Source organism: Pseudarthrobacter arbutini (assembly GCF_054510915.1).
In genome coordinates this window covers 1-55,309 of sequence record NZ_JBTNDQ010000011.1, presented here as the reverse complement: position 1 = coordinate 55,309, position 55,309 = coordinate 1, and the positions used below count along the sequence as shown (strand labels likewise).

Here is a 55,309-nt window from a genome sequence, read left to right as displayed (position 1 = left end):
GGATATCCTGGCGGCGGGAGCGCCGTCGTCGTCCGCTATTGCCTGCCCGGGCGGCGCAGCCCTGGACGACATCGAGCAGACTATGGCCGCGGGAAGCAGTTCGCTGAGCTATGCGGCCGGCTCCGATACGTACACGTACGTGTGGAAAACCCAGAAAGCCTGGGCAGGAACGTGCCGGCAATTCACCCTGGGATTGAATGACGGAACAACTCACACGGCGCTGTTCGACTTCCGGAAGTAGCGGGCAGCTGAACTCAAGGGCCGGATCAGGGCCGCATCAGGCCAGGGGCGCCCGGACCGTCACGGCGACCAGGTAACCGTCGCGGACCGCCCAGCGGCCCTTCCACGCCAGCAACCCCAGATCGCCGGGCTGGTTCTCGCGGAGCCGAATGGAGACGGTGAAGCTGCCGTCGGTCCCGAGCCACGCAGTGGCCTGCGTCATTGGCAGCCAGGTCCCGGTGAGGGGAAACCATGCCTTGAAGACGGCTTCCTTGACGCAGAACAACAGGGTGTCCCAGCAGATGTCCGGCTCAGTGGACTGCAGGCGGCCGAGCAACCGCTGCTCCCCACCGCTGGCGATGAGTTCCACCACCCCGTGGGGGAGCGGGCGGTGCGGTTCGGCGTCGATTCCGGCGGAACGTCCAGAGGACGTCCGGCCCACCATCGCCGCACGATAGCCTGCACAATGGGTGAGGCTCCCAACGATGCCGTCGGGCCAGGCCGGGCCGCCCCGCGCCAGCCGCGGAATGGACGCCGGCGAATGGCCCAGCCGCACCAGGCCGCGGCGGGCGCAATCGCGGGCCATCACTGACTGGTAGCGGTTCCGGGCCGAGGCAGGGCCCACAAGGTCGGCTTCACCAGGCCAGGGGGTGCTTTCCCTGTCCTCGCCGAATTCCTCCTCCAAGCAGAAGCCGGCTGGAATCAGCTGACCGGCGTCGGACCCGGGACCGGGCACGGTCCGGGCGGCGGGAACCGCTGTCGCCAGAGCGGTCACGCCTGCCCCAGGGAAGCCCATGACGCACTGAGCGCTACCAGCGATGCCAGCGACAGCCAAGTGCGGTGGATGTTCCAGCGCGTCCATCGGCCCTCGAAGGATTTGCGTGCAGTCCCGGCCTGGCCGGGACTGACGGCCTGGTCCAGCTGGTTGTTCAGCGGGATGTTCACTCCCATGGTGATGACCAGCGTGGCCGTGTAGAAAGCGAGGGCAGCGGTGACGGGCACAGCGCTGCCGAGACCGTTGGCCCATGAGTACACCGTTGCAGCTGCAAGCGCCAAGAAGGCGCCGAAGAAACTCAGCGCGAACACGGGGTTTTGGATCGCCGAGTTGATGCGCGACATGGCACTGACGAAGGTCGCATCATCGGTTGCCCGCAGCCCCGGCATCACCGAGCAGGCGTACGCGTAGTAGAGGCCGCCGATCCCGGCGAGGGCGACGGTGGCGGCGGTCAGAAGAAGGGTGATGACTTGCATGGCTCCGGTCCTGTGCCGGGGGCCGTGATGCCCCCGGCGGTAGTTGCGAGGTACTGCTAGGTGATGGAGACGCCGCCGTCGATGCTGATGACCTGGCCGGTCATGTAGTCCGCATCCAGGAAGAACCCCATGCTCGACGCTACCTCTGTTGTGGTTCCGAACCGGCCCATGGGGCACTTGTCCCGGATTCCGTCTTTGACGGCGTCGGAGAGGGCTTCGGTCATGCCCGTGATCATAAATCCGGGTGACAGCGCGTTGGCCGTTACTCCACGCCGGGCGCACTCGGCAGCCAGCGTGCGGGTCATCCCGATCACCCCGGCCTTGGACGCCGAGTAAGCGGTCTGGCCCGCCGTCGCAATAATGCCCGACGGCGACACAATGTTGATCACGCGGCCCCACCTCTGGCTGAGCATGTGGGGGAGGCACACGCGGCTCACGTGGAAGGTGCCCACGAGGTTGGTGGCGATGACTTCCTGCCAGTCTTCCGGCACCTGCATGGCCATCAGGGAATCCTTGCGCAGGGCGCCGTTGTTGACTACCACATCCACCGGTCCGAGCTCGGCGGAAATCTGCGCATGCATGGCAGTGACTTCCTCCCAGGACGAAATGTCGCCGCCCACCACCACTGACGGGTTGACCAGTGACGCCGCAACTTCCTTCGCGGCCTGCTCCGAGCGGTTGTAATGGACCGCCACGCGGCAGCCGAGCCGGTCAAGTTCGACGGCGAGTGCCCGGCCGAGGTCCCCGGACGCACCGGTGACCAGGGCTACGGGAGATTCCGGACGCCCGCGGACGGGCTTCTTGAACGTGCTCATTTTCCACCCCACGTCATCAGGACCGAACCCCACGTCATGCCCGCACCGAATCCGGCCAGCAGGAGAAGATCTCCCTCGCTGAGGCGGCCCGAGTCGAGGGCCTCCGTCAGGGCGATCGGGATCGACGCCGAGGCGGTGTTGCCGTAGCGCTCCAGGTTGGTGAAGATCTGCTCCTGGGCGAGCCCGGTGTGGTTGGCGATGGAATTGATGATGCGGATGTTGGCCTGGTGCGGAATCACCAGGTCCAGGGATTCCACCGGCTTGCCGGCCGCCTGCAGGGTTTTGCGGACGGTGGCAACGGTCAGGCGGACGGCGTTGAGGTAGATCTCATTGCCGTTGATCTTGGCGTAGTGAAGGCCTTCCTCCAGGGCTTCCTGGGTCATGGGCATGCGGCTTCCGCCGGCCTTGACCTGGAGGCTGCCGGTCCGTGAACCGTCGGCGCCGAGGTCCCAGGAGTGAATCCAGTCGGTTTCACCCGGGGTCAGCACGATGGCGCCGGCGCCGTCTCCCACGAGGATGCCGAGGTCCCGGTCCGCCGGGTTTGTGGTCAGGGAGTGCGTGTCGCTGCCGATGAGCAGGATGGGACGCGGATCGATCTGCATCAGGGCTGAGGCCATGATGAGCCCGTAAACAAACCCGGAGCATTCGGCATTGATGTCGTGCGCGCTGCCGGCGACACCCAGTTCGTGCTGGACGAAGGCTGACGTCGCAGGGGAGGGCTGTTCAGGCGTTGCGGTCGCCACGATGAGGTGGGCGACGTCAGCGCCGGTCAGTCCGGCCTTCTCCAGCGCCCGGCGGCCGGCTTCAACCGCCAGCGAAGCCGTGGTCTCGCCGTCCACTACGTACCGGCGTTCCCGGATGCCGCAGCGGCTGACGATCCAGTCCTCGTCCACGCCGAACTTGGCCCCTATTTCGGCGCTGCTGACTGTTTTGTCCGGAACGCAAACGCCCCATCCGGTGATCTGTATGTAAGCCATGGATCAGGCTGAAACGACGGTGTCGAGGGCCATGAGGCGTTCGTGCACCAGCTTCAGGGTGGTCTTGCCATCTTCGTTTTCGAAGAGCGTGGCGTCGGCCTTGACCTCGGGGAAATCGTTCTGGAAGCTGTACAGCCACTCCATGAGGTCCATCGAGTCCACGTCGGGAATCTGCATGAGCGGCACCTCGGGATCGATCTGCTGTGCACCGGAAACGGACTCGAGCTGGCTGACCAGGGCTTCGAGAGCAGGCATGTTCATAACGGTTCTCCTTGCGAAAGATTCTGTCCGGATCAATGGGACCTGGCGGCAGACGCGTTGCCGGCTGCTGGCCTGGAACCAGACAACCCGGCGGGCGCAACGCGGGCGCAACGGGTCCGTCCCCGGGGGCCTTACGGGTCCGCGCCGCACGGGCTTGCGCTTCTCTTGCGGCCTGGCGCGAACCTCTACAGGAAAGAACGGGATGGAATCCAGCCACCCGCGGGATGAGAGGCGCAACAGCCATGACCACACACGACGAAGCCGGCTCCATCGATGTCATTGACGGCCCGGGCGCATCAGACGGACGCACACCACACACCCGGGTGGCGGTCATCGGGGCAGGGTTCTCCGGCCTGGGCGCGGCGATCCGGCTGCAGCAGGAGGGCATAGCCGACTACCTGGTCTTCGAGCGCGCCGGCGAACTGGGCGGCACGTGGCGGGACAACAGCTACCCCGGCTGCGCGTGCGATGTGATGTCGCTGCTCTACTCCTACTCGTTCGCCCAGAACCCGGACTGGAGCACCACCTTCGGCAAGCGGGACGAGATCTTCGAATACCTGCTGGACTGCGCCCGGAAGTTCGGTGTGCGGGAACGGATCCGGTTCAACCACAGCCTCGAACGTGCCCGGTGGGATGACGAGGCGCAGCTGTGGCGGCTCACCACCTCGCAAGGCGAATACACGGCCAGTGTGCTGGTGACCGGCACCGGCTACCTCAGCGACCCCGTACTGCCGGACATCAAGGGCCTGGACAGCTTCCAGGGCGAGATCTTCCACTCCTCCAACTGGAACCACGGGCTGGACCTGGCCGGTAAGAAGGTCGCCGTGATCGGCACCGGGGCCTCGGCCATCCAGTTCATCCCCAAGATCCAGCCGGTGGTGGGATCGATGGACATCTACCAGCGGACGCCGGCCTGGATTGCGCCGAAGCCGGACCGCAAAATCCCTGCCTCGCAGCTGTGGATGCGCCGCAACATCCCGGGCTACCAGCGCTTCCGCCGCAACTTCAACATGTGGGGACGCGAAATCCTGGCCTTTATGATGGCCCGCCCGGCCATGATGCAGAAGACGCTCCAGGGTTCGGCGCTCAGCCATATGGCCAAGCAGGTGCAGGACCCGGCGCTCCGGGAAAAACTCACCCCGTCCTACACCGTTGGCTGCAAGCGGATCCTGTTCTCCAACGAGTACTACCCGGCCATCAGCCAGCCCAACGTGGAGACTGTGGCAGGCGGCGTCGAGGAAGTGCGCAGCGGCTCCCTGGTCAGCGGGGGCCAGGAACGGGCAGCCGATGTCATCATCCTGGCGACGGGTTTCCAGGCGGTGAACCGTCCGGTGGCAAAGCTGATCGAAGGCAAGGGCGGTGTGACGCTGGAGGAGGCATGGGAAGAACGCATGTCAGCCTTCGCTGGAACCACGGTTTCCGGCTTCCCCAACCTCTTTATGCTGCTCGGCCCCAACACGGCACTGGGCCACTCGGCGCAGACCGTCATGATCGAGGCCCAGCTCGAATACGTGGCGTCAGCCCTGAAGGTTATGGACCAGCGCCGGCTCACTTCGGTGGATGTCCTCCCGGAGGCCCAGGCCAAGTATAAGGACTGGCTTAACAAGCGCTTCGAAGGGACCGTCTGGGCGGCAGGCAACTGCGTCAGCTGGTACCAGGACAGCAACGGCGAAAACCCGTCAATCTGGCCCACCTACACCTGGCTGTTCCGCAAGCACACGGCCCGGTTCAAAGCCGCCGACTACCTTCTCACCTCCACCGCCGCTAGGGCCGCGGTCCACGCCTGACCCGCAGCTTTCGCACTGCAAATAGCAAAGTTCAACCTGAAAACCACCGAAGGAAAACCATGAACACGCCATCCGTTGCCCGCCGCTCCCTCCTCAAGGGCGCCGCCCTCGCCGTCGTCGGCTACAGCGTTTCCCAAGCGGCCTGGACCACCGACGCCGCCCAGGCTGCGGACATGACCCGCACGCCCAGTCTGGACGGCACCCTGGAAATGTCGCCCGCTGTCCGCACCGAGTTCTCCACCGACTTTGGCCGCTTCATCACAGCCCAGCCGGCCGCGGTCCTGCGTCCGGGCTCCATCCGGGACATCCAGGTGATGGTGCGCTTCGCCAACGAACGGAAGATCAAAGTCGCCGTCAACGGTCAGAGCGGCGAAGGCGCCGACACCGAATCACACTCCAACTACGGCCAGGCCCTCGCCGCCGGCGGCCTCCAGGTCGACGCGCATTCACTCTCCACCATCCACCGGATTTCCGCCGATTCGGCGTGGGTGGACATGGGCGTCACCTGGGCCCGCCTGGTGGATGCGGCCCTGCCGCACGGCCTGACAGTGCCGGCCCTGACCGATTATCTGCACCTCTCCATCGGCGGCACCACCTCGGTGGGAGGCGTCGGCGCCAGCGTCCAGCGCTACGGCCTGCAAAGCGACATCATCCAGGAAATCGAAATTGTCACCGGCCGCGGAGAAGTCCTCATGGCATCCCGCACCCGGAACGCACAACTGTTCGCAGCCGCGATGGCCGGAGCAGGACAGGCAGGCATCATCACCAAACTGCGCGTTATGCTCGTGCCGTCCAAGAACACCGCCACGATCACCAACCTGTACTACCACAACGTCCAGGACTACGTCGCGGACCAAAAGAGGGTTATGGCCGCCGGCTTGTATGACCACCACTCCGGCGAGGTAGTGCGGACCGCTGACGACACCGCCTGGACGTACAAGATCGAGCTGGGCTCCTACTCAACGCCGCCGGAAGTTGGCCCGGACGCGTCCGGCCTGGACAGCCTCCGCGATGACCGGGCCCTGCGGACCTCGTTCTCGATGCCGTACCGGGACTGGGTTTTCCGCATCGACCCGTTCGCCGTGTATTTGCGCGAGGCCGGGCACTGGGAGCAGAAGAAGCCGTGGCTCAGCCTGCTGATCCCGGGCGACAAGGTGGCTGAATTCGTCAACGCCACCATGCCGGAACTGTCCCAGGCCGACCTGGGTGCCGGCTTCTGCCTGCTGTCCCCGCTGAACCCCGCCAACGTCAAGAGCCCCATGTTCGTCCTGCCGGAAAGCTCTGACGGAACCGTGTTCTTCTTCGATCTGCTGAACTTCTACGGCCCCGAAGCCACCGGCTTCGACACGATGCTCGCACGGAACCGGCGCCTCTACGACCGACTGGTGGCCATGGGCGGAAAGCGTTACATCATCGGCGCCATCCCCAACATGACCGTCGCGGACTGGAAGCGCCACTTCGGGGCGAAGTACAGCCTGCTGCAGCGCAACAAGGCTGCTTTCGATCCCAATTACCTGCTGGCTCCGGGACAGAAGTTCTTCGGATGAGCACGGAGCGGATTGTGCACGCCGGCCCCGCGCGCGCCGAGTACAACCTCATCGACCAGGCCGTCATCCAGGCTCCGCCGGCGCAGGTCTGGGACGCCCTCGTGGCAGAGCTCAGCGGGGCCGGCCGCTGGTGGGCTGAAAAGAACAGCTTCACCCCCACGCAGCTCCGCCCCGATGTGGACGGCGGCCTGACCGAGATGACCGTCCGGCCCAACGGCAACGGCAAGCCGGGCCCCGTTCTGCGCTTCACCGCGAAGACCACCGGTGTGGTTCCGCAGGAATTCCTGCAGATGGACTACGTCGGCGGGAATTTCTCCGGGAGCGGGACCTTCCGGCTCCGGGCCATCGAGGGCGGACACACGGCCCTGTCCATGGACTTCCGTGCCAACCCGGAAGGCTGGCTGAAGCTTCTCGCCCGGGTCAAGGACGTTGGCGAGGAGCACTCGCTGGGAGCCATGGCCGCCTTCCGTGGGCTGGACCGCCTGTTGGGTGGCTCCCCGGAACCGGCGGGGGACGTCGAAGGGGTCACCACGTGGGAAGGCACTGTGGAGGCCGACGACGGCGCACAGCTGAGGGTCGTGGAAATGTCACCTTCAGGCTGGGTCGCCGCAGCCGGGCAGGCCGGCGCCGGCGGGTCCGGGACAGCCGTCCTGGTCCACGGCTGGGGCAGCCGCCTGGACCACTGGGACGCCGTGGCCACTGGCCTGCTGCGCTCCGGGATCAAGGTGGTGGCCTTGGACCTCCGGGGCCATGGCGGCTCCCCGCGGGGTGCAGCAGCGCTGACCCTGGAGCAGTTGGCCTCGGACCTGCGCAGGGTTCTCGCGGTCCGCGGGGTACACGACGCCGTCCTGGTGGGCCATTCGGGCGGGGGGCTAGCCGCCCTGTTGCTGGCGGTGGGTGCCTCCGGACTTGATCCGGACCAGCACCGCCCGGACCAGCACCGCCCGGACCAGCACCGCCCGGACCAGCACCGCCTGGACGTCCAGGGGCTCGCCCTGCTGGCTACCGCCGTTCACGGCCAGGAGGTGTCCGGACCGGAACTGGCACTCATGGGAAGCTCCCTGTTTTCCCGCGTCCTCCGGATTCCGGCGCTCGCAGGCCGGATCCTGCCCCTGACCATGGGGCCGGCGGCCCCGTTCGCGGGCCGCGGAAGGGTTGCGGAAAGCCTCGCCGCAACGCCGCCGGCCGTCCGCCGCGCGTACTTCGAGCTGATCAAGGGAGTGGACCTGCGCGACGAGGCCTCCCAGCTGACCCTTCCCGTGACCGTCCTGGTGGGCTCGGAGGACCGTGTGGTGCCCCCTCACGTGCTGCGCGAAGGGGCCAGGGCCTTCCTCAATCCGCTGCTTATTGAGGCCCCTGGCCGCGGCCATGCACTCCCCATCGAGGCTCCGGACGTCATTGTCGGGGCGGTTGTGGAAATCTTCCGCAAACGCCAGGCAAACCAGCCGGCAGGCCGATACGGAAGCGAATGAAGGTGAGCGGCGCGCGTATGTCGGAAGCCCTGCGCAATTGGTTCGATGGAGTTATGGAAAACAACCAGCCCAACGCGGCAACCACCATGACAGAGAACGACACCATCCTGGTTATCGGCGGCACCGGCAAAACCGGCCGCAGGGTCGCCGACCGGCTCACGGACCGGGGCATCGCGGTCCGTCTCGGATCACGCTCCACCAGCCCGGCCTTCGACTGGGAAGACGCCAGCACGTGGGACGCAGCACTCGAGGGAGTTACCAAGGCATACGTCACCTACTACCCGGACCTTGCCTTCCCGGGCGTATCTGACCTGATCGCCGAGTTCGCCAAGTCGGCTGCTGCCCACGGCGTGAAGAAGCTCGTCCTGCTCTCCGGCCGCGGCGAAGACGGTGCCATTGCCAGCGAGGAATCGATCCAGAATTCAGGTGTCGCCTGGACCATCGTGCGGTGCAACTGGTTCAACCAGAACTTCAACGAAAGCTTCTTCCTGGGACCGGTGCTGGAAGGCGCCATCTCCATCCCGGCAGGAGACGCCGTGGAGCCGTTCGTGGACGCGGAGGACATCGCGGACGTGGCCGTTGCCGCCCTGACCGAACCCGGCCACGACGGCGAGGTGTACGAACTTTCGGGGCCCCGCCTCCTCGGGTTCCACGAAGTAGCCCGCGAGATCAGCGCAGCTACGGGCCGGGACATCGTGTACAGCCCCGTGTCGGCAGTGGAATACGAAGCCATCCTTGCCAAGGAAGGCCTGCCGCGCGACTTTGTGGACCTCTTCACCCTGATCCTTGACGGACGCAACGCCTCCCTGACGGACGGCGTCCAGCGGGCACTGGGCCGCGAGCCCAAGGACTTCAGCGAGTTTGCCCGCGAAGCCGCAGCAACGGGCGTGTGGGCTGTTGCGGAGGAGCCGGCGGCCGCGTACTCGAACCGCTGACGGACGCCGGACAATGGATGCCGGAACTGTGCTGTTGGCAGCGTCGGACCTGCCGGGTCTGGAATGGTTTGCAGGACATGTGGACGAGACCGCCGGGGCACCGTTATTGCCCGGCCTCGGCCAGGAGGCCGGGCAGCCCGTGGCGGCCGCCTGCTTCGAGACGAGTTATGACGCCCTGCAGGCGGTGGAACGGATCCTCGTTGCGGCACCCCTGGACGGTGTCGAGGTCAGCCTGGCCCTGGTGGCTTTTGGCTGGGGCGACGAGGTGGATCCGGCGGATGCCGCCGGCGCAGTGACAGTGGGCCAGTGCCTGCTGGCTGCCGCGCCGCGCGGGGCCGCCATCACCTGTGGTTCCGCGGCCATGGTGGCCGGACCGCTGCTGGGCCCGTCCTTTGAGCTGGTCTGGACCGAAGAAATTGTCCGCGGCCCGGTCAATTACGAGAGGGTCTTCCGCATCGTTGCACACGGCGGTGAATCCAGTGGCGGGCCGTCGCAGTGCCTGGAGTGGGCGCGGCGGCACGCGGCGGGGCCGCTGAAGGCTGAGCGCTTGTCAGCACAGAACCCGGTGCATGGCCGGCTGACTGTAGCCCGGGCGGACACCCGGGCAGCGCTCGAATCCGAAATTGCCCGGCTCGCACTGCAAGCGCACGCCCGGGGAGACGCGGTCCTGCGCACGGACAGCCGGCGGTGGCCACGGGAACGGGCAGTGCCCGGGAACCGCAGGATCGTCCTGCTGGAGCTGATGGCCAAACAGCTCACCCAGCAGCAGGACGGCGGGTCAGCCCGGGTGGCAGACCTGGGCCGTGCGCCGGGGTTCGCCTGCCTGGACGAACTCGAGGCGTGGCTTCGGGCCATCGTCAAGCGGGCGCCCACCACCCTGGTGGTGCCCGACGTCGGGTCCCTGGACGAAATCAGCCTGGTGGTCATTGAGAGGCTGCTTCAGGATGGTTCCCTGGCGGGCTTTTCCGTGATCACCTCCCACCTCGGGGACGCCGTCCCCGAGGTGCTCCGGCAACTGATGTCCAGGGTCAGCCGGACCGACACCGTCCAGTTGCTCGTCAGTTAGGGCTGACGTTAGCCCTGATCAGTTCGGCTTGGGGGCGGCCGCCAGACCGCGGCTGCCCCGGACCAGTTGGCGGGCCTCTACCAGCAGGGCTTCAATCAGCCGGGCATCGGCGGGGCGTCCCCGGTCCCGCAGAATCAGCGCCAGTTCATGCTGCGCAAGGGCCACCCACGGCCGCGCCGAGATGGCCGAGAGTGTGTTAACTGACGACGTCACCAACTCCTCGGCCTCGTCCAGGTCGTGACCGATCCTTGCCAGCCGGGCCAAATGGAAGGACACGGAGCCGGCGAAGCTGTGAATCCCATGGCAGACCAGCAGGTTCCGCAGCGGAGAGAGCAGCTCGAAAAGCTGCCTCGAGGCCACTGCGTCTTCCAATTCGGCCGCGGTAATGGCCATGATCCCCAACGAGTGGAGCTCGGCGTCATTGTGCGGGGCGCCCAGGGGTTCCAGCAGCATTCCGCGGAGCCGCAGCCTGGCTGTCCCCAGTTGGCCGTTGAGTACGTCCTCAAGGCACTGGTCGGCGCGGTAGCCCTGGCCCGGCTGGGCACCCGCCGTGGACTGGCCGGACCGCAGGCCTGGCACGGCCGGGTGGCTTTCCGGGCTGAAGGCGGAGCGGATCCACCGCCCCACCAGGAGCTGCCGTCCCGGCCCTGGCGCGTCAGGGCTCTCGCCGCGGCCGCCTCGCATGGCACTGCTGCCCCGCTCCGCACCGCCAACCCGCACTGCACGGCCGCCCGGGGTCGGAAGGTGGCCGGCGCCGTCGGGCGTCCACAGTGCCGACCCGCTGGAAACCTGCGTCATCAGAGTGAGCCCGTCCAGGAGGTACTGGAAGGCACCGGCGTCCGGATGCTCTTGCACGGCACACTCCAGCCGGGCTGACCAGTCGGCGAAGGCGGTCGCGTGCCCGTGGATCGCTGCCGCGGCCACCCGGTGTTCTGCCGCCAGCACCCTCCCGTCCGGATGCTCCGTTGCCGAGGCAAGGCACCAGAGGTCTTCCGCCGCGGTTGCCCGGTCCGTCAGCCGGGACGGCGCGCCGGACCGTTCCAGCTGAATGGTCAGCGCTGCGATGGCACGCCTGATCAGTCCCGGCGTCGGCCTGCGCGCGCCCAAGGAACCAGCGCGGGCGAGGAACCTGCCCAACGCTGCGCCGACGTCGTCGGGTTCCAGCTGGTCTGCAGCCAGGCTGAGAAGTTCATTTGTCACCAGGTCCGTCAGTGCCACGGCCTCGCCGTGGAGATGCGGGACGCCGGCGAAGTTGTCCACGAGTTCCCCGGCAGCGTCCATCGCCACTCCGATCGAGCCGGCTTGCAGGGCAAGGAGGGCGCCGTCTCGGAGATGGTCGATTCCCTCCGGCAGGGCATGCGCTGCCTCAAGCCTGCCGAGCTCGGCGAGCGTGCGTGCACGGAGGCCCGGGTGGTGCCCGGACACCAGTTCAAGTGCCTGCTGGTAACGCCGGATAGCTTCTGTAACCTGGCCGCGCTGGGCTGCCGCAGCGGCAGCTTCCCTGCATGCCTGGACAGTTTCCACCAGCCGGGACGACTGCCCGTCGGTTCCAAGGAATTGCCTGGCCAGCAGCTGCCCCGCCAGTTCCGGCAGCCCCATGCTTGCGTGCGGAGGCTTCACCTCGCGGAAGGCGCTGAAGAGCCGGGAATGGATCTCAAACCGCTCGGTGGTGCTGAGCCCGGCATAGATGGCTTCGCGGACCAGGCCATGCCGAAAACGGTGGTGGGTTTCCCTGCCCGCCTGGGCGCCCTGGCGCGACGCTGGGGAGTTGGCCTCCTCGAGGAGTCCGCACCGCACCAGCGCGCCGATGGTGGCGGCGGTGATCCCGTGCCGGCCTGCCGCGTTGGCCACCACCTCGAAGTCGATCAATTGCCCGGAAGCGGCCGCGTAGGACAACAGCGCGGTGGCATCTGCATCCAGGCCCGCCAGCCGGGCGTGGACGTAGTCCAGGACAGGAAGGGAAACGGCATCTCCGGGGCCGGTCCCTGTTTCTGTCGCTGAATCGGTCACCGCCCCTGTTGTGGGCAGGAGCTCCGACAGCAGGAACGGGTTGCCACCGGAGCGGTCCATCAGCTCGCCAATGCCGGGCTGGCGGCCGGAGCCGACATCGGGAAGGCCGGAGACCAGCTGATGCACCTCGTAGGGGGTGAAGGGTTCCAACTCGATGACCCTGAACGAGTTCGGTTGTGGCAGCTCGTGGAGGTGGCGCACAAAGCCGGCGGCACTGCGCGGGGAGGTGGCAGCTGCCACCAGCGTCAGCTGGGCAGGCGGTCCGGAATGGAAAATCAGGTTGCGGAGTACGTCCTGGGTGATGCCATCGGCGGTATCCACATCGTCCAGGATCAGGGTGGTCGCTGTTCTGCGGGCCACGTCCAGGATCAGCTCGGCCAACGCCAGTGCGGCGTTCCCGGTGGCAGCGCCGGGCAGTTGTTCGCGCGTGCAGTCGGCGAGGACCTGGTCCAGCCGCCGCCGGATGGCCGCAAGGCCGGAGTCGGGCCCGGCGGCTGCGGCCACGTCCGCAAGGCTTGAAGCCAGTGCGCAGCGTTTGACCGGGTAGGCCTGGCACTGGACCGGCACCACCACCTCCTCGGAATGGCTCAGCTGGCGGCCGAACTCATGGAGCACCCGCGACTTCCCGATGCCCAGTTCGCCGGTCAGCAGGACCATCTGCACCGACCCGGCGCGGCTGGCCCGCTGGGCCTCATCGAGTGCTTCCATAATGAGCCCCCGTCCGATGAACGGACGCCGACGGCGTGCCCGCTGCAATGGCGCGACGGCGGCTCCCGGAACAAGGCCAAGGACCTCGTAGTAGAGCTGTTGCGTCTCGGTGGAGGGGTCCACGCCGAGCTCGTCCCGGAGCTGGCTCCGGAGGCTGCTGTACGTGGCCAGGGCATCGCCCCGGTTTCCGACAGCCTGGTAGGCAGTCATGAGGGTGCGGTAGGCGCTTTCACGCAGCGGAGCGCGGCCGATCAGCTCCGTGGAATGCGAGATGGCCGCGCCGATTTCGTTGGCCATCAATGCCGCACGGGACGCCACTTCCAGCCCTTCGTTGGCCCGGCCTGACAGGTGCTCCCGCACGTGGGCAGCCCAGTCGCCTTCCCTGTTGGCCAGGAAAGGCCGCCGAAAGCAGCGCACCGCGTTTTCGGCCTCGCGGAGGGAACCCAGTGCGCCGCTCTCGTCCGTGACGTCGGCGGCCCCGGCGAGCTGGTTCTCGGCCTCCTCAATGTCCACCGCGATGCCCGCGGGGAGTTGGAGGAAGTAGCGGCCGCCGTGTGAGGTGAGGTCGGCGCCGGCAACACCCGAGGATGCCAGGAAGCGCCGGATCCTGCTCACCACGCTTCGCATCGCCGATGCCCACGTATCCGGCAGGCCCTCTGGCCAGATGACGTCGGCCAACTGCTCGCGGGTGGTGCCGTTGCCGTGCCGGTCCAGGACAAGGCGTGCGACGGCGGCCTGCGCCTGTGCGCTTGCGAGCCGGACGGGCTGGCGGCCGCCGGCCACCAAGCACACCGGACCGGCCAGACGCAGCTCGGTGGGGGCGGCGTCGGCGGCGGCTGCCTCGGTGCTGATTTCGGGCTTTACGGGGCGGGAGGGTGGCCGCTGGTCAAAGTCCGGGTCCAGCGGGACTACCCCCGCAATGGGTCTGACGTCGCTCTTCATGCCGTGATTCACCCCGTGCGTAGATACCGCAACACTCCATGGCCTTGCTGCCGTGGCGGCGTCCCCGCCGCCGGGCAGCAACATCATAGGGGATCAAAGCGTGCGCAAGGCGTCGTTTTGGTAACGGCCGGCAACCGCCCCCCGCGCTCAGGCCGGGAACCCGGCGTCGGCCGTTCCCGGCGTGGTCCGGCAGCCCGCCGTCGGGCCTCACATCAGGCAACCGCTGCCCTTGTGGCGTGCGAGCGCGGAGCCGAACGCACGGCGGAGAACACGAGCAGGCCGGCACCGGCGATGGACAGGGCGGCGCGGACATGGTTCCCGCTGGTCCACTCGGCAAGGAACCTTTCCCAGACGGCGGGAGCGGCCGCCGATGCCGGGTCCAGCCGGTCCAACGCCTCATTGCGGGGCACGTGGTAGGCGATGGTCATCAGGAACCCGGCCAGGTACAGGCCCGAACCGGCTGCGCGGAGGCCCGAACGCGGCCGGAGTCCGGCTTGCAGGCCGCCCGCCCCGGACTCCTTCGCCACGGTGTAGGCGCTCAACACGGCGGTGCCGAAGAAGAGGGTCATAAACGGCCACATAACGGCGTCGCGGTTGAAGTGCTGCATGCGGTCTATCGCTTCGGCGGCCGGCAATTGCGCCAGTGCGGGCATAACGTTGAGGGAAAAGATGCTGTAGACGGCGCCGACGGCGCAGGAGCCCAGGCCTGTTGCGGCGGCGAGGAATCGAGGGGTGCGTGCCATGCGAATCTCCTTGGTTGTGGTGTTGCCTTGATCCAAGCGTGGCAGGGTAAACGCAGACTATCCATTATCTGAACATCCATCTTCATACGCCATAGTCTAGAATCGGCCCTATGGATCCCCTCGCTGACTTCCTCGACGGGCCCAGGGCCCGCAACGCCTTCCTGCTGCACGTGAAGATGTCCCCGCCGTGGTCGATCAGGGTGGCGGACGATGCGCCGCTGACCGTGGTTGCCATGCTCCGTGGCTCCGCCCACTTCCAGCAGCGCAACAGCGAGCCGCTGCTGCTGGAACCCGGCTCCCTGCTGCTGATCCGCGACCCGTCGGCGTATGTCCTGGCGGACAACCCGGACGAAAAACCCACGTTCTTCATCGGCATCGACCAGAACTGCTCGGGCACCAACGGCGAGGACCTGGCCCAGAACCTCCGCACGGGATTGCGGACGTGGGGCAATGACAGGGACGGCCGGGACGCCATGCTGGTGGGTACCTACCGGAGCAGCGGGGAAGTGGGGGATCTCCTGCTGTCCTCGCTGCCACCGCATGTGGTGGTCAAGGCGGCCGAGAACCCGATTGTCTCCGTGCTGATGCAGGAGATCGACAGGGACGGCGTTGCCCAGGCCAGCGTTTTGGACCGGCTCCTGGACCTGCTGCTCATCGGCGCGGTCCGGAGCTGGACCGCCCAGGATTCGAACGCCGAGCACAACTGGCTCACGGCGGAGCGGGACCCTGCCATCCAACAGGCCATCCGGCTCATCCACAGCTCGCCGGACCAGCCGTGGACGGTCGAGTCGCTCGCCGGCAAGGTGGGGGTGTCCCGGGCGTCACTGGCCCGCCGCTTCCATGAACGCGTGGGCAAACCGCCCATGGCCTACCTGAACCAGTGGCGCCTGGCCAAGGCCGCGGACCTCATGAGCGACGAGCGGTTCACCCTGACCACCATTTCGCGCCAGGTGGGCTACGCCAGCCCGTTCAGCTTCAGCACCGCGTTCAAAAAGCGGTACGGCGTCAGCCCCCAGGAATACCGACGGCGGCAGCCCTCGCCCGCCGTCGTGGAGACCCCGGGCGGCCGCTGACCCCTCCCCGCCCCCCTGTTGCGCTTGCGTTGCGCCGGCTGGATTACAACAGTCATATCCGCAATCGACCGGCCACGGCCTGGACCTTGATCCAGCAGTCCGCCCGGTCTCAACAGGAGGACAACTGCGATGACCGCAACCCTTGCATCCGCATCACGGGATCAGCTCGACGCCAAAGTCCAGGGCACGCACCGGCGGGTGAAGGAGCTCGAATCCGAGCCCAACCGCCGCAACAGCTTTATGCCGTACATTCCGGTGCCGGGCACGCCCTTCGTTGACCTCTTCGGCGAGCGGCTCCTGATGATGTCCGGGTACAGCTACCTGGGCCTGAGCGGTGATCCGAGGGTCAACGAGGCGGCAAAGCGCGCCGTGGAGACCTTCGGCACCGGCTCGCACGGCGTCCGGGCACTCGCAGGGACCACCCCCCTGCACGAGGAACTCGAAGCGGAACTCGCCCGCTTCAACGGCCGCGAATCGGCGCTTGTGTTCAGCTCCGGCTACGCAGCGAACGTGGGAACTGTGGGCGCCATCTGCGGCCCCGGCGACCACGTCTTCATCGACAAGTACGACCACGCCAGCATCGTGGACGGGTGCCAGCTCAGCGGCGCCACAGTGACCCGTTTCCGCCACAACGATCCAGAACACCTGGACCGCCGTCTCCGCGATGCTCCTGCCACGGGTGTCCGGCTGGTCATTGTTGACAGTGTCTACTCGATGGACGGCGACATCGCCCCGCTGCCGGCGCTGCGGAAGGTCTGCGACGAACACGGCGCCCTGCTGATGGTCGATGAAGCCCACGCCATGGGCGTTATCGGGGCAACGGGCCGCGGCATCGAAGAGCACTTCAACTACGAGGTGAAGGCCGACATCAAGCTGGGAACCCTGTCCAAGGGAATCCCGTCCATGGGCGGCTGGGTGGCCGGCACCGCCGACTTCATCTACCACCTGCGCTACGCGGCCCGTCCCTTCCTCTTCTCGGCCTCGCTGGGTTCGGCGCAGACCGGAGCCGCCCTCGAAGCCGTCCGGATCCTGGACCGCGAACCCTGGCGCGTCACCCACATCCAGACCGAGTCGGCTCGTTTCCGCAACGCCATGGCGTCCGCCGGCATGAACACCGGGGCAAGCGAGACCGCCGTCGTTCCCCTGATCATCGGCACGGACCTGGAGGCCTACGACTTCGCCACTGCCTGCCGGGACGAGGGAATCGTCGGCCTGCCCGTGGTCACGCCCGCCGTGCCGGTGAGCACCGCCCGGCTCCGGATCGCGATCACCGCAAGCCACTCGCGCGAAATCATCGACGAGGCCACCCGCGGCTTCCTCCGCACCGCCGAGCGCTGCAACCTGATCGGTTAGACCTGCCATGGCAAACGAAAAAATCGCGGTGACAGGCATGGGGTTGGTCACCCCGGCCGGCAACACGCCGGAAGCCTTCTGGGAAGCCCTGCTGGCCGGGAAGTCCACGGCCACTGCCCTGGACCAGGAGGAGTTCGCCGGCCATGCCATCCGGCTCGCCTGCCGCGCGCAGGAACCGGTTGTCCCGGCCGGAATCACGGCCAAGGAGCTGCGCAGGCTGGACCCGTTTTCGCGCTTCGCCCTGGTGGCAGCGCTGAACGCCTTCCACGATGCGGGATCCCCGGAAACCGACCCCGTGCGGACCGCCATTGTGGTGGGCAACGCCGTGGGCGGCCGGCAAACCAGCGACGAGCAAAGCGCACTGTTTTACTCGGCGGGGCCGCAAGGCGTCAGCCCGCTGATGCCGCTGATGACCATGCCAAACGCCGCGGCTGCCATGATCTCCATGAAGCTCGGCATCATGGGGCCGGCCCACACCATGGCCACCACCTGCGCCAGCGGCGCCGACGCGATCGGCCAGGGAATGGCCATGCTCCGGGCAGGCGTGGTGGACGTGGTGATTGCCGGCGGTTGCGAAGCGACGGTCACACCCGTGACCCTCGCTGCCTTCGCCAACCTGGGCGCCCTGTCCGGTCGGAACGGCAGCCCCGGCACCGCTTCGCGGCCGTTCGATGCCGGTCGCGACGGCTTTGTGATGGGCGAAGGCGCCGCGTTTGTGGTCCTTGAACGGCAGGCCGATGCCACTGCCCGCGGGGCCCGGAGTTACGGGCAGGTGCTTGGCTACGCCTCCACCACCGACGCCCATCATCTGGCCATGCCCCACCCGGAAGGCCTGGGTGCGCGGCACGCCATGCGGGCAGCGCTCGCCGACGCCGGCGTGGGCTACGACGAGATCAGCCACATCAATGCCCATGGAACGTCCACCAAGCTCAACGACCGCATTGAGGCCGATGCCATCTCCCGGCTCTTCGGCCCGGACGCCCCACCCGTCACCGCCACCAAGGGCGTGACCGGTCACCTTCTCGGCGCCGCCGGAGCGGCAGAGGCGATCGCCACCCTCCTGGCGCTGCGCTCGGGAACCGTCCCGCCGGTAGCCAACCACACCACCACCGACCCTGGAATTGAGCTGGATATCGTGACTACCGAACCGAGGCGCATCACCTCAGCGCCCGCCCTCTCCAACTCCTTCGGATTCGGAGGCCACAACGCATGCCTGGTGATGGCGTCATGAGCACCCTCGCGGCGCCGGACACCGCCGTCAGCGGTGGCCCGGTTTCCGTCACCACCATAACGGCCGTTACGGCGGCAGACACCGCCGGCTACCGGGCGGTAGCCCGCAGCCTGCTGTTCAACAGCGGCGACCTTCAAGCCAGCCCGCTCCACGGCTTTACGGTCTCGCACCCGGCTTTCAACGACCTGATCGACCGTCTCGTCCCCGGACGCAAAAGCATCGTCCACCTCCAGCAGGAACTGACTGTGTACCGCGGCATGGTTCCCGGAGACACCATCCGGACCTTCGCGGAAGTCGTTTCCGTTCGCTCCGAACCCCAGGGCAGCCGGGTCACCATTGCCTGCGGGCAAACGGACGACGGCGGCGCCCCGGTCACTGAGCTCAGGGCCAGTGTCCTGCTCAAGGGGCACGTCCACGGTGCGGAGTTTGGTGCCAGCGTCCCGCAGGCGGCACCCGTCCGGGCACTGCCCGGCGCTGACCCGTACGAGTTCGAAGTGACGCCCACGGAGGAATTCATCAGGGCCTACGCCGCCGCTTCCGGCGACCAGAACCCCATCCACACGGACGCGGACGCTGCACGGCAGGCCGGGTTCCCCGGTCCTATCGCCCACGGCATGAGCAGCCTGGCCGTGGGCTGCGAGATCGCCGCCGACAAGTTTGGCCATGGCGACATCAGGAGCGTCCGCGCCATAGGAGCCAGGTTTTCGCTGCCCATCCTGGCCGGCGAGCCGCTGACGTTTTCCTTCCGCCCGACGCCGGACCCGGACGTCCTCGTCTTCGGCTGCACCACGCTGAGGGGGCCCGCCATCAAAGCCGGCTGGATGCGGATCACGGCTGCGACGGAGCCGGGCCAGTGAGCCGGCTCTTTCACCGCATCATGGAGCACGCCCGCTCACGCCCCATGGCGCCGGCGCTGATCGAAGCCAACGCCGAGGTCACGTATGGCCAGCTGGCATTCCTGGCCGAAGAGCAGCGGGACGTCCTGGAAACGGCCGGCCTGAACGGGCCGGCACCGATCGCCATCCTGGCCCACAAGTGCGGTGAAACCATCGCCGCGGTGCTGGAATGCCTCCGTGCGGGACGGCCGTTCCTGCTGCTGTCGCCCCTGCTTCCGGCGGCCTCCCGGACCGCCCTGGTTGCGGACGCCGGGTGCGCAGGCATCCTGCATCCGGCCGAGCGCCGGCTGGAAGCACTACCGCAGGCGGCCGCATCTCCGGGGATCCCCGGAGATACCGGGTTCCTGCTGACCACGTCCGGGTCCACCGGCAAGCCCAAGATCGTGGTCATGGGCCATGGCGGCGTGGACAACTTCACCGAATGGGCTTCCGATGCCTTTGGCATCAGGGCCGGGTCAAGGGTGCTGAGCCTTGCGCCGATGAACTTCGACCTGTCCTTGCTGGATATCTGGGCTACCCTCGCCAGCGGCGGCTGCGTCGTGTTGGTCCCGGCCGCAAAGGCTGTGGACGGCGGCTACGTGCTGGCACAGGTGGTGGAACACGGCGTCGAGGTGGTCCAGGGTGTGCCCATGTTCTTTCAACTGCTGGCCGACGCCGCCCCGGCGGGGTCGGCTGCCCTGGGCGCCGGTTCGCGGGTTCGGCACGTGATCTTCACCGGGGATGACACGCCGCACCGCACGCTGGAGGGCATCCGGAACCTGTTTCCGTCGGCCACCATCCACAACGTGTATGGCTGCACCGAAACCAACGACAGCCTCCTGTTCACGCTGCCCCCGGAGCAGCCCCTTCCGGAACGGCTGCTGAGCGGCAGCCCCGTGGCCGGGGCGGAAGCCGTCCTGGTGGATGCCGAGGACCGCGAGATCGCCGGACCCGGCGTGGGCGAACTCTTGGTCAGCACTCCCTTCGTGGCCACCGGCTACCTCGACCAGGACCTGACGTCGCGGAAATTCGTCCAGCACCCCGCCAGGCCCGGCGTTACCGCGTTCCGCAGCGGAGACCTCTTCCGGCGCGACGCAGACGGTGTCCTGACCCTTCTGGGCAGGACCGACCACCAGGTCAAGGTCCGCGGCGTTGCTGTGAACACCGCCGAGGTGGAACGCATCCTCGCGCTGCACCAGGGGGTAACCACGGCCGCCGTCGTGACCGAAGCGGACCCGATCGGCGGGCGGCGGCTGCTCGCCGTCGTCGAACGTGCGGCCGGTTCCAGCGTCACCGCCCTGGACCTCCGCACCCACTGCGCCGCCCACCTGCCCCGGACCGCCATCCCCGCGCTGCTCCGGGTCACCGATACCGCCCTTCCCCTGACCACCACCGGCAAGATCAACCGACAACAGACCCAACGGGAATACTTCCCGGGCACACCCGCCACATCACAACAAGGAGTCCTCACGCCATGAACACCATCGATGCGATCCGCAACTACGTTATTGAAGAGTTCCTCCCGGGCACCGATCCTCAGGAAATCACCGCTGCCATGGACCTGCTCAACAGCGGGATCATCGACAGCCTGGGCCTCCTCAAGATGATTGCCTGGATCGAGACCACGTTCGAGGTCTCCGTGGGCGACGAGGACCTGGATCCCGAAAACTTCCGCAGCCTCGAGAGCATGGACCGCTTCATCGGTGCGGCCAGCCTGAACCGTACCGCGGTCTAGCCATGACCGTGGATGTTCTGGAAACCCTGGTCCGCCGGGAGGACAGTGTTTCGGCAGGTCAATGGGCCGCCTTCTGGGCAGCCGTTGTGCCCGGGCAGGGCAACCGGGCCGAAGCCGTGGGGGTGCTGTCCTCGCTCGCGACTGACCTTCCGGATACGGCCACCATGCTGGCGTTCATCGCCAGCCTGCAGCCTGAGGGTCACGTGTTCCCGGAAACGCTCGGCAACACTGTCAACATCGTCGGAACGGGCGGCGGGCCGCAGACCATGAACATCTCCACGGCGGCCGCGTTGGTTGCCGCCGCCGCCGGTGCCCGGGTGGTCAAGACAGGCTCCCGTTCCTACTCCAGTTCCCTCGGCTCAATCGACCTCCTGGGCCGGGCCGGGATATCCACCTCCGCCAACGCGGACCAGACGCTGGACCAACTCCGGCAGTTCCGGTTGGCCTTCGCTGGGCAGTATGTCTATCCCGTGGAACTCGCCAGGCTTGCCCGGACAATCATTCCGGTGGGCATGAAGACGTTTGGACGTTTCCTGAACGTCGTGGGGCCGTTCATCGCCACGGTGCCGGCGGAAGCCCAGCTGACCGGCGTATCAGCCCGCGCCCCGCTGGCCATGGTCAGGGAGATTGCGCAGGCCCACACGGCCCGGGCGGTGTGGGTGACGTCCAACGATCACGGTGTGGATGAGCTCTTGAGCTTCTCCGTCAACACCATCTACCGCCCGGACGGGACGGTGGAATGCCTGGAACCAGGGTCCGTGACGTCCGGAAAAGGCGAGCTGGCGGACCTCGCACCGGTTGGTGCGGATGACGCCGTCGGCCATTTCCTGGAAGCCGTCGGCGGCGGCCTGAACAGGACCGTCACCGAAACGATCGGGCTCAACGCTGCCTGCCTGTTGCTGGCAGCAGGCGAGGCCACCACGTGGCACGCCGCCTATGATGCGGCGATGGACAGCATGCGCGGGGGGAGTGCTGTGGCGCTCGCAGCCCGCGTGGCTTCCGCCGGCCCTGTGTCGATTCCGGCCCCGGCCCCGGCCTTGGCAGCTCCGGCAGGCCGGCCATGAGCGGCTTCTTCCCGGGCACGACGACGGCCGGGCCGGGGACGGTCCTCTTCCTCAACGCCGGCGATCCACCCCTGGCTGACCTTGAGGGGCTCGTGCTGGACATGGACCGCGCCGGTGTCGACTGCCTCGAGCTGGCGGTGCCGTTTCCCGATTCCGTCACCGACGGCATCGTCATCCGGCGTTCGGCCTCCAGGGCACTGGAGGCCGGGATCACGCTGGAGCAGGTGCTGGCCTTTGTGGACGGTATCAAGCAGCAACTGCACCGGCTGAAAATTGTCCTGCTGGCCGACTGGAGCCACACGGTCAAGCCGCCCGGGATGGCGGATTTCCTCGCGGCAGTCGCGGCCTCGTCAGTGGATGGCCTGCTGATCCACGCCCTGCCTCCCATGCTGCGGGACGGCTACCGTGAGGCAGCCGCGAAGGCCGGAATCCCGGTGGTCACCACCTGCTATGACGTCGTTTCCAGCCCGGAAACACTGCGCGACGCCGCCGAATCGGCCACCGCGTATGTCTATCTGGTGGCCAAGTACGGCCGCAGCGGGTCGCGGCCCAGCGAGGGCTATGCGTCGCTGAAGGGCACTGTGGACCAGCTCCGCGGGTACGGCGCCGAATCGATAGCTATCGGGTTCGGGGTCAGGAGCCGGGCGGACCTGGAACAGCTGGGGGCCACGGGGACTGACGCCGCGATCATCGGCACGGCCGCCGTTGCGGCTGTGGAAGACGGCATGACGGCGGGGAACGTTCGGGCGGGGTTCCGGCAGTTCCTGGAAACAATCACCAACGATCACTCATATACCGAAGGGAATACCAATGTTTACTCGCAAGCGTGAAGAAGTCCCCACCGTCAACTGGGGCAACGGGGACAGCAGCCGTCTCCTCGTTGAGCAGGATGGTATGGGCTTCGCTGTCGCCCACACTGTGGTCAAGGCCGGCACCAGCTCCATGCTCCGGTACACGAAGCACCTTGAGGCCTGCTACTGCATCTCCGGATCAGGCGCCGTGGTGGAGGACGGCGGCGCGCGCCATGAGATCGTCCCGGGTACGCTGTACGCCCTGAATGAGCACGATGCCCACCACCTCCAGGCGTCGGAGCACGAAGACATGCACCTGATCTCCATCTTCAACCCGCCCATCCGAGGCGACGAGGCACACAGCCTTGACCCCTCCGGCTACTCGTCGTACTAGGCTGCGCGCGCCGATGACTGCCACAACTCAACACACACCAACGGTGGCTGGGAGGATCCGCGTCCTTGGCGAAAGCCTCAGCCACAACCACATCGAGAACGAGCGGAACGGCACCTTCAACCGGGAATCATGGGATGCACTGCGGGCAACCGGCCTGCTGGGCATGCCGTTCGATCCTGACTTCGGCGGTTCCGGGCTGTCCATCACCGACACCATGGCAGCGCTCGAGACACTCGGGGAAGTCTCCCGCGACAGCGGACTGGCATTTTCTGCGGTCACCAGCATGGCAAGCTCGGCAACGCCGCTGAACGACTTCGGCACTCCGGCGTTGAAAGGGAAGTACCTCCCGGAGCTCTGCAATGGCAGCCTGATCGGGGCACACGCCATCACAGAAGAGGGCAGCGGGTCAGACGCCCTCAGCATGAGCACCCGGGCGGTCCGGGACGGCGGCGACTTTGTCCTGGATGGCACCAAAGCATTCATCACCAACGCCGGACTCGCCGACGTCTATGTCATCTATGCCAAAACGGCGGAGAACGCCGGGCCGCTGGGCATCACAGCCTTCCTGGTGGAGGCCGGGACGCCCGGGCTGACGGCGGGGCCGGCGGTCCGGAAAATGGGCCTGGGCACATCGCCGATGGCCAGCCTGGCACTCGAATCCGTCAGGATCCCGGCGGCGAACGTCATTGGCAGGGTGGGTGGCGGGTTCCTGGTGCTGGACCACGTTATGGAACGCGAAATCCTTTACTCATTCATTGTCAACGTGGGCGAGATGGAAGCCAGGCTGCGCCGCTGCATCGAGCACGCCCGCACCCGCAAGCAATACGGCAAAGCCATCGGCAGCTACCAGCAGGTCGCACAGAAAATCGTGGACATGTCCATCGGCGCATCTACCTCCCGGATGTGGCTGTTCGAGGCGGCCCGCCTGATTTCCCTGGGCAAGCGCGCCACGCGTGAGGTGTCCATCGCGAAGCTGCTCACCAGCCGGTACAACCTCGCGTCCAGCCTGGACGCGGTGCAGGTGTTCGGCGGCTCCGGGTACCTCACGGAATCCGGGTTGGAGAAGGAAGTCCGGAACTCGATCGCCGGATCCATCTACTCCGGCACGAACGAACTCCAGTACAACCGCATCGCTTCCATGATCGGACTGAAATGAAAAACCGTGTCCAGCTCAAAGCCTGCGGTGCCACCAACGGCGCGGACCTTGGCGCCTTGGCCGTAGGCGGGGCCACCCTCGCCGGGCTTTGGTGGGGGATCCCGGGATCGGCGCGGTCACTCGCGGACGATGAGGTGGAGGCACTCGCTGAGTCCTGCCGTTCCATCGACGGCCTGCAGCCCTGCCTGGTCACCTTCTCGGCCGACGCTGCACAGCTCGCCGCCCTGATGATCAGGAGCCGTATCCGGTGGGTGCAGCTGCACGCGTTCCAGACGCCGAAAATGGTGGCAGAACTGCGGCGGCTGCTGCCCGCAGACGCGGTGATCGTCAAAGTTTTCCACCTTCAGGACGGCGCGTGCCTGGAAAAGCCATACTTCGGTGCCTACCGGCGTGCCGGCACAGACATCGCCATTTTTGATGCCATGAGCAGCGACGGCCGCATCGGCAGCACAGGGCAGGAAGTTCCGGCGGAGGCGTTGCTTGCCACGGCCCGGGCCCTGGACCTGCCGTTCCTGGTCGCGGGCGGGGTTACGGCGGATAACGCCGAGGCCCACGCGGCACTCAGGGAGTTGCCGAACTACCGGGGAGTGGACGCCGACTCCGCAACGCGGGGCCCGGACGGTGCCTTCTCGGCGGCCAACATCGAATCCATCGGTGCCGCCTGGCTGGGGGCGGAACGCCGCGTCGCGTCGGGGGCGGACCTGTGAACGGGTTCATCGCCGCGGCCCTTGCCGGTCCCAACCCGCTGATCATGGAAATCAAGAAGAACGACGCCGACGGTACGGACCTGCTGAACGGCAGGTCAGTGCCGGAAGTGGTGGAGTCCTACCACCTCGCCGGGGCGCCGTGCCTTTCGGTGGTCACCGGCCGCTGGTTCGGTGGCGATGAGGAGCTGCTTCGGCAGGTTCGCAGCCTGACCGACTTACCACTCCTCCAGAAGGACTTCATCACCCGCCGCGACCAGCTGGTCAAGGCGCGGGACCTCGGGGTGGCAGCTGTGCTCCTCACAGCCCAGCTGCTGCCCACAAAGGGCCTGAACAGCCTGGCCGGACAAGCCCTGGAACTGGGGCTGGTGCCCTTCATCGAGGTGGTCTCGGAAGCGGAGATCTCCACCATCGAATACCCGGGCGAGGCGGTTATTGCCGTTAACAACAAGGACATTAAGAACAAGGAGAAGGGTGCCGCGGATCTTGGCCGGAGCAAACAGCTGGCACAGGCCGTCAAAACCGCTGGCACTCCCTGCGCCGTCAGCGCAAGCGGCGTGGATTCCCCGGAAGCGGCGCTCGGCCTGCTGAATGCCGGCTTCCAGGCGCTGCTGGTGGGCACCGCGGTCCAGGGCCAGCGGGACCTGTCAGTGTGGGAGCCGGTTACCATCGGAAGCTTCCGCAGGAAGCCGGTGGCCTGAGATGGTCGGAGCCGCGCCACTGGTCTGCTGCCTGCCACCCGCGGGAGGATCGGTGGCCACCTTCCGGCCTTGGCTGCGCAGCACCGACCCCGGTGACGGAGTCCCGGAGCTGCAAGCCTTGAATGTGCGCCTGATCCAGAGCCAGCTGGTCCAGGGGCAGCTGGACGAAAACCAGCCCGCACAGCAGGATCCAGGCCAGCCCGTGACCCTGCTGGACCTCGCCGCCGCCATCGCGGGCCAGGTGCCGGCGGACCGTCCCTTTGTGTTGGCGGGGCACAGTCTCGGCGGCCTCCTTGCCTACGAGGCCGCCGTCGAACTTCAGCGCCTAGGCGGCCCCCTCCCGGCGTTTGTCCTGGTCATGGGCAGCCGCCCGCCGCACAATTCGTCCGCGGAGGTGTTCGCTCCACTGATCGACCTCCCGGACGAGGACTTCCTGGACGCGCTCGAACGGGTGGGCGCCGTCAACTCGGCGCTTCGCACCAGCCCCATGCGTCCGCTCTTCCTGCCCGGCCTGCGCGCAGACCTGCGGGTCATCACTACTTACCGGCCGGATACGGCGGCACGCCGGCGGGCACCTTTGCCGGTCCCCGTGGTCGCGTGGAGCGGGACGCACGATCCGCTGGCGCCGCCGTCGCTCCTCTCCGGCTGGGGCGATTACACAGCATTTCCGCGGGAAGTGGAAACATTCGAGGGCGGGCACTTCTTTCCGTTCGAGGAAGCCCAGGCCTGCCTCCCGGCCCTGGCACGCCTCTGCGACGACCTAGTGCCACCGCCTGAGAACAACCTTCAAGAAGCCACGGTTTCCCCTGTGGCGAACACGCTCCCCAATAGTGGGTCTGCCACGTAGCATCAAAGTACGTCGTAGCTAGGAGTGTGGCGAAAATGTTTGAGCGATTTACGGACCGTGCCCGTCGCGTAGTTGTGCTTGCCCAAGAAGAGGCACGCATGCTGAACCACAATTACATTGGTACCGAACACATCCTCTTGGGTCTGATCCATGAAGGTGAGGGCGTTGCCGCCAAAGCTCTTGAGTCCTTGAGCATTTCGCTCGACGGCGTGCGCGAGCAGGTACAGGAGATCATCGGCCAGGGCCAGCAGGCCCCGTCCGGTCACATCCCCTTCACCCCGCGCGCCAAGAAGGTGCTGGAACTCTCGCTGCGCGAAGCCCTGCAGCTGGGCCACAACTACATCGGCACGGAGCACATCCTGCTGGGCCTCATCCGCGAGGGTGAAGGTGTTGCCGCCCAGGTGCTGGTCAAGCTTGGCGCAGACCTCAACCGCGTCCGCCAGCAGGTTATCCAGCTCCTCTCCGGCTACCAGGGCAAGGAAACCACCGGCGCCGGCGTTGGTCCCGGCCAGCCCGAAGGCACTCCCGCCGGTTCCGTGGTCCTGGACCAGTTCGGCCGCAACCTGACGCAGGCTGCGCGCGAGAACAAGCTGGACCCGGTGATCGGACGCGAGTCCGAGATGGAACGCGTTATGCAGGTCCTGTCGCGGCGTACCAAGAACAACCCTGTCCTGATCGGTGAGCCCGGCGTCGGCAAGACCGCCGTCGTCGAAGGCCTCGCCCAGGCCATCGTCCGCGGCGACGTCCCGGAAACCATCAAGGACAAGCAGCTGTACACCCTGGACCTCGGTTCACTGGTGGCCGGCTCCCGGTACCGCGGTGACTTCGAAGAGCGCCTGAAGAAGGTCCTCAAGGAAATCCGCACCCGCGGCGACATCATCCTCTTCATCGACGAGATCCACACGCTTGTGGGTGCCGGTGCTGCTGAAGGTGCCATCGATGCTGCGTCCATCCTGAAGCCCATGCTGGCCCGCGGTGAACTGCAGACCATCGGTGCCACCACCCTGGATGAGTACCGCAAGCACATCGAGAAGGACGCCGCACTCGAGCGCCGCTTCCAGCCGATCCAGGTCAAGGAGCCCTCCGTCGCGCACGCGATCGAGATCCTCAAGGGCCTGCGCGACCGCTACGAGGCGCACCACCGCGTCACCATCACCGACGGCGCCCTCGCCTCGGCCGCGAACCTCGCCGAACGCTACATCTCGGACCGCTTCCTGCCGGACAAGGCCATCGACCTGATCGATGAGGCCGGTGCCCGGTTGCGCATCCGCCGGATGACCGCTCCGCCGGAGCTGAAGGCCATGGATGAGCGGATCGCCAAGCTGAAGATGGAGAAGGAATCCGCCATCGACGCGCAGGACTTCGAAGGTGCCGCTTCGCTCCGGGACAAGGAGCAGAAGCTCATTACCGAGCGCTCCGAGAAGGAACGCCACTGGAAGTCCGGCGGCATGGATGACATTTCCGAGGTGGATGAGGATCTCATCGCCGAGGTATTGGCCAACTCCACCGGCATCCCGGTCTTCAAGCTGACCGAGGAAGAGTCCACGCGTCTGCTGAAGATGGAAGACGAACTGCACAAGCGTGTGGTGGGCCAGAACGAGGCCATCAGGTCCCTGTCCCAGGCAATCCGCCGTACCCGTGCAGGCCTGAAGGACCCCAAGCGTCCGGGCGGCTCGTTCATCTTCGCCGGCCCCACAGGCGTCGGCAAGACCGAGCTCGCCAAGGCCCTGGCCGAATTCCTGTTCGGTGACGAGGACGCCCTCATCACGCTGGACATGTCCGAGTACTCGGAGAAGCACACTGTTTCACGGCTCTTCGGTGCCCCTCCGGGCTATGTCGGCTACGAAGAGGGTGGCCAGCTGACCGAGAAGGTCCGCCGTCGTCCGTTCTCCGTGGTCCTGTTCGACGAAGTGGAGAAGGCGCACGCTGACCTCTTCAACTCACTCCTGCAGATCCTGGAAGACGGCCGCCTGACCGACTCCCAGGGCCGCGTGGTGGACTTCAAGAACACCGTGATCATCATGACCACAAACCTGGGCACCCGGGACATCTCCAAGAGCGTTGCCACCGGCTTCCAGTCCGGCACCGACACGCAGACCGGCTACAACCGGATGCGCGCCCGTGTGACGGAAGAGCTCAAGCAGCACTTCCGTCCGGAGTTCCTGAACCGTGTGGATGACGTTGTGGTGTTCCCGCAGCTCACCCAGGACGAGATCATCGAGATCGTGGACATGTTCGTTGGCCGCCTGGAGAAGCGCCTCAAGGACAAGGACATGGGTATCGAGCTCACCACCGCGGCCAAGGTGCTCTTGGCGACCCGCGGCTACGATCCCGCCATGGGTGCCCGGCCGCTGCGCCGCACCATCCAGCGCGAGATCGAGGACCAGCTCTCCGAGAAGATCCTGTTCGGCGAGCTCCACGCCGGCGACATCGTTGTAGTGGACGTGGATGGCGAAGGCGACGACGCCAAGTTCACGTTCGCCGGCAACGCCAAGCCGCGCATCCCGGAGATCGCGCCGAGCGTCTAAGGCAAGACAGCAAAGGCCCCGCCCGCTCCCCAAAGGAGCAGGCGGGGCCTTCGCTCTTAACTGGAGTCGTGGTTGAGTCCGGCGGCGAGCATCAGGCATTTGCCGGCGCCTGCTCGTACCTCGCTCTGACGGCGCCTACACAAATGTCTGATGCTCGCCGCCTCGTGCGTTGGTGCGCCTTTTCGCGAAGCGAGCGTGCCGGGGTCATTTGTGTAGCTTGCGTCAGAGCGACGAAGGAGCAGCAAGCGGCAAATGGCGCCGGTACGGGAGCGACCCAGCCAACGGAAGCCCACCGGCGCCTCCGGATGAGCGCGGACGGGCTCAGGCCGATGTACTTCCGCGCTGCGCGTTGCAGGGTTCTCGGCGAAACAAACAGACGCGCGGCAACGTCTTCAATGCTAGTTACGTCGGCCGATGTTCCGATAATGTCCATCATCGCATTGGCAAGAAAGCCTTCCTCGGACACCTCTGGACTCTGCGTTACCAGCCAGCCAGTGAAAGCCTCCACCGCGCGTTGTCGACGTTCCCCTGGATCGGTTCCCCTCATCGCCTCCGATACTGAGGCATGCAGATCCGCGAGCGGTAGTGGCAGCTGGGAATCCCGCAGGCTCCCCGGATCATCCGTGAAACGTGGAACCAGCGCGGGACGCAGGAGGGCCCCAACCGCCCAGCCCCGGCCCGTGAGATCGCGATGCGATCGACGGGTTGTTGGGCCTGCGAACTCAACGAGATCCTCTTGGACCACAAGGTTGGACGTCGGGAACGCGATCACGTGCTGGCGGGACGTGTGCCCTGGCTCAATGTCCCACTCGGGGATCCAAAACCACTGCACCAGGTTCGTGACGGACTCAGGCGCGGGCACACGGTGAAATGTGGGGAGCCGGGCCGGGTAGAGGATTCCCTTGAACGAACCCACCATGGGAGTACACTCCTTATCCAGGCTGTCGCAATTCTCCAAGCCGCTGAGCCGACCTGTGCGTACCGTGAGATCTATGACTGATACTACAAGCCCCGAACTGACCAACGCCGCCGATGGCAAGCACACGAAATCCGGTATCCCGCACGGCTTCACGAGCCTCACGCCGTTCCTTGCGATCCCTTCTGCCAAGGAGGCGATCACCTTCTACCAGGACGTCTTCGGCGCGCGCACAGTAAATGTCACCGAGATCGGCGGAATCGTCGTCCACGCCGAACTTGACTTCGGTCAGGGGCGACTCCAAATTGGAGAGCCCAACCCGGACTACCGCCTCGTTCCGGCGCCGAACGGCGACGATGATTGCTGCTCGATCGGCTTCTACTGCGCCGACGCGGACGCTCTTATTGCGCGCGCCGAGCGGATAGGGGCTACCGTTCGGGAGCCGCTGTCCACATTTGTGTCAGGAGACCGATTCGCTAGCATCCGGGACCCCTACGGTGTGCGCTGGTCCATCATGACTCGCGTGGAGGACCTCTCCGAAGAGGAAAGCACCCAGCGCGTCGCCGACTGGGCCGCCGAGCAAGGCTGACTGCGTCCCTACGGGTGCGCCCAAACCAGCCGGGCTGCCATCGTAGGATGGACCCTGTGACTGACTCTTTCCACCTCCGTTCTGCACGTACCAGCGACGTGGCCGCCATCAAGAGACTGGTGGCGCCGCTGGCGGAGCAACGGATCCTCATGGCGAAAGAGACGGTTGCCTATTACGAGAGCCTCCAGGAGTTCCGGATCGCCGAAGCCGATGACGGCGAGGTCATCGGCTGCGGGGCCCTGCACGTTATGTGGGAGGACCTCGCCGAAGTCCGCACGCTGGCCGCATCGGACGCGTGGCGCGGCAAAGGCGTAGGGCACGTGCTGGTGGAAAGCCTGCTGGACGAGGCCCGTGAATTGGGTGTGGCCCGGGTCTTCTGCCTTACGTTCGAGGTGGATTTTTTCAAGCGCCACGGCTTCGAGGTCATGGCCGACCAGACAGCCGTGGACCCGGTGGTCTACTCCGAGCTGCTGCGCTCCCATGACGAAGGCGTTGCCGAGTTCCTGGACCTGGCGCGGGTCAAGCCCAATACCCTGGGCAATACCCGCATGATCAAGACCCTCTAAACACCCCCCAATCCTGCTGCGGACAACCGCGGCAAGAAGTCACCCTGTGACATAAATAGCTTTATGTCGAATTGATGGATAAACTGTCAGGGTTGCAGTGTGGGGCCTGCCGTAAGGGACAGTCATTGGGGGCTGTCCCTTACCGCTTCCGCCGCATCGCCGCAGGCTACCGGACTTCAGGCGGCGGTAGTAGGGTCAAAGTGCATCCTCCAGGAAGCACCCACACCCCAGGAGTTCTGCCATGAAAAAGCTCATCAATGATCCCCGTTCCGTGGTTGACGAATCCGTCGAGGGATTCGGTCTGGCCCACGCGGGACTCGTCACCGTCACTGCCGATCCGAAGTACGTCACGCGCAAAGACGCGCCGGTGGCGGGAAAGGTCGGACTCGTTTCCGGCGGGGGCAGCGGCCACGAGCCGCTCCACGCCGGGTTTGTCGGGCTGGGAATGCTCGACGCCGCCGTGCCGGGGGCGGTGTTCACCTCGCCGACGCCGGACCAGATCCTTCCGGCAACGCTTGCCGTCAACTCGGGAGCCGGCGTCGTCCATATCGTGAAGAACTACACCGGCGACGTCCTGAACTTTGAGACCGCAGCGGAACTGGCCCAGGCCGAAGGTGTGGACATCCGCACGGTCCTGGTGAATGACGACGTCGCGGTGGAGGACTCCCTGTATACCGCAGGCCGCCGCGGAGTGGGCGGCACCGTTCTGGTGGAGAAAATCGCCGGCGCCGCGGCTGAGCGGGGCGATAGCCTCGATGCCGTGGCCGCGATCGGTGACCGCGTCAACAGCAACGTCCGCACCATGGGGGTTGCGCTGTCCGCGTGCACAGTACCGCATGCGGGAACGCCCAGTTTCGACCTGGCGGATGATGAGATCGAGATCGGCATCGGCATCCATGGCGAGCCCGGCCGGCACAAAATCCCGATGGAGAACGCTGACGGCATCACGGACCGCCTGCTGGACCCGGTCCTCAGCGACCTGGGCATCACCGGCGGCGAGAAAGTACTGCTGTTCGTCAACGGCATGGGCGGGACCCCCCTGAGCGAGCTGTACATCGTCTACCGCCGCGCTGCCCAGGTGATCGCAGAACGGGGAGCCGCCGTCGAACGCTCGCTGGTAGGGAACTACATCACGTCCCTGGAAATGCAGGGCTGCTCCATCTCCGTGCTCCGGCTCGACGATGAACTGACGCAGCTGTGGGACGCACCCGTGCACACCGCAGCCCTGCGTTGGGGCGTGTAACCGTGGTGCTGGACGTGACATGGGCCGTCCGATGGCTGACTCTCTGCGCCCAGGCCATGGCGGAAAACCGGGTGTGGCTCATCGAGCTGGACCGTGCCATCGGGGATTCTGACCACGGCGAGAACATGGACCGCGGCTTCCAGGCCGTGCTGGAGAAACTGGCCGATGCGCCGCCGGAGACCCCCGGCGCGGCCCTGAAACTGACTGCCATGACCCTGATGTCCAAGGTGGGCGGCGCCGCGGGACCCTTGTACGGAACCGCGTTCCTGCGGGCGTCCACCGCAATGGGCGACGCGGCCGAGATTGATCCGGGGTGGCTCGCCGACGCGCTCGTGGCTGCCCGCGATGGGATCGTGGCCAGGGGTAAGGCCGAGTCCGGCGACAAGACCATGGTTGATGCCTGGACCCCCGCCGCGGAGGCAGCGCAGGCCGCCGCGGCGGACGGCGCAGGCACCGTCCTTGGAGTTCTGGTCGCAGCCGCTGAGGCGGCTGAGGCCGGCGCCGTGGCCACCGAGCCCCTGGTCGCCCGCAAGGGCCGCGCCAGTTATCTGGGGGAGCGGAGCGCGGGGCACCGCGATCCGGGCGCCGCCTCCAGCGCCCTCATTCTGCGGGCCGCCGTTGGGGCCGCAGCGTGACGGTGCGCCTGGTGGTGGTGTCCCATAGCGAGAAAATAGCCGACGGCGCCGTGGAGCTTGCCGCCCAGATGGCGCCCGACGTCGTCATCCTCGCCGCCGGGGGCACCGCCGACGGCAGGATCGGAACGAGCCTGGAAAAAGTCATGTCTGCCCTGGACAAGGCGGCCGGCGGCGATGGCGTGGTGGTCCTGACGGACCTGGGATCTGCAGTGATGACGGCGGAATCGGCCCTGGAGCTCGTGGAGGAGCCGGCCGGCGTGCTCCTGGCGGACGCGCCCCTGGTGGAAGGCCTCGTGGCTGCCGCCGTGGCCGCACAGGGCGGCGCCGACGTGAAGGCAGTCAAACGTGCAGCCGAAGCGGTGTACGGATTGGGACCGGAGGTGGCGGCTGCTTCGCGGGTGCTCGCCGAAAGCACCGTGGCTGAAGGGTCCGTCACCGGTTCAGGGCCGGACTTCACCGGCGACTTCGAACTGGTGAATGAGGCCGGCATGCACGCCCGTCCGGCCGCCAAGATCGCGGGCGGTCTGGCGTCCCTCAACGCCGAGGTCACGGTCAACGGCGTGGATGGCGCGTCAATGACATCCCTGATGACCCTGGCGGCAGGCAAGGGATCCTTGCTCCATATCGAGGCTTGGGGGCCCGACGCCGAGCGTGCCCTGAACTACGTCGGCGGCCTGGTGCAGGCAGGCTTCGGCGAGCCGTAGGCCGTGGCCTGAGTTGCCTATTTGACCTGGCTGCTGCGGCCCAGACTAAAGGACCGCTTGTCCACGAGCAGGTACGTGCCGGCTCCCATCAGCAGGAAGCCGCCGACGCCGACCGCGATGATCTGCGTGCTGACCCCGACAATAAGCAACACCAGCCCGATCAGGCATGCGATGGCACCGAGGTAGATATGGCGCCCAAACCTGAGGCCCACGGAGCCGGTCGAGAGTTCCTCGGCGAGCCTCGGATCGTCTGCCGCCAGGCCCGATTCCAGCTCCTCGAGCTGTTTCCGCTCCCTATCTGAAAGTGGCATCCTTACCCCTTCCCGGCGGGGAACCTGTTCTAAATCCAACGTTGCCGATGCTGGTAATACAGACCGTAGAAGTGTCCTGAGTGGAAGTCAAGGGCGGGGTTTGACGGGGCTTATTTGTCGCCAGCGAGGGCCATCAAACGGCTTGTCGCAGTCCCTCGGCGTCGAGAATCACCGAAGCCGTGACGAACCTCCCGCAATGCTCCCCGTAGGGGTAGGCCCCGCGGGGCCGGAAATCCAAGGTGCGCACAGGGAGGGCGGATCCGCCAGCAGAAGTACCCGTGGCGGTCAGCGCCATCGGGGCCTCCGTGAGGGACTCAAGCATCAGCATCCCGATCATGGTCCCGTCCGGGGAAGCCGTGGCAGAGCAGACCCCGTCCGGTGCGCAGCCTTGGTCAATGGATGCAGTGCCGGGAAAAAGCTCGACGGCGGCTTCCTTACAGACACCGTCCTGGCAGGCCTTCAGGCGCAACGACCCCACCTGCGCCACGTACTCCCGCGCCACTGTCACCGAGACGGCAGTGGCCTGGGCGATGGCAGGGCACGGCGGCGGGACGGGGTAGTAGTAGTAGCAACCGGAGGTGAGAACCGCCGTCGTCATCAGTGCCAGAAGTACCCCGGGCTTGCCCATACTTCAGCGTAAATCCGGAGCCGGAAGCCCGCATTGCTACCAGGAAAGTGATGCAAACATTGTTATGGCTGCGGCCCCAAAGATCACCATAATGAGACCTGTGGCCAGCCGGCCTTTGGCAACAGCGAAGACCGGCAGCGTGGATTCGGCGGGATTGGCCGGGTTGTAGACCACGGGTATGTGGGTGCCGATGATCGCCTGGTCCTGGCTGTAGATATCGGCCTGCCCCAGCCAGCGTTTTCCCCCCGCGTCCGCGAATTCGTACGACGGCGCAAAGCGGTTCCGGGCGTTGCTTCCGGGTCCGTACGTGCCGTGCAGGTTTCCCGTGACGGTGGCCGAAGCCTCCTGCCACCCCGCCATGGAACGTTTCCGGCGGAAGGACGCGGCCAGGGACAGCCCCATCAGGATCAGGCCCGCGGCAAGGAAAAGCCCGGGCAGGACGATGAACAGCAGCTTCAGGGAGTCCACGGTTCAGCCCAGCGGGAAGGCGCCGGCGACCCAGAACAGCAGCAGGGCGAAGAATACGAAGACCGGCATGAGGCACCCGATCACCATTTTCGATTCGGACGCCACCTGGAACGACTGGTTGGGATTCGCCGGGTTGTAGGCCACTTCCAGGAGCGATCCCGGTGCCTGCCGGTTGGCGTACGAAACCTCGGATTCGCCGGCATACAGGGTCCCGTTGGGGTCCGCGAACTGGTACGTGGGGTAGAAGCGCCGGCTCCGCGTTGAGCCGCCTCCGCCATGTGTCCAGCCCGCCACGTTGCCGGTGACGGTCGCCTGGACTTTTGGCCAGCCGGCGATCAGTTTTTCCTGCCGCTTGGTTTTCCGCAGTGAACGGACCAGCGCAAAAATGACGCCCGCAACAAACAGTGCCCAGATGACGTACAACACGATTCTCATGAATTTCCCCCGGTTTGAGTCACCAGAAAGTATGCCATCCGGGCGCGGGCCACCCTAAAGGGGTCTCAGGCTGGCAGCCGGTATCCGCCCTGGTGCAGCTCGGCCAGCCCGTCGCCAAGGAGGCCGGAAATGGCACGTTCGAGCTGTTCCGGCGCGGAGTTCAGGCGGTGCAGTGCGGACAGGGGCACGCCGATTCCGTCCGCCGCGAAGCCCAGGTCAGCAGGCTCCCGCTGGAACATTTCCGCCGGCACCGGTGCGTCCGCAAGCCGGAGCACAGCCATCACGGCACCCCGGACCTGCCGGTCAGTTCCGTGCCACGCCTGACCTTTGGGAACGTACGACGGCGGCGGCTCGCCGGCTGCCAGCCAGGCACAGGAGTCCCGCACCGGGCAGTCCGCGCACTTGGGCGCCCGCGCCGTGCAGACCAGCGCCCCCAGTTCCATCACCGCAGCATTCCAGTGCACGGAAGTCCCGACGTCGTCCGGCAGCAGTTCCGCCGCGAGCCGCATCTCCGCAGCGTTCAGCGATGGTGAGGGGAGCGCGACGCCGGAAACCAGGCGCGCGTGGACACGCCGGATGTTCGTGTCCACCACGGTCTCCCGGCGTCCGAAGGCAAAGGCGGCAACGGCCGCGGCCGTGTAGCTGCCCACCCCGGGCAGGGCCAGCAGCTCCGTGTAGTTGCCGGGGACCTTGCCACCGTGGTCGCGGACGATGGCAGCGGCGGCTGCGTGCAGGCGGAGTGCCCGGCGGGGGTAGCCGAGCCTGCCCCAGGAGCGGACGGCTTCCCCTGCAGGCACGCCGGCGAGGGCGGCGGGGGTGGGCCAGCGCTCGAGCCATTCCCGCCAGACAGGCAGCACCCGCACCACTGGGGTCTGCTGCAGCATGATCTCGCTGACCAGGACTCCCCACGGTGAGCAGTGGCGTTCGCGCCAGGGCAAGTCCCTCGCCGTCTCAGCGAACCAGCCGGTGATCCTGCGGTGCAGCGCCGCGAGCTGGTCGGGGCGGAGGTCATCCGTGCCGAACTGGGCCGTAACGGGGGCGCCGTCCGCGGGCCTGGGTGGGGAAAGGGTTGTAGCGTCGATCCCAACACTGTAGTGGATTCCCGGGAGCCCGCGCGAAGATGCCGCGGACAAACTGTGACCTTAGCGTTGGCCGGGGGACCGGCGTGGTGGGACGGCAGAATCCGGTGGGTTCTCTAGCCTAGAAGGATGGGCAGGCAAGGCAATTCATCACGGCGCAAGACGGCATCCGCATCCGGTTCCCGGGGCGGTTCCGGCGCTACCCGGCAGCCGAGCGCAGCCGTCTACCGCCGCCGCCGGCTTTTTGTGGGAACAGCCCTGCTGATGGCCGTGGCGCTCACGTTCGGTGGCTTTGCCGTGGCCGGCGCCTTCAGCGGCACCGAGCAGACATCCTCCACCGACGGCGCCAGCGAATCCGCCGCCGCGACCGGTGCGTCGCCGTCGGAAACTGCGGCCAGCGAACCCACCCCCACACCCACGCCTTCCTGCAACCAAAACCTGGTGACGGTGTCCGCGTCGACCGACAAAGCCGCCTACGGCCCCGAGGAGAACCCGCTGCTCACCCTGAAGGTGACCAACGGCGGAACCATGCCGTGCGAGGTGAACATCGGAACGTCCCAGATGGAATTCCTGGTGACCAGCGGCGCGGACAGGATCTTCTCGTCCAAGGACTGCCAGGCCACAAGCGAAGACCTGGTGAAGACGATTGCCCCGGGCGCCAGCGAAACGGCGAACTTCCCCTGGGCCCGGAACCGCACGCTGGAAGGCTGCAGCCCCATCGAGGCCAAGCCAGGAGCGGGCGGGGCGTACTACATTTTCACGGCCAAGCTCGGCTCGAGGGCCAGCCCCAAGGCAGTATTCCAGCTCAGCTGATCCGCCCTATCCTGGGCCCCCTCCGGTGGGGATTAGAGGAAGCGGTCCAGCAGGCTGGCTTCGGCCATGCGGCTCAGGCCTTCGCGGACGGTGCGGGCGCGCTGGTCGCCGATGCCGTCAACGGTCATGAGGTCGTCAATGGTTGCCGCCATCAGGAACTGCAGGCCGCCGAAGTGGTCCACTAGGCGGTCGGCAACAGCCTTGGGGACTGCCTTGAGGCCGGACAGCAGCCGGTAACCGCGGGGCTGAACCACGGCGTCGAGGTTGGCCTCGCCGCCGGCAAAACCGACGATCCCGGAGATCTTGCCCAGGTCGATCAGCTCCGTGGGGCCGAGGTTCACCAGCGCGCTGACGGCCCGTTCGATGTCCTCCGCGGACGCGTCCGGTCCGGCGTAGTCGCGGATGATGACGTCGCTGCCGGGGCCGCGGCCCACTGTCAGCTCATCGAGCTGGAGGGAAAGCAGGCGCCCGTCCTCGCCAAGTTCCAGGACGTACTGCGAGATTTCCTCGGAGATCCGGCGGACCATTTCCTGGCGCTGCAGGGTGACCGCTACGTCACGGACGGTCACCATGGCCTCGATCTCCAGGGCGGACAGGGAACTGGTCACCTGGTCCAGCCGCGAACGGTACCGTTCCAGCGTGGCGAGGGCCTGGTTGGCGCGGGCCAGGACCTTCTCGGATCCCTCCAGCACGTGCCGGAGCCCGTTCACGTACAACGCGATGATCTGCATGGACTGGCTGACGGAAATCACGGGAACGCCGGTCTGGATGGCCACACGCTCCGCCGTGCGGTGCCGCGTGCCGGATTCCTGGGTTTCGATGCTTGAGTCCGGGACCAACTGGACCGCGGCGCGCAGAATGTTGCCGGCGTCCTTGTCGCAGATGATGGCGCCGTCCATCTTGGCCAGTTCGCGGAGCCTTGTGGGGGAGAAATCGATGCCGATGTCGAACCCGCCGGAACAGATGGAATCGATGGTCCGGTCCGAGCCCAGCACGATCAGCGCACCGGTCCGCCCCCGGAGGATGCGTTCCAGCCCATCGCGCAGCGGCGTGCCTGGAGCCACTCTGCCCAGAGTCGCCTTGAGCGATTCTTCGGGGCTCCGAGCCATAGGTGTTCCCTTCAAAGGTGCAGACTGCCGCCCGCAGGTATGCCGGTTTTACACTCCGCCGGCAGGATCAAAAGTACTCAGTTTCCCGCAAGCTCCATGATAGAGGTAAGAAGCGGCAATAACCGCACGGACAAGCCCCAAAGTGCCTCGTTAGGGGATGCCGCGAAGTGCATCGGGAACGCGTTCGACGGCGGCCGCCCGGGAGGCATTTGTGGCCTGTTTGGGTGGTCGTCACATCAGAGTGATGAAACGAGGCGGGAGAGCGGCGGGGGTGCCTGCCCAGCGGGCAATGCGTCGATGAGTAGACCTGCGTATCGGACCTTGTTGCCGCTGCGTCCCCCGAAGAACCGGCGCAACTGCGCCGTTATCGGCCGCTCTCGCTGTGAGGGCTGGCGTTGGAGGATCTGGAACGACGCGAGCTCGCCCTGAGCCGCGATGACGTCGAGCACGCCATCGACCCCAAGGCAGCGGATGAGTTCGTCCTCCAGGTCGTCGTGACAGACGTGGAACCCAAGCTCGGCCAGCGAACCGGACCCGACGCCCGCCCGGGCAAGCGCTCGAGCGATGCCACGAGACTCCCCTGCATCACACAAGCCGAGCAACCGGTGGCCTGCGCCGTCCGGGCCGTAACGGTCGAGGAAATGGACGATACTGGTCGCGCCTCCCATCGGCACGACCGTCACCCGCTCGGCTGTCAGATCATGGCCAAGGCGAAGGGCCAGTGTCTCGACCGCCATCCGGTCACTCTCGCCCTCGACCAACACCGTCGTCGCCTGCATAGAACCAGTATGATGAACGCCAGCCTGGGAGGCACGCGCGCCGTCAGCGGCAGATTTGGCACGGTCCAGAAAAATCGCCTCCTAGGCCTGGGGCCGAAATGGCAATGCCCGACGATGCCCGAAAAGGACATATGCCGACGCGCAGCGGTTGGTGACGGCGTCCCCCATCTGATGCGTCGCGTCCGTCCCGTTTGGGAACCCTTAGCGGCCACTGACTACGCGCTGAGCAGGCATTCTCTTAGATAAGGGTATGAGGAGGTTCGGTACGGATTCACGCTGAGGGTTATGTGGTCTCGCCGGTGCGTTTGGTGGCGCGGTAGAGCGTTGAGCGCGCCACCGCGAAGAGTTCGGCAAGGTCCACGGCAGTGTGAGTCCCTGCCCGGTGAACGCAGACCAGGCGGTCCTCCTGCTTCTTGGAACGCTTGGGCTATTTCCCCCGGAGGCGACCATTTGCTTTTGCGACCTGCACGCCCTGGCGGGTCCGCGCCCAGCACGCGGCCAGCGCTTGCCTGAGTCCCGGCCGTGCCCGGTTGGCGCCGGTAAGACTCTGGCCGGTGAAGGTCTGTTCCGGCGTTACCCCCAGAGCGGCCAGGGCGTTTTTCTGGGCGGTGAGCGCTTGGTCGTTGGTGGATACGCGGGCGTATCCGATGAGGAGTCCGGTCATGATTGAGAAGGTACCGTTTATCCCCCCGTCACCGGGCATTTTCTCGGGCGGGTCATACGGGAATCGATCGGCCGCGGAAACTCGGCGATCGAGATTCAAAAAATTGTGAGCGGGCTTGTGCCGGTGGGGGACCGGCTTGCGGGCAGGCACGGGGTGGAGGTGGTGTTTGGTAGCTCAGTGCTTAATGACTTTGGGTGGCTAGGTTGAAATGGTGAACAGCAGCACCGGATCGAGGGAGCGGGTCATCTGCGTCCCGTGGGTCAGATAGCTACTAGTGCCGCTGGCAGCGGTCCCGACAATAGGAATCACAAAACGGGAGCTTCATCGCAAGAAGTCTCCTTGGTCAGTACGTTTCGCCAGCATTGATATCAGACATTGGCGAGTGGGTGATCCATCAACCGGTCAGGACGCACAGCGACCTGACCGGTGACTGCTCGGCTCCCGCGGCTCAGCCGGCGAATTCGTTGACGCCGAGGGCGAAGTCCCAGTGGCCGACCCCGTTGCCGGCGAGGCCCACCGTGACCAGGCCCATTCCTTCCAGCCAGTGGGCCATTTTCAGACCGCCGACGTCCAGCGGGCGCAGCCCGAGGCTTTCGGTGAATGCCGCCACGTCCGCCTTGGCTTGCGCATTGTCGCCCGCGATAAGGACGTTGGGCCGGCCCTTCTCCAGGACATTACGGAAGATGGTGTTGAATGCCTTCACCACGCTGGCGCTGGCTGGGGCTATCTTGGCGACTTCCTGCGCGATCGAGGTCTCCCCGTTGTGGGCCAGTCCGTCGAACGTGGCGTTGAAGGGGTTGCTGATGTCGATGATGACCTTGCCTGCGAGGGCGTCACCGTACTCTGCGACGACCGGAACGACGCCGTCGTACAACAGGGCCGTGATGACGATGCTGCCGGCCGGGAGGGCTCCCCACGTGCCCGTCGTCGCGCCGCCGCCCAGAGTCTTGGCCAGGTGATCTGCCTTGGACTGGTCGCGTCCCATGACTTCGACGGTATTGCCGCCTGCCACTGCCAGGGTGCCGATTGTGCGGGCCATGTTTCCGGTGCCGATGAGGGTAATGGTGCTCATGAGTTGTGCTCTTTTCTTGTTCTCGAGGTGTCGCTTTGTTGGAGATCAGTTCGTTGTGGCGACCGGAGTTGCGAGGGTTTGCCCGTGGGATTCCTGGTGTGTGGTTCAGAGTGCGGTGGTGCCGCCGTCTGCGACCAGTTCCAGGCCGTTGACGTAGCTGGAGTCGTCGGAAGCGAGGAACAGGGCGACTGAGGCGATTTCTTCTGGGCGGCCCATCGTTCCGCGGGGAATGAGGGACTCGAATGCGGCCTTGGTTGCGTCGTCGAAAAGTTCTGCCTGTTTCGCAGTGGCGACCTGACCGGGGGTCAGGACGTTCACCCGGATCTTGCGGTCGCGCAGTTCGTTGAGCCAGACGCGGGCCCAGGCTTGCTGGACAGCTTTGCTTCCCGCGTAGAGGCTCCAGCCGGGGAATGCGCCGAGGGAGGCGTTGGATCCGGTCATAAAGATCGAGCCGTTGTCGTTGATCAGCGGCAAGGCCTTCTGGACCGTGAACAGGGTGCCGCGCGCGTTGAGTGAGAAGGCGCGGTGGAACTGTTCCTCGGTGATCTCGCCGAGGGCGGCGGGTTCGCCCATCCCGGCGCTGGCCCACAGTACATCGATCGAACCCTTCTCCCGTTTGACGGTGTCGTACAAGCGGTCCAGATCGTCCAGGTCGGCCGCGTCACCTTGGACGGCGGTGACGTTGCGGCCGATCAGTTTGACGGCGTCATCCAGTGCTTCCTGCCGCCGGGCCTGGATGAAGACGTGCGCTCCTTCTTCGACGAACAGTTTTGCGCCTGCCAGTGCCATGCCAGTGGATCCGCCGGTTATCACCGCGACCTTGCCATCAAGCTTTCCCATGAGTGCTCCATTCATATGCCGTGTCGGCGTTAAGTACACCGATCTGAGTGCTTAACGTATCCATGTAGTTGGGCCGGGCGCAAGTTAAGTACACCGAGCCGTACCATTTACGGGATAAGCTGGTTGTATGACGGAGTTGAAGAAGGGACCGCGAGGTCTGCGCCGCGGTAGGGGCGCACGGGAGCGCATCCTCAGCGCATCACAACAACTGTTCCGCGATCAGGGCATCAACTGCACCGGGATGGACCAGCTCTGCGCGTCGGCTGAGGTGTCCAAGCGAACGCTTTACCAGCACTTCGCCGGCAAGGACGAGCTGATCGCCGAATGCCTCCGGCAATTCGATCCCGACATCCTGCCCGAGGTCTTCGACCGCACCGACCTCACACCCCGCGAACGACTCCTCGCCATCTTCGACATCCACGCGCCCCTGTGCCCATTCATCGCGGCGGCCGTCGAAATCCCCGACCCTGGCCACCCGGCACGCGCCTACGCCCGCGACTACAAAAGAGATTTTGCCGCGCGGCTCACCGATACCGCCCGCGATGCCGGCGCCACCAAGCCCGAGGAGCTCGGCGAGCAACTGGCGCTGCTCCTGGACGGCGCCTCGGCCCGGAGCCGGGTCCTCAACACCGACACCTTCGCCACCGCTGCCGCCATCGCAGCGGTCCTCATAGACAACGCCACCCCCACGGCAATGGCACCGGCCGGCGCAAGCGCTGTCGAACACCCTGGCCAGGGCCACGTCCTTGAACACATCACGGGGCAGATGTGATCAGAAAGCTACGTCGGGTAGAATAGCGCGCGCGAGGATCGCAGGTCGACTCGCACGGCGGCCTTCGCTCAGAGGTTGAGCGATAAGGGGTACGAGACGGCGGTCAGCCAGTCGAACCAAGGCGGCGGCGAATGGGAGAGCCCAACCAAGGATGCTGCCGCATATCAGGAACCAGCTCAGCGCCGCAGGTAGGGCAAGGCCCGAAAAGCTAGCGCCCACCGCCCGTTGAGGGATCCCTGAACAGGCGCACTTAGGGTTCGACCCACTGGTGGCTGGCGTTGGCCGAACGAGAGACCTATATCTCCAAGATCAGTTTGGTGAGCCACTTAGGTTGGCTGATGAAGGGTGAATGGCCCGAGTTCAAACTGACAGCGTTGGTGCATCGGCCGGCCATACGTTCCTGAAGGACAGGGCTAAGCGCGTTGTCCTGTTCGCATTGAACATAGGTGCTCTCGATGGTTCCCCACGCAATGCGGCTGGGTACCCCGCGACCATGACCCGGTTGTTGAGGTACGAGGAGCGAGGTGGCCCATGCGCTGTCGGCTTCAGAGCAATCGTCGTACAAAACCTCGCGAGCCCGTCCTGGATGAATACTGGTCGACCCATCCTCGTTATGCCGGACGGCGTCGTTGACCAGTGCTGAGGGCCCACCCAACATCGCGCCGCTCTCACCGGCTGCCGGAACGAACGCCGCAACAAACACGAGGTGTCTGACCCGTTCGAGGCCCGTGATGACAGATCCGCCGTACGAATGGCCAAAGACAACTGGCGTCACCACACATCCATCGACTATCTCCTGCACGACTGCAGTGTCCGCAGCAAGCGAGCCCCTGTGCAGACGAGGAACATGGACACTGGCGCCTTGGCGGCGCAGATCGTCCGCCAACCGGTCGAAGTGGGCCGGCTGATGCCACAATCCGTGAACGAGTACGATTTCGGTCCGCTGATTCATTCAGCCAGCCTACGTTTGGAGACGCAGCCTGCGGTGCGCATAAGAACGCAAGAGTCGGTCATTGAGCCAACTGACAGGTCGCAATGTTGGGCCCGTAAGCCGGTCAATCACCGCACCCTTGGTGCCCGTTGGCCGAAGCCTCAGCGGACCGTCACTGATTGTAAGTGTCCGGCTCCCAATCAGAGCGGAGCACGGACATCACTATCGCATCGACGTACTCCCCATCGAATTTAAGCGCGGCCCGCTTCCGCCCTTCATAAACGAACCCACAGCGCTCATAGACGTGGCGTGCCCGCAGATTGAACGCGTACACCTCCAGATCCACCCTGTTCAGGCTTGTGGCACTGAAGGCATAGTCGAGAAGCATCAGGGTTGCCTCCGAACCAATTCCGCGATTGCGTCCGTCCACCCCAATCAGGATGCGGAAGTTGCATGAATCATTGTGTGCGCTCAATTCATTCAGCACGACCTCACCCACACACTTATCGGTCGAGGGGTCCACTATCGCAAGGTCCAGTCGATCAGCCTGATCCGCCCTCGTTTCGTACCATTGCCGCGTGGCTGCGTCCAGGTGTGGCAATCTGCCTTCTGCCTCAGCAGCGGTATGCACCGATCCGGTGAAGCGGAGCATCTCCGGATCCGCCAGGATCGGTCCCATCGCCTCGATATCGGCCGGTGTGAAGGGGCGAAGCTTCGCTCGCCGGCCCTCGACGGTGGGCTTGGTTGAGAACATGCCGAACGCGTTCATCCGTGCACTGTACCTCGAGAAGATTGTCTTGATTGAGCCGGCAGCGACATCATCAATACAGCGCTCCGTAAGCCGAACCCTGACGGGGCGGCGATTGGCTCTCCAGCATGTGAGGACCGAGAGCGGCGAGGAAAGGGTCGCCAGGGGAATGCAACCCTCAAGGGACAGATTTCCGGAACTACGGCGCAATCTCCTCAGTTCTGGGTCGCAGTAGGTGTCTGATTGCCTAAACAAGCGTCAGGTTGCTTGGGCGGACAGCAAAAGGAACAACGGCACACGCCTTCTGCGCTTCAACTCGGCTTCGTCTCCGCCGAATCTGCCAGGTTCCGGTTCGCACTCGCGCAGGGCTGTCAGAGTAAATCCTGCACCAGTAAGCGCGCCCACATACTGTTCGATAGTCCTATGGAACCAGGTCACGGTGTCGCCCATCCACAAGCGCTCCCGGGTTCCACCGACAAAGTAATCATCGACCGTCCAACTTCCGCGCGGCCTATCCGGAGATGACTGCACGTCCGATGAGGTGATGACGGGGTGAAGGACTGAGAAACAAATCCTCCCGCCGGGGCGCAGTGCGGCACGACAGGACCGGAGAACGGGGTCCAGGTCCTCAAGGTAGTGCTGTGCCATCCGCGAAATAACGAGGTCTATGCCCCGTCGCGAAGCGACAGCTCCTCCATATTCTGAAGGGCCACCGTCCCCCGAGCGTCCTGGAGCGTCTCCTCCGCCCGGGAGACCATCTCCCGGGAACCATCAATACCCAGATAGCTGGCACTTCCCTGTTGCAGGAGCATCGCACCGAGGGCTGCGTCCCCACAACCAAGGTCAAGGACATCTAGCCCTGCTACGTCTCCTAGCTCAGCAAGCAGCGCCGGCTCCTCCATTACGAAGTTCGGGCTGGACACGCCGCTATGGCGGTGAACTCCATACCGCTCGGCCACGCCGGGACGGTCATAGAACAGGGCCCCACTCTCAGATCCGGAGTGAGTCGCTGGAGATGAGTGGCCATTTTTCGAGATTGGGTGCGTCACGCTTACAGTCCATCACAAGAGGCAACCAAACTCGTTTACACGACGAAGCGCTGTCTCAGTTTTGTAGGACGTTCCGTTTGGAACGCTTACTGGGTGTCTGCCCTGTCGCGAAGATCGAGAGCGTACGTCACGTATGCGACGGGCGAGCCGTCCGGACGGTGATCACTCATCGAGGTGATCTCTGCGATGAAACGGAACCCGCAGCGTTCCGCGACACCGAGTGATGCAGTGTTCTGGGGGTCAGCGCGGATGATTGCTCGGTCACCAATGTCCTCGTCCGCAATGTAGTTGCAGACCAGAAGGACAGCGGTCATCGCGACAGCTCGACGGCGTGCCCAAGGATGAACGGCATAGGAGATATTCACATCACCGGCAGCAGGTAAGTCGTTCGTGTCGGGGTCGACATCGATGTACCCAGCCAACTGGTCGTCGAGCCATATGCCGAATCCCCGCTTACCTGCGCCACGGCTCGCATTCTCAGCCAGCATCGCAAAGTGTCGGCGCGTGGAATCGACGGTCCCCGCCCTCCCGGAGAGCCAACGAACCGTCTCGTCGTCCTCACCAGCGTTATGCGCTCTTATATCCTCGTCGGTGAGTGCCCGAAGTTCGACCATGGGCACAACGTACAACGCAATCCCTGAAATTGCACCCAGGGGCGCCCGTAATCCGGTCGTTCATCGGCGTCAGGTGTGACCGGGTGCCGTGATGAGATTCTCAACCGCATCCGCCAATTCTGGGATCGGCCGACACCCATCCAGTTCAAGCGTTGCGCCGTTTCGAAGCAATGGTTCGACGTCGAGAACATACTGGCGAATCGCGGCCTGGTCAGCCTCGGAATTGCCATAGGGGTTGTTGGTACGAGCCGAGACTCGATCAATGAGGACTTCCACCGGTGCGCTTAGGAGAACGACAGCAACGAAGCGGTGATAGAAACGTCCTTGATTCTCGGCAGTACCCGAGACGACCAGGGACAAATCGGACGCGAGAAGTGCCGACATGCGTGGTTCATCCCACGTGCCGTCAGGGAGTACCCAGTCGCCGTAGTCAGTATCTATCGTTCGGTAGCCTCGCCGGGACAACTCTTTCAGGACAGTTGTTTTTCCTACCCCTGACATGCCGGTGATCAAAACTCGAGCCATGACAGCCAGCCTATTGGGTGCGGAGGATCGCCCGTAAGCCGGTCGGCTTACGGGCCCAGGTGCGACACCAAGCGATCACAAAATGCCGCCACGAAGCGATCAAATCCACATCGGAGTCGGACTGGTCGCCCGACATCTCAGCAAAGGATCCTTTAGTAAGACGGTACGAGCGACTCGTCAATAATTTCGAAGCCCCCGAGTGTGACTTTCGGCGGTAAATGGCGGCATTTTCACTGCGCTATTTGGCGTATGGTGCAGCGCGGAAGGGGATCGGTCTACGGTGCGCCTCAGTCAGACGCCAGCGGCTCTGTCCATTCATTTGCTGGCAGCCTTTCTCGCAGCAATGCGGATTGACCTGATCCAAGAATCATCTCAGTGTCGAGATGGGCTGGGTCGACTTGTCTGATGAGCTCGCGACAGCGTACGCAGGGAGGTAAAACGCAGCGCAAGCCGTCACCGTCTCGCCAAACGGCGACGATCTTTGGCGACCTGGTACTCGCCGCTGTGAGCTGGCCAAGTCTCACCCGCACCTCAACANCAGCCCTACCCCCACCGGCGAACCGGCAGCCGCAGACACCCCGCTACGCGCGCATTACCAAATGATTCTTCGATACCCACTACGCGCGCATCTTCCATGAGTCAACGCGGGGTCTTGTGGCACAGACTGTCTTGAGCGAGACTCATTGAGCACGCGATGAACTCATCATTTGGATTGCAGGACAAAACTAGCGGGAAGGGGACGCAACGGGGCGTCCGTTTCTGCTCCGTGGCAACGATGCCGCGGGGCGGATCCCGCAGACCGGGAGGATTTGCTATGGCCGGAATGTTCGAACTGTTCGTTGACGCGGAGTCGTATTTCAGGTTCCGTCTGACCGCGCCGGATGGCACCGTGATGGCAGTGTCCAAGGCTTTTGATAACAAGAACGCAGCTGTTGCCGGTATCGCCGCCGTGCGTGAGTACGCCGGCATGGGACTGATTGCCGATGTTTCCCCGACGGAGAGGCGGGCCACGCCGCCGGAGGCACGTGATGCCACTGTCCAGGTTCGTGAAGTCCGGCGCATTCCGGCTGCTGACCTTCACTCACGTTCCAGGGAAATCCATCGCGCCACCAGCGAACGTCGATGGGCCGGCGCAGTTTAACGCTCTCGACTCCGACAACCCGGCCCGGGCCCGACGTTGACGTCGCCGTAGTTAGTGCGCGCTCCAGCCATCGGGCTGCAAACCATCTATGTCGGTGAATCCGTATTCTCTGGCAAGTTGAGCGGAGCTGACCGACTGCTGATTCCATTTCGCGCGGCCAGGGTCCGCTGCCAGCGCAGCTACGGCCCGACCGACATAGCGGGGTGACTCCGAGAAAGCGAAACCTGCGGGAGCGTCTGGGTATCCGCCCGCCAGGCCGGGGTCCAAAGCGTCGCGCCAGTTGGTTTCGGTGACTCCGAAGCGATCGAGCATCATCTCCGACCGTAGCCATCCAGGCGTGATGGCGATCGCCGTGACTCCGTGCGGTTCCAGCTCGTGGCCTTGAGAAAAAGCCAACCGATTGACCGCGACCTTGGCCAGGTCGTAGAACACCGAGATCCGGTACTCAGTGGCGTTGAATTTGGTAGTCCCATCGGTGACCTCAATGAGAAGACCCCCACGCTTGGTGATTAGCAGCGGAAGCAGATGGTGCGAGGTGATCAGATGAGTGTCAATGCCTAGTCGCAGGATGCGCAGCCCTTTGTCTAGGTCGTGCTCCCAGATAGGGGTGTTCCACTCGGCTGGGCCACCTTTCAGGACCTCAGCACCCCAGATGTCGTTGACCAGCACATCGAGACCGCCATATTCAGTTCGGATCCGCTGAGCCAAGCTTCGGACCTCTTCGGAGTCGAGATGATCGACCTGGATGGCGACTCCGGCGCCGCCAAGCTGTGTGACCAGATCGGCTGTCTCCTCAATGGTCTCGGGCCGGTCGTAGTCCGACCTACTTCTGCCGGCCGCACTGCTGCGTCCAGTGCAGATTACCGTCGCCCCGGCTTCACCCAGAGCAGCGGCTATGCCGCGTCCAGCGCCTCGGGTCGCTCCTGCGACAACTGCAACTCGGCCTCGCAGGGCATCAGGATCCGGGGACCATTGCATGGTTTCAGTGTGGCGACAGGATGCAGGGCAAGCAAGACCGCCTCGCTCATTGACGTTTCGGCGGCTGAGCGTCTTCATCGTTCCGTAAGCCCATCGGCTTGGGGCAATCGTCCCGGAACTTGTTCAGTCGAGTCCCGGCTCGCCACTGGAGCTAATCGGTCCGTCTTGGTAGCTTCAACGCATGGCCATCAAACTTGAGAACGTCGGTATCGCCGTTCGCGACCTCGAAGCAACCATCGCCTTTTTCACCGACCTCGGGCTCACGGTCGTCGGCCGTGACACCGTCAGCGGCGAATGGGCCGACACTGCCGTCGGGCTTGATGGCAACCATGCGAAAATTGCGATGCTCCAAACCCCGGATGGTCAGGGTCAACTGGAACTCTTCGAATACATCCACCCCAAAGCGATCGAGACGAACCCAACTCGTCCCAACGACATCGGCATGCACCGCGTGGCGTTCTCGGTCGACGACATCGACAAAGCCCTTGAGATAGCTGCGAAGCACGGATGTACACCGCTACGCGGCGTGGCGACCTACGGTGACGTCTACAAACTCACGTACCTCCGCGGTCCCAGCGGAATCCTCGTAATGCTCGCCGAGAAACTGAAGAAGGACTGATACCCGGATCGGCCCACCCCTGCGGCGCGACCAGCGGTGATCATTTCTCTCGCGGCCGCCGTCCCCACGGCATCCTTGCAGTGGAACGGATGTTCGAAGGGCCGAGCCGTAGCATTGGGCAGATGAAGGTTAGCAAGGTCCACGGACGCTCAGAGCGGAAAATGCAATGACCGGCGACAGGGATCGCGATGCTTCAAGGCGCCCCCGGCAGGCCCGGCCACGTGACGCTCTTGGACGGCCGCTGCCGTACGGAAGCGCTGGCGTGGAGCCGGTCTCGGAGGAGCCGCTGCCGCCGGCGGAGACGTTGGTCTCGGCCCGGAGCTTGGTGGAAGCGGGCCGGCCCTTCGCCGCGCATGAGGTACTTGAGGCCCGATGGAAAGCTGGGCCGGCCCAAGAACGCAACCTTTGGCAAGGTCTCGCCCAGATCTGCGTCGGGCTCACCCACGCCGCCCGGGGGAACAGCGTTGGCGCGCTCCGGCTCTTCGAGCGCGGTGCGGCCCGACTCGAGGAGTACGGTTCAGGCGAAGGGCCGACCTACGGGCTCGATTTGTCCGCCGTTGTGAGTTGCGCACGTGATCGGATGGACACCGCCCGCTGAGCTCGCGACCAGCATCCTCGCGGCAGGCGGCGGAGGCGCTATCTCCGGGAGACTGCTCAGAGCTTGCTTGACCATTTACTTGTCCCATAAGGGGAACGTCTACTGACACGTTCATCGGACTATACGGGGTCGACGCTTGCGGCAGAAGCTGCCGTTCGAGGACAACTAGCGTGGAGACCCGGTCACCGTCGCTCGACCGTCAGGCGCTGGGCCTCTGCCGGCTGGGCGGGGGACTTCCAGATCAGCCACCCCCACCACAGTTGAACCGCTCCGAACAGCGCCCCGGAGAGCACCCCGGCGACGGGAATGAAAGGTCCGCCCAGAGCCAGGTACGCCGGGCCGCTGACGGCCAGCAGCACTCCGGCCGCGCGAGGAAATACTGCCGCACGCGCGGCGGCCACTCCAATGACCGCCAGGCCGAGCACCCACCCGAGCACTAGCAGCCCGGCCCCAATAGCCAGCCACGACGTGAACATCGGCCCGTTGAGCTCCAACAACTGTGGGTCTCTGTCCGCCAACACAGGAAAAACCAACGCTTCGAAGAAGCCAATGGCGGAACCGCCTATTGCGCCGGCGAAGGAGAACACTAATCCCACATGCCCTAACCGGCGTAGCTGGCCGTTGTGAACAGCGACGAGGCCGGCAGCACCGATGAACGCCAATGCAAACACAAAGATGCTCGCGACATGGATGGGCTGCCACACCTCAGTGTCCCGTACAACCTCATCAACGGGACGGTCAAAGATGCTTGGGTGCAAAGGCACGAGAGCTGCGGTGACTGCACCACTCACCGCAAGGGAGATAGCGGAAACGCGGACAGACACCTGCACTACGGCCACTCCCACAGTCTACTGCGCTACCCCATCGCGGCAATGCCGCCTGACCGCGCCGCGCATCCACTCATACTGTGCGACACATGCCTGCCTGCAATGAGGCGCTGGGCGGGGGGCGGTGCCCCAGCGGGCAGTACGTGTCCCATAGTTGCCGACGGAGTCAGAGAAGGAACCCTCTACGGGATGTGGCCGGCTACAGTATGGCCCCGTCATTGAGGCGGAGCTTTGCGGAGCGGCGGGGGATGCCCTGGGCACAGAAGGCGACCGCTTAAAATGTGCGTTCCACATCCTTGGAAGTGAGGCGCTCAGAGCTGGCTCTGTACTCCGCACGTTCTCTATGTTCCACTACGGGTAATCGAGGTCAAGCCTTCGATATTGCTTGAGAGGCAGGGCCTGTGATCGAATCGGCATCTTTCGTCATCAATGCATCGGGCCATGCCGTGGACTTCGTCGTGGCGCCCTTTCCGCCGGCAGACCCTGTAGCTGCCCTGCAGGCGGCGATGCGCGGCGAGAGGCAGGAAACTCCGCTGATGGTTCCGTTGGTTTCCACCGGAGTGCATTCAGGGCCTATTGCCTTGACGGTGGAGGTCCTCGGGGCAAGACCTGAGGGCACCGCGCCAGGATGGGAAGACATCCACGAGGTGTCCCTGATGCTCCCGGAGGGCCGAGCATACTTCAACCCACCCACAGGCTGGGAGATGAAGGATGTCGGGACCCTTACGGGCAATGAAAAGGGCAGCTACCGTGCCCGGCTTCATGCGACGGGCCGGGACACAGCCTTCGACTTGGTCGTGGAATCACCCCGTCGAACGGCACCTGGTCCAGCTCTGGAAGGAACCACCTTCCCCGGTGTCTGTCTTGTCCTCCGAATCAGAGCGAGGCAAAAGCCTGCCACGCTTCATCAAAATGTGGCAGGGACCGCCCACAGCCACGGCCCACGCCGAACCACGACTGATAACCAGGGAGACCCCTCCCGACTAGCGGATCCACCCAGCCGAAGCCCAACCGCGCTTCGCTCCCTACTTGGCGTCTCGATTCCTTGGAACTGACACAGCGCAGGCGGGACACCCCACTGATCGGGATCGTCAGTTTCGGAAGTCGTCTGCACCAACTCTGGGTTTGGGGCTCGGGTTCCGTTGGGGGATCCCTTAGCGGGCGGAAGCCTCAAGCGAGAGCTGGCGGGCGATGTCGCGTGCGCACCCTTCCGTTGAGCTATGCGTGGTGTCGACCTCGACGTCGTAAACAACTCCGCCGTGCACGCTTAGGGCTTGTTGTCGCGCCATCCCTTCCACGCGGTCGAGGCGTCGTGCCTCGCGGGATACGGCGACGTCTGGGTCGCAGCGCACGCCCACCCAAATCAGCTCCACATCGCTGAAGGCTGTCCGCAGACGTTCCTGACCCGCTCTCCCTGACAGAAGGACCTCATCGAGGATCAGGTGAGCCCCTGCGCGGGCCATGGCGCTGAGTCCGGTGTACCAACTGCGTTCCAGGGCCCTATGCTCAGCACTGAAAGTGATGGTGCCGTCCTGCTCGAAGGTGATTCCCGCGCGCGGGCTGTCACCCCCAGCAGGAAGTGCGTCGATGAAAGTGTCAACGCCGAAAGTCAACCAGATGCCCGGGAGGATTTCCTGAAGAGTCCGAGCAATTGAAGATTTACCAGAGCTTGAGCCGCCGTTCAGTACGATCACTTGGGGATTCTGATTGCTAGACACCCGGCGAGCCTAGTACGGAAATGAGGACTGGGGCACGCCCGTAAGCCGGTGATCCCAGAGCCTCCCCATTTGAGGAACCCTGAGCGGACACCCTGGCGGCCAGTATGACGCTCCTGTCCGGCTAGTGCTCGTCAATGCGGAGTGTGATGGTTGGCCCGATGGTCAGCTCGGCTCGGCCGCCGATGGGCAGAGTGGTCTGCGGCTGCGTGTGTCCGAAGTCCGCGTTGGCCAGGACAGGCAGCCCGGCGAGGGCCGTCTGGGTCGAGACGATTTGCTGCAGAACGTCCCGGGAGATCCGGCTTGTCTGCTGGAATCGGCCTATAACCAGTCCTCGGATACGTCTGGCATCCGGTAACTGCAGGAGGGATGTCAGGTCACGGGCGAACGTTGCCGGATGGCTCTCATAGTCGTCTTCGAGGAAGAGCAGCGCACCGTCGAGTGCCGGCATGTACGGCGTTCCCTGGAGCAGATTTAGCGTGCATAGGTTGCCGCCGACAACCCGGCCGGACGCCCTTCCCTGCTGCAGCGCCCACCAGCCCTCACCGGCCAGAGGTTTCCGGTTGTCCTGGTCCAGGAACCAGTCGTCGTCGGTCCACGATACGGAGGGGCCCAGGTCGATGGGCCGGTTGTCGAAGAGGGTTTCGATGAACCACTGCCAGGTTTGTTCGAAATAGTCCCGCATTCCGAAGCTGGACCAGTGCGGTCCGGAGTACGTCACCAGCCCGGCGCGGGCAAGGATGGCGTTCTGCAGGGCGGTGATATCCGAGTAGCCGCACAGAATCTTGGGATTGGCCGCAATCAGCTCCCAGTCAAGATAGGGAAGGAGTTCGTTGCTGTTGAACCCGCCAATGACAGTGAGGATGCCTGCCACCTCCGGGTCCGCGAACGCCGCATGGAAGTCCGCAACCCGCGATGCGATGGACGAGGAGTCAAAGCTGTCACGTTCGTCGACCTGGGCCCCGTACGAAAGACGCAGTCCCATCCGAGCGAACCGTTCCTCAATCAGGGCGCTGTGGTCATGTTCGGCGACCATTGCCCGGCTCCGGGCAGGCGCGACAACGCGGATCAAATCACCGGGCGTGAGTCTCGGAGGATAAATGACATTCATGTCAAGGACGCTAACGAGGAAAACGGCCCGGCGCCAACAGCCCGGGCCGGCCGTATCCCAACCACTCCTCCGACATAAGTGCGGGGTCCCCTAAGCCGGTCGATCACGTGCCGCGGAAGCCTGCTGACATCTTGTCATTTTCCGAAGACGAGTGCACAGATGTCCGAAGTCGAGTGCAGACCATTTTCTTCAACAGTGGACCGCACGGAATTTCCGAAAGCTTCCGCACACTCCGTCGTTCCGTGTCCCGAAAAACCTTGATTTCCTGCGGGTTCAGGGAGAACCGTTGGCTACGGCCGGGCGCTCGGCGTCTTCCATGCCGCCGAATTAAGTCCGCCAATCTCCTTTGCGTCTGCTGGACAGGAATGGCGGCCAGAACGCAGCTTGTCTTGGCGGTCTGTGGTCCCGTTGGGGAACCCTCTGCCGCACGGTCCGCTAGGGGATCGGTCTACGGTGCGCCTCAGTCAGACGCCAGCGGCTCTGTCCATTCATTTGCTGGCAGCCTTTCTCGCAGCAATGCGGATTGACCTGATCCAAGAATCATCTCGGTGTCGAGATGGGCTGGGTCGACGTGTCTGATGAGCTCGCGACAGCGTCCGCAGGGAGGTAAAACGCAGCGCAAGCCGTCACCGTCTCGCCAAACGGCGACGATCTTTGGCGACCTGGTACTCGCCGCTGTGAGCTGGCCAAGTCTCACCCGCACCTCAACGTCCCTGGTGGCTGCACCATCGAGTTTCACGAGGCGCAGCCAGTCCCCGGATGATGAGCCCACGCCACGTAGCTGCAGGATGCGCCGCCGATTCGGCTCCGCCTGCACTGCAGCTACGGGGCTCGGATCCCGTCCGGATCTACGACCCACCAGAGCCCCCCGTGGGTCGAGACGTTGTGGCACTTCACCTCGCCAGGCCCCTCGTGCGCGTAGAAGTAGAGCGGATGCCCGTTGTAGGTGACCTGGGTCGTGCCGTCCCGCCGCTTCGTCGTCCCCAGCATCGCTGAGTCGACCTCGCCGCTAGCGGTCGGCGCTCCGTCGGTCAGCACGGGTGGCCACGCTTCAGCGCAGTCGTCGTAACACTCCGGCCTGATGCTCTCCTCACTCTCCCAGATATAGATGGCCTGCTTTTTGGCATCGAAGAGCATCTGGCCGAAGTCGCTCGCGGCTGTGGTGATCGTGGTGCCCGGCTCTCGCGCGCTGGATGGCTGACTCGGCGGGGGTTGCGGGCTCTCCGGTGTCGTAGTGCTCGCCCTCGGAGGCGGGGTAAAGTCCGGGGCCTCGCTCGAGGTGCCGCTTGCGCAAGACGACACGACGAGTGCGAGGACCACCGCAGCCGCCGCTCGCAGTCCGGGTCTGGACACGCTGTGCTCCTATCGGCAGGAGCGGGCGCCCCCGGCCAGGTCTTCGGGGTTGGTGATGATCAGACAGTGGGGCAGTTCGGTTCCCATCATCTCAGCCTTTGTCGAAAATCGGCGGGCGGAAGGCGGCGAGTCCGGTGGCGGGGGACTGCCACCCGACTCGCCTGGGTCAGTGAGCGGCTGTGGCCGTCAGGGTGCGGGGCGACGGCGCCCGGCAAGCAGGACGGTGCCGAGCAGCAGCTTCAGGACGACGAGGCCGAAAATCGCGCCGTACAAGGGGTCGCTTCAGAAAAAG

Annotated in this window: 59 protein-coding genes and 1 pseudogene (1 of these 60 cut by a window edge); 30 read left to right on the top strand and 30 right to left on the bottom strand. The window is 65.3% G+C overall.

The genetic code is table 11. The features are described from left to right. Window positions 1-241, top strand: the 3' portion of a protein-coding gene (locus ACX80V_RS13715; protein WP_485843606.1) for a PxKF domain-containing protein. It extends 683 nt beyond the left edge of the window; the window shows 241 of its 924 coding nt (coding positions 684-924); the start codon falls outside the window, past its left edge; its stop codon occupies window positions 239-241. A gap of 36 nt (window positions 242-277) precedes the next feature. Here the strand turns inward: ACX80V_RS13715 and ACX80V_RS13710 are convergent, their stop codons facing one another. From ACX80V_RS13710 to ACX80V_RS13690, 5 genes are read right to left on the bottom strand one after another with little or no spacing between them, the layout of a single operon-like run. Beyond that, the gene (locus ACX80V_RS13710) at window positions 278-994 is read right to left on the bottom strand and encodes a 4'-phosphopantetheinyl transferase family protein (RefSeq protein WP_485843605.1); all 717 of its coding nucleotides are present in this window, start codon (window positions 992-994) and stop codon (window positions 278-280) included. Next, window positions 991-1,470: an anthrone oxygenase family protein gene (locus ACX80V_RS13705; RefSeq protein ID WP_485843604.1), complete on the bottom strand. Its 480-nt coding sequence runs from the start codon at window positions 1,468-1,470 to the stop codon at window positions 991-993. Before ACX80V_RS13705 ends, ACX80V_RS13710 begins: the two co-directional genes overlap by 4 nt. A gap of 56 nt (window positions 1,471-1,526) precedes the next feature. Continuing rightward, entirely contained in the window at window positions 1,527-2,285 is a 759-nt protein-coding gene (locus ACX80V_RS13700; RefSeq protein ID WP_485843603.1) for a 3-oxoacyl-ACP reductase family protein, read from the bottom strand. Continuing rightward, window positions 2,282-3,262 (bottom strand): 3-oxoacyl-ACP synthase III family protein, encoded by a 981-nt coding sequence (locus ACX80V_RS13695; protein WP_485843602.1) that lies wholly within the window; start codon window positions 3,260-3,262, stop codon window positions 2,282-2,284. The genes ACX80V_RS13700 and ACX80V_RS13695 overlap by 4 nt, the downstream gene beginning before the upstream one ends. A 3-nt stretch (window positions 3,263-3,265) precedes the next feature. Beyond that, on the bottom strand, window positions 3,266-3,523 hold the full coding sequence (locus ACX80V_RS13690) for a hypothetical protein (RefSeq protein WP_485843601.1): 258 nt from the start codon (window positions 3,521-3,523) through the stop codon (window positions 3,266-3,268). Between the two features lie 242 nt (window positions 3,524-3,765). Between ACX80V_RS13690 and ACX80V_RS13685 the strand changes: the two genes are divergently transcribed. From ACX80V_RS13685 to ACX80V_RS13665, 5 genes are read left to right on the top strand one after another with little or no spacing between them, the layout of a single operon-like run. Further along, window positions 3,766-5,310, top strand: a complete 1,545-nt coding sequence (locus ACX80V_RS13685; RefSeq protein WP_485843600.1) for a flavin-containing monooxygenase — start codon at window positions 3,766-3,768, stop codon at window positions 5,308-5,310. Window positions 5,311-5,369: 59 nt separating this feature from the next. Beyond that, window positions 5,370-6,857 carry an FAD-binding protein gene (locus ACX80V_RS13680; protein ID WP_485843599.1) on the top strand — a complete coding sequence of 496 codons (1,488 nt, stop codon included), beginning with the start codon at window positions 5,370-5,372 and terminating at the stop codon, window positions 6,855-6,857. Beyond that, on the top strand, window positions 6,854-8,329 hold the full coding sequence (locus ACX80V_RS13675; protein ID WP_485843598.1) for an alpha/beta fold hydrolase: 1,476 nt from the start codon (window positions 6,854-6,856) through the stop codon (window positions 8,327-8,329). The genes ACX80V_RS13680 and ACX80V_RS13675 overlap by 4 nt, the downstream gene beginning before the upstream one ends. Window positions 8,330-8,382: 53 nt before the next feature. Next, complete coding sequence (locus ACX80V_RS13670) at window positions 8,383-9,264, top strand: NAD(P)H-binding protein (RefSeq protein WP_485843597.1); 882 nt, start codon at window positions 8,383-8,385, stop codon at window positions 9,262-9,264. A 13-nt stretch (window positions 9,265-9,277) separates the two neighbouring features. Then, window positions 9,278-10,330 (top strand): hypothetical protein, encoded by a 1,053-nt coding sequence (locus ACX80V_RS13665; RefSeq protein ID WP_485843596.1) that lies wholly within the window; start codon window positions 9,278-9,280, stop codon window positions 10,328-10,330. Window positions 10,331-10,348: 18 nt separating this feature from the next. On the opposite strand, the gene ACX80V_RS13660 is transcribed toward ACX80V_RS13665, so the two are convergent. Then, window positions 10,349-13,990, bottom strand: coding sequence for an ATP-binding protein (locus tag ACX80V_RS13660; RefSeq protein WP_485843595.1), 3,642 nt, complete (start codon window positions 13,988-13,990; stop codon window positions 10,349-10,351). Window positions 13,991-14,202: 212 nt separating this feature from the next. Then, entirely contained in the window at window positions 14,203-14,733 is a 531-nt protein-coding gene (locus tag ACX80V_RS13655) for an anthrone oxygenase family protein (protein ID WP_485843594.1), read from the bottom strand. Between the two features lie 110 nt (window positions 14,734-14,843). On the opposite strand from ACX80V_RS13655, the gene ACX80V_RS13650 reads away from it, so the two are divergent. The 14 genes from ACX80V_RS13650 to ACX80V_RS13585 all read left to right on the top strand — a co-directional run bounded on the left by ACX80V_RS13650 (window position 14,844) and on the right by ACX80V_RS13585 (window position 29,185). Continuing rightward, window positions 14,844-15,806: an AraC family transcriptional regulator gene (locus tag ACX80V_RS13650; protein ID WP_485843593.1), complete on the top strand. Its 963-nt coding sequence runs from the start codon at window positions 14,844-14,846 to the stop codon at window positions 15,804-15,806. A gap of 129 nt (window positions 15,807-15,935) precedes the next feature. Then, window positions 15,936-17,159 carry an aminotransferase class I/II-fold pyridoxal phosphate-dependent enzyme gene (locus tag ACX80V_RS13645; protein WP_485843592.1) on the top strand — a complete coding sequence of 408 codons (1,224 nt, stop codon included), beginning with the start codon at window positions 15,936-15,938 and terminating at the stop codon, window positions 17,157-17,159. Between the two features lie 7 nt (window positions 17,160-17,166). Further along, a complete protein-coding gene (locus ACX80V_RS13640) occupies window positions 17,167-18,390 on the top strand; it encodes a beta-ketoacyl-[acyl-carrier-protein] synthase family protein (RefSeq protein WP_485843591.1) in 1,224 nt (407 codons plus the stop codon). Continuing rightward, on the top strand, window positions 18,387-19,247 hold the full coding sequence (locus ACX80V_RS13635; RefSeq protein WP_485843590.1) for a MaoC/PaaZ C-terminal domain-containing protein: 861 nt from the start codon (window positions 18,387-18,389) through the stop codon (window positions 19,245-19,247). The genes ACX80V_RS13640 and ACX80V_RS13635 overlap by 4 nt, the downstream gene beginning before the upstream one ends. Continuing rightward, complete coding sequence (locus tag ACX80V_RS13630) at window positions 19,244-20,743, top strand: AMP-binding protein (RefSeq protein WP_485843589.1); 1,500 nt, start codon at window positions 19,244-19,246, stop codon at window positions 20,741-20,743. Before ACX80V_RS13635 ends, ACX80V_RS13630 begins: the two co-directional genes overlap by 4 nt. Beyond that, window positions 20,740-21,000, top strand: coding sequence for an acyl carrier protein (locus tag ACX80V_RS13625; protein WP_485843588.1), 261 nt, complete (start codon window positions 20,740-20,742; stop codon window positions 20,998-21,000). Before ACX80V_RS13630 ends, ACX80V_RS13625 begins: the two co-directional genes overlap by 4 nt. Window positions 21,001-21,002: 2 nt before the next feature. After that, window positions 21,003-22,064, top strand: coding sequence for a hypothetical protein (locus ACX80V_RS13620; RefSeq protein WP_485843587.1), 1,062 nt, complete (start codon window positions 21,003-21,005; stop codon window positions 22,062-22,064). After that, the gene (gene trpA / locus ACX80V_RS13615) at window positions 22,061-22,894 is read left to right on the top strand and encodes a tryptophan synthase subunit alpha (RefSeq protein WP_485843586.1); all 834 of its coding nucleotides are present in this window, start codon (window positions 22,061-22,063) and stop codon (window positions 22,892-22,894) included. Before ACX80V_RS13620 ends, trpA begins: the two co-directional genes overlap by 4 nt. Beyond that, the gene (locus tag ACX80V_RS13610; protein ID WP_485843585.1) at window positions 22,875-23,249 is read left to right on the top strand and encodes an ectoine synthase; all 375 of its coding nucleotides are present in this window, start codon (window positions 22,875-22,877) and stop codon (window positions 23,247-23,249) included. Before trpA ends, ACX80V_RS13610 begins: the two co-directional genes overlap by 20 nt. 13 nt (window positions 23,250-23,262) lie before the next feature. Continuing rightward, window positions 23,263-24,405: an acyl-CoA dehydrogenase family protein gene (locus ACX80V_RS13605; protein WP_485843584.1), complete on the top strand. Its 1,143-nt coding sequence runs from the start codon at window positions 23,263-23,265 to the stop codon at window positions 24,403-24,405. After that, window positions 24,402-25,112: a phosphoribosylanthranilate isomerase gene (trpF, locus tag ACX80V_RS13600; RefSeq protein ID WP_485843583.1), complete on the top strand. Its 711-nt coding sequence runs from the start codon at window positions 24,402-24,404 to the stop codon at window positions 25,110-25,112. Before ACX80V_RS13605 ends, trpF begins: the two co-directional genes overlap by 4 nt. After that, window positions 25,109-25,810: a beta/alpha barrel domain-containing protein gene (locus tag ACX80V_RS13595; protein WP_485843582.1), complete on the top strand. Its 702-nt coding sequence runs from the start codon at window positions 25,109-25,111 to the stop codon at window positions 25,808-25,810. The genes trpF and ACX80V_RS13595 overlap by 4 nt, the downstream gene beginning before the upstream one ends. Further along, window positions 25,701-26,657 carry a thioesterase II family protein gene (locus ACX80V_RS13590; RefSeq protein WP_485843581.1) on the top strand — a complete coding sequence of 319 codons (957 nt, stop codon included), beginning with the start codon at window positions 25,701-25,703 and terminating at the stop codon, window positions 26,655-26,657. Before ACX80V_RS13595 ends, ACX80V_RS13590 begins: the two co-directional genes overlap by 110 nt. A 35-nt stretch (window positions 26,658-26,692) precedes the next feature. Further along, window positions 26,693-29,185: an ATP-dependent Clp protease ATP-binding subunit gene (locus ACX80V_RS13585; protein ID WP_058930382.1), complete on the top strand. Its 2,493-nt coding sequence runs from the start codon at window positions 26,693-26,695 to the stop codon at window positions 29,183-29,185. A 91-nt stretch (window positions 29,186-29,276) separates the two neighbouring features. Here ACX80V_RS13585 and ACX80V_RS13580 read toward each other — a convergent pair whose 3' ends face one another. After that, a complete protein-coding gene (locus ACX80V_RS13580; protein ID WP_485843580.1) occupies window positions 29,277-30,104 on the bottom strand; it encodes a DUF6597 domain-containing transcriptional factor in 828 nt (275 codons plus the stop codon). A gap of 73 nt (window positions 30,105-30,177) precedes the next feature. Between ACX80V_RS13580 and ACX80V_RS13575 the strand changes: the two genes are divergently transcribed. From ACX80V_RS13575 to dhaM, 5 genes are all read left to right on the top strand, one after another. Continuing rightward, window positions 30,178-30,690: a VOC family protein gene (locus tag ACX80V_RS13575; protein ID WP_485843579.1), complete on the top strand. Its 513-nt coding sequence runs from the start codon at window positions 30,178-30,180 to the stop codon at window positions 30,688-30,690. A gap of 56 nt (window positions 30,691-30,746) precedes the next feature. After that, entirely contained in the window at window positions 30,747-31,256 is a 510-nt protein-coding gene (locus ACX80V_RS13570) for an amino-acid N-acetyltransferase (RefSeq protein ID WP_485843578.1), read from the top strand. 241 nt (window positions 31,257-31,497) lie between these two features. Then, entirely contained in the window at window positions 31,498-32,499 is a 1,002-nt protein-coding gene (dhaK, locus tag ACX80V_RS13565) for a dihydroxyacetone kinase subunit DhaK (RefSeq protein ID WP_056347780.1), read from the top strand. Between the two features lie 2 nt (window positions 32,500-32,501). Continuing rightward, complete coding sequence (gene dhaL, locus ACX80V_RS13560) at window positions 32,502-33,134, top strand: dihydroxyacetone kinase subunit DhaL (protein ID WP_485843577.1); 633 nt, start codon at window positions 32,502-32,504, stop codon at window positions 33,132-33,134. Next, window positions 33,131-33,838 carry a dihydroxyacetone kinase phosphoryl donor subunit DhaM gene (dhaM, locus tag ACX80V_RS13555; protein ID WP_056347785.1) on the top strand — a complete coding sequence of 236 codons (708 nt, stop codon included), beginning with the start codon at window positions 33,131-33,133 and terminating at the stop codon, window positions 33,836-33,838. The genes dhaL and dhaM overlap by 4 nt, the downstream gene beginning before the upstream one ends. Before the next feature lie 17 nt (window positions 33,839-33,855). On the opposite strand, the gene ACX80V_RS13550 is transcribed toward dhaM, so the two are convergent. From ACX80V_RS13550 to ACX80V_RS13530, 5 genes are all read right to left on the bottom strand, one after another. Beyond that, on the bottom strand, window positions 33,856-34,149 hold the full coding sequence (locus ACX80V_RS13550) for a DUF3040 domain-containing protein (protein WP_485843576.1): 294 nt from the start codon (window positions 34,147-34,149) through the stop codon (window positions 33,856-33,858). 133 nt (window positions 34,150-34,282) lie between these two features. Further along, complete coding sequence (locus ACX80V_RS13545; RefSeq protein ID WP_485843575.1) at window positions 34,283-34,777, bottom strand: hypothetical protein; 495 nt, start codon at window positions 34,775-34,777, stop codon at window positions 34,283-34,285. Window positions 34,778-34,813: 36 nt separating this feature from the next. Continuing rightward, complete coding sequence (locus ACX80V_RS13540) at window positions 34,814-35,245, bottom strand: DUF3592 domain-containing protein (RefSeq protein WP_485843574.1); 432 nt, start codon at window positions 35,243-35,245, stop codon at window positions 34,814-34,816. 3 nt (window positions 35,246-35,248) lie between these two features. After that, complete coding sequence (locus tag ACX80V_RS13535) at window positions 35,249-35,680, bottom strand: DUF3592 domain-containing protein (protein ID WP_485843573.1); 432 nt, start codon at window positions 35,678-35,680, stop codon at window positions 35,249-35,251. 65 nt (window positions 35,681-35,745) lie between these two features. Next, complete coding sequence (locus ACX80V_RS13530; RefSeq protein WP_498049672.1) at window positions 35,746-36,663, bottom strand: iron-sulfur binding domain-containing protein; 918 nt, start codon at window positions 36,661-36,663, stop codon at window positions 35,746-35,748. Between the two features lie 225 nt (window positions 36,664-36,888). Here ACX80V_RS13530 and ACX80V_RS13525 point away from each other — a divergent pair, with 225 nt between their 5' ends. After that, complete coding sequence (locus ACX80V_RS13525; protein ID WP_485843572.1) at window positions 36,889-37,572, top strand: hypothetical protein; 684 nt, start codon at window positions 36,889-36,891, stop codon at window positions 37,570-37,572. A 32-nt stretch (window positions 37,573-37,604) separates the two neighbouring features. On the opposite strand, the gene disA is transcribed toward ACX80V_RS13525, so the two are convergent. The 6 genes and pseudogenes from disA to ACX80V_RS13495 form a co-directional block, all read right to left on the bottom strand. Continuing rightward, window positions 37,605-38,681, bottom strand: a complete 1,077-nt coding sequence (gene disA / locus ACX80V_RS13520; protein WP_104060140.1) for a DNA integrity scanning diadenylate cyclase DisA — start codon at window positions 38,679-38,681, stop codon at window positions 37,605-37,607. A gap of 236 nt (window positions 38,682-38,917) precedes the next feature. Further along, a complete protein-coding gene (locus ACX80V_RS13515; protein ID WP_485843571.1) occupies window positions 38,918-39,460 on the bottom strand; it encodes a TOPRIM nucleotidyl transferase/hydrolase domain-containing protein in 543 nt (180 codons plus the stop codon). Between the two features lie 283 nt (window positions 39,461-39,743). After that, window positions 39,744-39,875 (bottom strand): annotated as a pseudogene (locus ACX80V_RS13510) (helix-turn-helix domain-containing protein); the annotation flags it as partial. A gap of 12 nt (window positions 39,876-39,887) precedes the next feature. Beyond that, window positions 39,888-40,124, bottom strand: a complete 237-nt coding sequence (locus ACX80V_RS13505; RefSeq protein WP_485843570.1) for a recombinase family protein — start codon at window positions 40,122-40,124, stop codon at window positions 39,888-39,890. A 448-nt stretch (window positions 40,125-40,572) separates the two neighbouring features. Continuing rightward, entirely contained in the window at window positions 40,573-41,196 is a 624-nt protein-coding gene (locus ACX80V_RS13500; RefSeq protein ID WP_485843569.1) for an NADPH-dependent F420 reductase, read from the bottom strand. A 105-nt stretch (window positions 41,197-41,301) separates the two neighbouring features. Continuing rightward, entirely contained in the window at window positions 41,302-42,036 is a 735-nt protein-coding gene (locus tag ACX80V_RS13495; protein WP_485843568.1) for an SDR family NAD(P)-dependent oxidoreductase, read from the bottom strand. Window positions 42,037-42,163: 127 nt separating this feature from the next. Here ACX80V_RS13495 and ACX80V_RS13490 point away from each other — a divergent pair, with 127 nt between their 5' ends. Continuing rightward, window positions 42,164-42,808: a TetR/AcrR family transcriptional regulator gene (locus ACX80V_RS13490; RefSeq protein ID WP_485843567.1), complete on the top strand. Its 645-nt coding sequence runs from the start codon at window positions 42,164-42,166 to the stop codon at window positions 42,806-42,808. 295 nt (window positions 42,809-43,103) lie between these two features. Here ACX80V_RS13490 and ACX80V_RS13485 read toward each other — a convergent pair whose 3' ends face one another. The 6 genes from ACX80V_RS13485 to ACX80V_RS13460 form a co-directional block, all read right to left on the bottom strand. Next, window positions 43,104-43,760 carry an alpha/beta hydrolase gene (locus ACX80V_RS13485; RefSeq protein ID WP_485843566.1) on the bottom strand — a complete coding sequence of 219 codons (657 nt, stop codon included), beginning with the start codon at window positions 43,758-43,760 and terminating at the stop codon, window positions 43,104-43,106. Between the two features lie 151 nt (window positions 43,761-43,911). Continuing rightward, entirely contained in the window at window positions 43,912-44,508 is a 597-nt protein-coding gene (locus tag ACX80V_RS13480; protein WP_485843565.1) for a GNAT family N-acetyltransferase, read from the bottom strand. Window positions 44,509-44,745: 237 nt separating this feature from the next. Next, window positions 44,746-45,135, bottom strand: a complete 390-nt coding sequence (locus ACX80V_RS13475; RefSeq protein ID WP_485843564.1) for a hypothetical protein — start codon at window positions 45,133-45,135, stop codon at window positions 44,746-44,748. A gap of 17 nt (window positions 45,136-45,152) precedes the next feature. Next, window positions 45,153-45,446 carry a class I SAM-dependent methyltransferase gene (locus tag ACX80V_RS13470; protein ID WP_485843563.1) on the bottom strand — a complete coding sequence of 98 codons (294 nt, stop codon included), beginning with the start codon at window positions 45,444-45,446 and terminating at the stop codon, window positions 45,153-45,155. A 176-nt stretch (window positions 45,447-45,622) separates the two neighbouring features. Continuing rightward, window positions 45,623-46,150 carry a GNAT family N-acetyltransferase gene (locus ACX80V_RS13465; protein ID WP_485843562.1) on the bottom strand — a complete coding sequence of 176 codons (528 nt, stop codon included), beginning with the start codon at window positions 46,148-46,150 and terminating at the stop codon, window positions 45,623-45,625. Window positions 46,151-46,219: 69 nt separating this feature from the next. Then, complete coding sequence (locus tag ACX80V_RS13460; protein ID WP_485843561.1) at window positions 46,220-46,675, bottom strand: AAA family ATPase; 456 nt, start codon at window positions 46,673-46,675, stop codon at window positions 46,220-46,222. Between the two features lie 814 nt (window positions 46,676-47,489). Here ACX80V_RS13460 and ACX80V_RS13455 point away from each other — a divergent pair. Further along, complete coding sequence (locus ACX80V_RS13455) at window positions 47,490-47,816, top strand: YegP family protein (protein WP_485843560.1); 327 nt, start codon at window positions 47,490-47,492, stop codon at window positions 47,814-47,816. A gap of 51 nt (window positions 47,817-47,867) precedes the next feature. On the opposite strand, the gene ACX80V_RS13450 is transcribed toward ACX80V_RS13455, so the two are convergent. After that, entirely contained in the window at window positions 47,868-48,794 is a 927-nt protein-coding gene (locus ACX80V_RS13450) for an SDR family oxidoreductase (protein ID WP_485843559.1), read from the bottom strand. Between the two features lie 181 nt (window positions 48,795-48,975). On the opposite strand from ACX80V_RS13450, the gene ACX80V_RS13445 reads away from it, so the two are divergent. Then, complete coding sequence (locus ACX80V_RS13445) at window positions 48,976-49,413, top strand: VOC family protein (RefSeq protein WP_248758784.1); 438 nt, start codon at window positions 48,976-48,978, stop codon at window positions 49,411-49,413. A gap of 166 nt (window positions 49,414-49,579) precedes the next feature. Then, on the top strand, window positions 49,580-50,011 hold the full coding sequence (locus ACX80V_RS13440) for a DUF309 domain-containing protein (protein ID WP_485843558.1): 432 nt from the start codon (window positions 49,580-49,582) through the stop codon (window positions 50,009-50,011). A 182-nt stretch (window positions 50,012-50,193) separates the two neighbouring features. Here the strand turns inward: ACX80V_RS13440 and ACX80V_RS13435 are convergent, their stop codons facing one another. From ACX80V_RS13435 to ACX80V_RS13420, 4 genes are all read right to left on the bottom strand, one after another. Continuing rightward, window positions 50,194-50,850 (bottom strand): hypothetical protein, encoded by a 657-nt coding sequence (locus ACX80V_RS13435; protein ID WP_485843557.1) that lies wholly within the window; start codon window positions 50,848-50,850, stop codon window positions 50,194-50,196. A 1,142-nt stretch (window positions 50,851-51,992) separates the two neighbouring features. Then, window positions 51,993-52,532 (bottom strand): chloramphenicol phosphotransferase CPT family protein, encoded by a 540-nt coding sequence (locus ACX80V_RS13430; protein WP_485843556.1) that lies wholly within the window; start codon window positions 52,530-52,532, stop codon window positions 51,993-51,995. A 145-nt stretch (window positions 52,533-52,677) separates the two neighbouring features. Continuing rightward, on the bottom strand, window positions 52,678-53,664 hold the full coding sequence (locus tag ACX80V_RS13425) for a S66 family peptidase (RefSeq protein ID WP_485843555.1): 987 nt from the start codon (window positions 53,662-53,664) through the stop codon (window positions 52,678-52,680). 822 nt (window positions 53,665-54,486) lie between these two features. Continuing rightward, window positions 54,487-54,801 carry a COG4315 family predicted lipoprotein gene (locus tag ACX80V_RS13420; RefSeq protein ID WP_485843554.1) on the bottom strand — a complete coding sequence of 105 codons (315 nt, stop codon included), beginning with the start codon at window positions 54,799-54,801 and terminating at the stop codon, window positions 54,487-54,489. Window positions 54,802-55,309 lie beyond the last annotated feature (508 nt).

Bases quoted from the DNA above. Each gene is read 5' to 3' on its own strand.
- ACX80V_RS13705 (WP_485843604.1), bottom strand. From the start codon at position 1,470: ATGCAAGTCATCACCCTTCTTCTGACCGCCGCCACCGTCGCCCTCGCC.
- ACX80V_RS13700 (WP_485843603.1), bottom strand. From the start codon at position 2,285: ATGAGCACGTTCAAGAAGCCCGTCCGCGGGCGTCCGGAATCTCCCGTA.
- ACX80V_RS13695 (WP_485843602.1), bottom strand. From the start codon at position 3,262: ATGGCTTACATACAGATCACCGGATGGGGCGTTTGCGTTCCGGACAAA.
- ACX80V_RS13690 (WP_485843601.1), bottom strand. From the start codon at position 3,523: ATGAACATGCCTGCTCTCGAAGCCCTGGTCAGCCAGCTCGAGTCCGTT.
- ACX80V_RS13685 (WP_485843600.1), top strand. From the start codon at position 3,766: ATGACCACACACGACGAAGCCGGCTCCATCGATGTCATTGACGGCCCG.
- ACX80V_RS13680 (WP_485843599.1), top strand. From the start codon at position 5,370: ATGAACACGCCATCCGTTGCCCGCCGCTCCCTCCTCAAGGGCGCCGCC.
- ACX80V_RS13675 (WP_485843598.1), top strand. From the start codon at position 6,854: ATGAGCACGGAGCGGATTGTGCACGCCGGCCCCGCGCGCGCCGAGTAC.
- ACX80V_RS13670 (WP_485843597.1), top strand. From the start codon at position 8,383: ATGGAAAACAACCAGCCCAACGCGGCAACCACCATGACAGAGAACGAC.
- ACX80V_RS13665 (WP_485843596.1), top strand. From the start codon at position 9,278: ATGGATGCCGGAACTGTGCTGTTGGCAGCGTCGGACCTGCCGGGTCTG.
- ACX80V_RS13660 (WP_485843595.1), bottom strand. From the start codon at position 13,990: ATGAAGAGCGACGTCAGACCCATTGCGGGGGTAGTCCCGCTGGACCCG.
- ACX80V_RS13655 (WP_485843594.1), bottom strand. From the start codon at position 14,733: ATGGCACGCACCCCTCGATTCCTCGCCGCCGCAACAGGCCTGGGCTCC.
- ACX80V_RS13650 (WP_485843593.1), top strand. From the start codon at position 14,844: ATGGATCCCCTCGCTGACTTCCTCGACGGGCCCAGGGCCCGCAACGCC.
- ACX80V_RS13645 (WP_485843592.1), top strand. From the start codon at position 15,936: ATGACCGCAACCCTTGCATCCGCATCACGGGATCAGCTCGACGCCAAA.
- ACX80V_RS13640 (WP_485843591.1), top strand. From the start codon at position 17,167: ATGGCAAACGAAAAAATCGCGGTGACAGGCATGGGGTTGGTCACCCCG.
- ACX80V_RS13635 (WP_485843590.1), top strand. From the start codon at position 18,387: ATGAGCACCCTCGCGGCGCCGGACACCGCCGTCAGCGGTGGCCCGGTT.
- ACX80V_RS13625 (WP_485843588.1), top strand. From the start codon at position 20,740: ATGAACACCATCGATGCGATCCGCAACTACGTTATTGAAGAGTTCCTC.
- ACX80V_RS13620 (WP_485843587.1), top strand. From the start codon at position 21,003: ATGACCGTGGATGTTCTGGAAACCCTGGTCCGCCGGGAGGACAGTGTT.
- trpA (WP_485843586.1), top strand. From the start codon at position 22,061: ATGAGCGGCTTCTTCCCGGGCACGACGACGGCCGGGCCGGGGACGGTC.
- ACX80V_RS13610 (WP_485843585.1), top strand. From the start codon at position 22,875: ATGTTTACTCGCAAGCGTGAAGAAGTCCCCACCGTCAACTGGGGCAAC.
- ACX80V_RS13605 (WP_485843584.1), top strand. From the start codon at position 23,263: ATGACTGCCACAACTCAACACACACCAACGGTGGCTGGGAGGATCCGC.
- trpF (WP_485843583.1), top strand. From the start codon at position 24,402: ATGAAAAACCGTGTCCAGCTCAAAGCCTGCGGTGCCACCAACGGCGCG.
- ACX80V_RS13590 (WP_485843581.1), top strand. From the start codon at position 25,701: ATGCCGGCTTCCAGGCGCTGCTGGTGGGCACCGCGGTCCAGGGCCAGC.
- ACX80V_RS13585 (WP_058930382.1), top strand. From the start codon at position 26,693: ATGTTTGAGCGATTTACGGACCGTGCCCGTCGCGTAGTTGTGCTTGCC.
- ACX80V_RS13580 (WP_485843580.1), bottom strand. From the start codon at position 30,104: ATGGTGGGTTCGTTCAAGGGAATCCTCTACCCGGCCCGGCTCCCCACA.
- ACX80V_RS13575 (WP_485843579.1), top strand. From the start codon at position 30,178: ATGACTGATACTACAAGCCCCGAACTGACCAACGCCGCCGATGGCAAG.
- dhaK (WP_056347780.1), top strand. From the start codon at position 31,498: ATGAAAAAGCTCATCAATGATCCCCGTTCCGTGGTTGACGAATCCGTC.
- ACX80V_RS13550 (WP_485843576.1), bottom strand. From the start codon at position 34,149: ATGCCACTTTCAGATAGGGAGCGGAAACAGCTCGAGGAGCTGGAATCG.
- ACX80V_RS13545 (WP_485843575.1), bottom strand. From the start codon at position 34,777: ATGGGCAAGCCCGGGGTACTTCTGGCACTGATGACGACGGCGGTTCTC.
- ACX80V_RS13535 (WP_485843573.1), bottom strand. From the start codon at position 35,680: ATGAGAATCGTGTTGTACGTCATCTGGGCACTGTTTGTTGCGGGCGTC.
- ACX80V_RS13525 (WP_485843572.1), top strand. From the start codon at position 36,889: ATGGGCAGGCAAGGCAATTCATCACGGCGCAAGACGGCATCCGCATCC.
- disA (WP_104060140.1), bottom strand. From the start codon at position 38,681: ATGGCTCGGAGCCCCGAAGAATCGCTCAAGGCGACTCTGGGCAGAGTG.
- ACX80V_RS13515 (WP_485843571.1), bottom strand. From the start codon at position 39,460: ATGCAGGCGACGACGGTGTTGGTCGAGGGCGAGAGTGACCGGATGGCG.
- ACX80V_RS13505 (WP_485843570.1), bottom strand. From the start codon at position 40,124: ATGACCGGACTCCTCATCGGATACGCCCGCGTATCCACCAACGACCAA.
- ACX80V_RS13500 (WP_485843569.1), bottom strand. From the start codon at position 41,196: ATGAGCACCATTACCCTCATCGGCACCGGAAACATGGCCCGCACAATC.
- ACX80V_RS13495 (WP_485843568.1), bottom strand. From the start codon at position 42,036: ATGGGAAAGCTTGATGGCAAGGTCGCGGTGATAACCGGCGGATCCACT.
- ACX80V_RS13490 (WP_485843567.1), top strand. From the start codon at position 42,164: ATGACGGAGTTGAAGAAGGGACCGCGAGGTCTGCGCCGCGGTAGGGGC.
- ACX80V_RS13485 (WP_485843566.1), bottom strand. From the start codon at position 43,760: ATGAATCAGCGGACCGAAATCGTACTCGTTCACGGATTGTGGCATCAG.
- ACX80V_RS13480 (WP_485843565.1), bottom strand. From the start codon at position 44,508: ATGAACGCGTTCGGCATGTTCTCAACCAAGCCCACCGTCGAGGGCCGG.
- ACX80V_RS13475 (WP_485843564.1), bottom strand. From the start codon at position 45,135: ATGGCACAGCACTACCTTGAGGACCTGGACCCCGTTCTCCGGTCCTGT.
- ACX80V_RS13465 (WP_485843562.1), bottom strand. From the start codon at position 46,150: ATGGTCGAACTTCGGGCACTCACCGACGAGGATATAAGAGCGCATAAC.
- ACX80V_RS13460 (WP_485843561.1), bottom strand. From the start codon at position 46,675: ATGGCTCGAGTTTTGATCACCGGCATGTCAGGGGTAGGAAAAACAACT.
- ACX80V_RS13455 (WP_485843560.1), top strand. From the start codon at position 47,490: ATGGCCGGAATGTTCGAACTGTTCGTTGACGCGGAGTCGTATTTCAGG.
- ACX80V_RS13450 (WP_485843559.1), bottom strand. From the start codon at position 48,794: ATGCAATGGTCCCCGGATCCTGATGCCCTGCGAGGCCGAGTTGCAGTT.
- ACX80V_RS13445 (WP_248758784.1), top strand. From the start codon at position 48,976: ATGGCCATCAAACTTGAGAACGTCGGTATCGCCGTTCGCGACCTCGAA.
- ACX80V_RS13440 (WP_485843558.1), top strand. From the start codon at position 49,580: ATGACCGGCGACAGGGATCGCGATGCTTCAAGGCGCCCCCGGCAGGCC.
- ACX80V_RS13425 (WP_485843555.1), bottom strand. From the start codon at position 53,664: ATGAATGTCATTTATCCTCCGAGACTCACGCCCGGTGATTTGATCCGC.
- ACX80V_RS13420 (WP_485843554.1), bottom strand. From the start codon at position 54,801: ATGCTCTTCGATGCCAAAAAGCAGGCCATCTATATCTGGGAGAGTGAG.